The sequence below is a fragment of the Streptomyces sp. NPDC050759 genome (assembly GCF_044456945.1).
Taxonomy (GTDB): Bacteria; Actinomycetota; Actinomycetes; order Streptomycetales; family Streptomycetaceae; genus Streptomyces.
On record NZ_JBITGI010000033.1, the window covers coordinates 1 to 45125 of the forward strand.

The following is a 45125-nucleotide window of genomic DNA, read 5'->3' on the forward strand; positions in this document are numbered from 1 at the left end:
CCCCCCCCCCCCCCCCCACCCCGGCCCCGACCCACCACACACCCGCACGCGCTACACAAGCCCCCACCGGAGCCGAAACAGGCCGCCGCAGGCACAAAGGGGCGCGGGGAACTGCGCAAAACGCCCGCCCCCACCGAACCCGCACCCGAATCCGCCCCACCCCCGGCGGCACTGGCCAGCCCCCCCTCCCCCTGGCAGGATCACCGGCATGCCCAAGCCGTTCCCCCGCCTCAGCCCCCGCCAGGCGCTCCAGACCGCGGCCGTCACGATCGTGGCCCTCGGCCTGCTCCTGTGGTGGCTGCTCCCGCTGGGGGAGGACCCCCCGGCCGGCACGATCACCTTCAGCACGGGCACAAAGGCAGGCGTCTACCAGAAGTACGGCGAGCTCCTCGACAACGCGATCCGCAAGGACATGCCGGACCTGAAGGTGAAACTGGAGACCAGCGCAGGATCCCAGGAGAACGTCAGACTCGTGGCGAACGGAAAGGCCGACTTCGCCATCGCCGCGGCCGACGCGGTGGAGACCTACCAGCAGAACGGCGACCCCGGCGCCGACCAGCTCCGCGGCGTGGCCCGCCTCTACGACGACTACGTACAGCTCGTCGTCCCCGCGGACTCGGACATCCGCACCATCGCCGACCTGAAGGGCAAGCGCGTCTCCATCGGCGTCCCCAACTCCGGCGTACGACTGATAGCGGACCGCGTGCTCAACGCCGCCGGCATCGACCCGGACAAGGACATCCAGCCGAGGGCCGCGGGCATCGACACCGGACCCGAGCTCCTCGGCCACGGCCTGGACGCGTTCTTCTGGTCCGGCGGCCTGCCCACGGACGGCCTGAAGCAGCTGGCCGAACGCTCGGCGTTCCGCTTCGTCCCGATCGAACCCTCCCTCGTGGCGAAGCTGCACGCCGAGGGCGAGCCCACCCGCTACTACCGCGCCACCAACATGCCGGCGTCGGCGTACCCGTCCGTCCAGAACAACAGGACCGTCCCGACGATGGCCGTCTCCAACCTGCTGATCACCCGCAAGGACATGGACCCCGAGCTCACGGAGTGGCTCACCCGGACCGTGATCAAGAGCAGGGACGGCATCGGCCACGACGTCCACTCCGCCCAGTTGGTCGACGTACGCACGGCGATCTACACCGACCCGGTCCCCCTCCACGAGGGCGCCCGTCGCTACTACCGCTCGGTCAAACCGTAGGGCGGCTACGGGGCACCGACACGGTCACGACCAGCCCGTGCGGCTCATGGTGGCCGTACGAGATCGCGCCACCCCCGGCAGCCAGCAGTGCCCGCGAGATGGACAGCCCGAGACCGGACCCCTTGATGTTCTGATGCCGGCCGCTGCGCCAGAACCGGTCGCCGACACGGGCGAGTTCCTCATCGGTGAGCCCGGGTCCGCGGTCGGCGACGACGACCGTCGAGGTGTTCCCGTCCGCGGCGACCGTGACCTCGACGGTCTCGTCCTCGGGCGTGAACTTGATCGCGTTGTCGATGACCGCGTCGAGGGCGCTGGAGAGGGTGACGGGGTCGGCCCAGGCGGTGGTGGGCGGACAACTCCCCACCAGCCGCACTCCCTTGGCCTCGGCGGTGGGTGTCCAGGCGGCGACCCGTTCGGCGGTGAGCTCCCCGATGTCGGTGATCCCGAGGTCCGCCTCGGTGTGCTCGGCGAGCGCGAGGTCAAGGAGGTCGTCGAGAACCTGGGCCAGCCTCTTGCCCTCGGTCTGCACGGAGGCGATCTCGGTGTTCCCCTCGGGAAGTTCGAAGGCGAGCAGCTCGATACGCAGCAGCAGGGCCGCGAGCGGATTCCTCAACTGGTGGGACGCGTCGGCGACAAAGGCCCGCTGCTGTTCCAGGACGTCCTCGACGTTGTCCGCCATCTCGTTGAACGAGCGGGCCAGCCGCCGGAGTTCGGGCGGCCCACCGGCGACCGCGACCCGGGACTTCAGGGCCCCGCTCGCGATCGAGTGCGTGGTGGCGTCGAGGACCCGCACGGGCCTGAGCACCCAGCCGGTCAGCCGCAGCGCGGCGCCGACGGCCAGCAGCATGGCGGCGAGTTCGCCCGCGAAGATGACGAGCCAGCCGTGCAGGATCCGCGAACGCATCGGTCCGGTGGGCGAGTCGGTGACGACGACCGCGATGACGTCACCGTCCCGGATCACCGGCGAGGCGACGACCAGCCGCCCCCGCTGCCAGGGCCAGACCTGCTTGGGGTCCTGGCTTCGGCGGCTGAGCAGCGCCTCGCCGAACGCGTCACGCACCTCACCCTCCCGGGGGAGGAACCATCCGCGGGGCGCGGTGGCCATGGGCACATCACCGTCGTAGAAGACACCGACCCGAATGCCGTAGACCTTGTAGTAGCTGGCGAGTTCACTCTCCAGCGTCTCCAGGCGCTCGTCGGAGGCGTCGGTGACGAACTGGGCGAGCGCCGCGAAGTGCGCGGTGTCGTCGATCCGGTCGACGACGACCCTCTGCTGCTGGGCGGAGGCGACACCGATGGCGAGCGGCACGCCCAGGGCCATCAGCACGGCGGCCATGAGGACGATGAGCAGCGGAAGAAGACGTGTACGCACGACCCCGCCTACGCCCCGCACCGAAGCCGCGAGCCCCCACACACGCGGGCCGCACTGCGCACGCTCTGACACCGCCGGACGCGATGCACGCCCGGACTCTGCCGCAGCAGGGCCACACGCCATGCGCACACGGGAACGGCCCACTGGTTCCGGATCCCACCCGCACCCAGCCCCTGCCGCACCGCGCCCCGGCACCACTTGACACCTTGGCCCGAACCGCCCCGGGCACCAGAGCCGAGCCGCCCAGGGCCGTCACCGATCACGCGGGCACCCTCGCCGCCGCACTCACCCGCGCCCACAGACACCGTCCCTCTCCTGCCCGGAATCCCTCACCCCGAGCCTCGCACAGCTCCGCGTCCCGCACCTTCACCGCCGTCCCTCACGCCAGGCCCTACCCCCCAACCCGACCCGCCCGTCACCCCAAACGGTGCCCGCCCTTGACCCAGCCCCCAGCCCAGGCCTTCACACCCCAGGCGCCACCAACCGGTACCCCACGCCCCGCACCGTCTCGATCAGTGCCGGCATCCGCAGCTTCGCCCGCAGGGACGCCACATGTACCTCCAGCGTGCGGCCGGTCCCCTCCCAGCTGGTGCGCCAGACCTCGCTGATGATCTGCTCGCGCCGGAAGACCACTCCGGGCCGCTGGGCGAGCAGCGCCAGGAGGTCGAACTCCTTGCGGGTGAGCTGGACGACCGTGCCGTCGACGGTGACCTGACGGGTCGGCAGTTCGATGCGCACGGCGCCGAGGACCAGCGCGGTGTCCCCGCCGCCCGACACGTCCTCGTGGACGGTGCGCCGGCTGACGGCGTGGATGCGGGCGAGCAACTCCCCGGTGTCGTACGGCTTGACCACGTAGTCGTCGGCGCCGAGGTTGAGCCCGTGGATGCGGGAGCGCACGTCGGAGCGAGCGGTGACCATGATCACCGGAGTGCTCGTGCGCTTGCGGATCTTGCCGCACACCTCGTAACCGTCCTGGTCGGGCAGTCCGAGGTCCAGGAGCACGACGCCGAAGCCGTCGACCTCCGGGACGAGCGCCTGGAGGGCCTCCTCGCCGCTGCGGGCGTGCGTGACGTCGAAGCCGTGCCGGGCGAGCACCGCGGACAGCGCGGCAGCCACGTGGTTGTCGTCCTCGACGAGGAGAAGTCTCACCCCGGCCCCCTTTGGTCCATCGGACGTACTATCTGAATGTGCAGTGAACAGGTACAAATGTGCGGACGCACACGCGCGTGCGCATCGTGCAGTCATGCTGATGGATGAGGACGGCGTCAAGGGCGTTCCGGTTGCGGCGCGGTTCCGTTACCCGGCCGATATGGGCACTGGTCGCAAGTGCTACGACACGTGTCCGATTGCTATCGGATCGTGATGCTCAGATTCCCCTCAAGACTAATGACGCTGGTCGCGTGGGGTTACTACTGTCCTCCGAAACCGAGGAGGACGGAGCCAGAGAGCGATGACCGAAGTATCGGTGGCCAAGGAAGATGTGGTCCCAACCGGCGAACTGGTCGTCCTGAAGAGCGTCAACAAGCACTTCGGCGCGTTGCACGTACTCCAGGACATCGACCTGACGATCGCCCGCGGCGAGGTCGTCGTGGTCATCGGACCCTCCGGGTCCGGGAAGTCCACCCTGTGCCGCACCATCAACCGCCTGGAGACGATCGACACGGGTTCGATCGCCATCGACGGCAAGCCGCTGCCCCAGGAGGGCAAGGAACTGGCCCGGCTGCGCGCCGACGTCGGAATGGTCTTCCAGTCCTTCAACCTCTTCGCGCACAAGACCGTGCTCGAGAACGTGATGCTGGGCCAGATCAAGGTCCGCAAGGCCGACAAGAAGCAGGCCGAGGAGAAGGCGCGCGCCCTCCTCGACCGGGTCGGCGTCACCACGCAGGCGGACAAGTACCCCGCCCAGCTGTCCGGTGGTCAGCAGCAGCGAGTCGCCATCGCCCGTGCCCTGGCGATGGACCCCAAGGTCATGCTCTTCGACGAGCCCACGTCGGCGCTCGACCCTGAGATGATCAACGAGGTGCTGGAGGTCATGCAGCAGCTCGCCCGCGACGGCATGACGATGATCGTCGTCACGCACGAAATGGGGTTCGCACGATCGGCTGCAAATCGCGTGGTGTTCATGGCGGACGGACGGATCGTCGAGGAGGCTGCGCCCGACCAGTTCTTCAGCAATCCGCGCAGCGACCGTGCCAAGGACTTCCTGTCGAAGATCCTGCACCACTGACGTGCCACCCGGATCGACCACCGACGGCCCTCATCTCTTCACCACCAAAGGATGTTCACCATGAAGCTCCGCAAGGTCACCGCCGCCTCGGCCGCCGTTCTCGCCCTCGCCCTGTCCGCGACCGCCTGCGGCGGTGACAGCAAGGACGACAGCTCCGGCTCGGGTTCCAGCGGCGGTGGCGGCAAGATCAAGATCGGTATCAAGTACGACCAGCCCGGTCTCGGCCTGAAGGAGCCCGACGGCTCCTTCTCCGGCTTCGACGTGGACGTGGCGACGTACGTGGCCAAGCAGCTGGGCTACAAGGCCGACCAGATCGAGTTCGTCGAGACCAAGAGCGCCGACCGTGAGAATGCGCTCTCCCGTGGCGACGTGAAGATCATCGCGGCCACCTACTCGATCACCGACGAGCGCAAGCAGAAGGTCGATTTTGCCGGCCCGTACCTGCTGGCCCACCAGGACCTGCTGGTCAAGAAGGACTCCAAGATCAGCGAGGCCACGGACCTCAACGGCGAGAAGCTGTGTTCCGTGACCGGCTCGACCTCGGCGCAGAACGTCAAGGACGACTTCGCCCCCAAGGCCCAGCTGAGGCAGTACAGCGGCTACTCCGAGTGCATCGCCGGCCTGCAGAGCGGCGCCGTGGACGCGGTGACCACGGACGACTCGATCCTCGCGGGCTTCGCGGCGCAGGACAAGTACAAGGGCCAGTTCAAGCTCGCCGGCCTCAAGCTGAGCAACGAGAACTACGGCATCGGCGTGAAGAAGGGCGACACCGCGACCCTGAACAAGGTCAACGCCGCCCTGGAGAAGATGGTCAGCGACGGCTCCTGGCAGAAGGCGGTCGACGACAACTTCGGCCCGGCCGGCTACAAGAACGAGCCCGCCCCGAAGATCGGCGCCATCGTCAAGTAACGCGGGACCACCGGCGCGCCGCCGCCCGCCGCGATCAGGGCGGCGGCGCGCCGCGCCCGTCCACGTACGCCTCACACACCCGGAAGCGCGGGAGATCGTGTTCGACTTTCTAGAAGGTTATGACGTCCTCGGGGCGTTCTGGATGACGGTGAAACTCACCGCCCTGTCCGCCGTCGGCTCCCTGATCTGGGGCACCCTGCTGGCCGCGATGCGGGTCAGCCCGGTCCCGTTGATGCGCGCATTCGGCACCGCGTACGTCAACATCGTCCGGAACATCCCCCTCACGGTCATCATCGTCTTCTCCTCGCTCGGCCTCGCCGACATCTTCGGCATGACGCTGGGCGCGGCGGACAACTTCGACGCCCTGAGCTTCCGGCTGGCGGTGCTCGGATTCATCGCGTACACCGCGGCCTTCGTCTGCGAGGCGATCCGCTCCGGCATCAACACGGTGCCGCTCGGCCAGGCCGAGGCGGCTCGCGCGATCGGGCTGAACTTCAGCCAGACCCTGCGCCTCGTGGTGCTGCCGCAGGCCTTCCGCTCGGTCATCGGCCCACTGGCCAACGTGCTCATCGCGCTGACCAAGAACACCACCGTGGCGGCCGCGATCGGCGTGGCCGAGGCCGCCCTCCTGATGAAGGAAATGATCGAGAACGAGGCCCAGACGCTCGCCATCGGCGCGGTCTTCGCGCTCGGCTTCGTGGTACTGACCCTGCCGACCGGCCTCCTCCTCGGCTGGCTCGCCAAGCGACTGGCGGTGAAGCGATGAGCTCGGTCCTCTACGACACCCCGGGACCCCGCGCCAAACGGCGCAACGTCCTCCTGTCGATCGTCTTCAGCGTGCTCCTCGCCCTCCTGCTGTGGTGGGTGTGGCAGAAGATGGACGACAAGAACCAGCTGGCGTGGAGCCTCTGGGAGCCCTTCACCACCGGTGAGGCCTGGACGACGTACCTCCTGCCGGGCCTGGGCGACACCCTCAAGGCCGCGGCGATCTCCATGGTGATCGCCCTGCCGCTGGGCGCGGTCTTCGGCATCGCCCGTCTGTCCGACCACGTCTGGGTGCGGGGCGTGGCCGGCACGGTGGTCGAGTTCTTCCGGTCGATTCCGGTCCTGCTGCTGATGCTGTTCGCCAACCAGTTCTACGTCGAGTACACGGACGTCAGCAGTGAGCAGCGGCCCCTGTACGCCGTTGTCGCCGGCCTCGTGCTCTACAACGCCTCGGTGCTCGCCGAGATCGTCCGGGCCGGCATCCTCTCGCTGCCCAAGGGGCAGACGGAGGCGGCTTACGCAGTCGGTCTGCGCAAGGGCCAGACGATGTCCAGCATCCTGCTCCCCCAGGCCGTCACCGCGATGCTCCCGGCCATCGTCAGCCAGCTGGTCGTCATCGTGAAGGACACCGCGCTGGGCGGCGTGATGCTGGGCTTCACCGAACTGCTCAACTCGCGCAGCACGCTGGCGGCCAACTACGCCAACGTCGTCCCCAGCTTCATCGTCGTGGGGCTGATCTTCATCGCGCTGAACTTCACCCTCACCAGCTTCGCGAGCTGGCTGGAGCGCAGGCTGCGGCGCAGCAAGAGGAGCACGGGGGCGGTGCTCGGCGCGGGGGACGTGGACGATCTCAACGCCGCCGAGGTGGGCGGCGGCTTCGGGACGGGCGCCTCGGCCTGATGGCCCGTCAATTGGTCTGAGAGGCACGGAGGGCAGTGGCATGATCGCCACTGCCCTCCGTCACTTGACGCAAGCACCGGCAATGGGTTGCATACGTTCTGTGATCGTGCACCCTGCCCCACCCTCCTGTTCACATACATCTCCCGGCATGCCGCTGCGGGCGGGGGGCGCCGCGCCGTGGACCCGGTGATCATCGTCGGAGCGGGGCCCGTCGGGCTCACGCTCGCCCTGGCGCTGGCGCGTCAGGAGGTGCCCTCCGTGGTGCTCGACGAGGGTCCGGGCAAGGACGAACCCCGTCTGGCCCGGACCGCCGTACTGCACGAGAACACCGCCGCTCTCATGTCGCGGCTGACCGGAGTGCCGGTCACCGAGCTCGGTGTGCACTGGGCCGGATGGCGGTCGATGCGCCGCAAGCAGGTGATGCGCGAGGTCGACTTCGAGGAGGCCGGAGACGCCCCCCTGCACCTCGCGCAGCACGTCCTGACCGGCGCCCTGCGCGCCGCCCTGGCCGAGCAGCGACTGGTCAAGCTCACCACCGACAGCCGTCTCGACACGATCGAGCAGGAGCCCTCGGGCGTCACCGTCCACACTCGCGGCCCCAAGGGCACCTGGTGGCGCGGCAGTTACCTGGTCGGCTGCGACGGCCCGCGTTCCACCGTGCGCAAGCTCGAGGACATCCGCTTCCCGGGCCGTACGGCGGTGGAGCGCCACGCGGTCGCCGCCCTGCGCGCGGAACTCCCCTGGGAGGACCGGGCGTTGCTGCACCGGATGCCGCCGTGGCGGACGTCAGGACCGTCGGCCGCGGAGATCACCGCCCGCCCGCTCCCCGAGGGCGTGTGGCGCCTGGACTGGCTGCTGCCGCCGGGCAAGGACCTGGTCACCCCCGAGCTCCTGGTGGCCCGCGTCCGGGAGACCCTGGCCGGCTGGACGGGCGGTTCGACACCGCCGTACGAACTCCTCGACACCGGGGTCCACACCGTGCACCACCGGCTGGCCCGCCGCTGGCGCGCCGGGCGGGTCTTTCTCGCCGGGGACGCGGCGCACTGCCTCGGAGCGCTCGGCACTCAGGGCCTCGACGAGGGCCTCCAGGACGCCGACAACCTCGCCTGGAAGCTCGCCCTGGCCTGGCACCACGGATCGCACGAGGCGCTTCTCGACAGCTACCAGACCGAGCGGCGCGCGGTCGTCGCCGGACGGCTGCGCGCCGCCGACCAGGCGCTGCCGCTGCTGCGTGGCGGCGGGGGGCTGCGCTCGGTCGTCCCCGGCTCGGCTCGCGGCCACGACGCCTTGCTCGCGGACGGTCACCTGGGGCGCGGCCCGCTCGGCGCGCCGGGGGCGTACGCCGACTCGCCCCTCGCACCCCGGCACCTCGAAGGGGAGGTACCCGTCGACACCTTGCCGGGGGCCATGGTCACGGATGTGCGGGTCACCGCCGAGGACGGCTCGTTCGTACGGCTGCGCGAGCGCCTGGGCCGCGGCGCGCTGCTGGTCGTACTGGTCGCGCCGGGCACCGGAGTGTGGGAGCGCAAGCACTGGGTGACCGCCGGAATCATGCCCCGCCTGGCCGCGTCGGTGACCGCGCTGCCGCACCACGCCGAACTCCTGGTCGCCGAGGAGTACCCGGGTGCGGCCCCGCACACGGTCCTTCTCGTACGGCCGGACGGTCACCTCGTCACAGCGCTGAGCGGAGTCCGCCCCGCCGACCTCTACTCGGCGGCCGAGACGGCGCTCGGCGGGCCGCCGGCGAAAGCCGAGGCGAACGCGGGGGCCGGCTCGCGTTGACGTGCTCACCGTCACTGTGCGTCCACATAGTGACGGTGAGTTGAAACGCTCCGGGCCCTCATGGTGTACTCCGGATCGTGACCGACACCTGTGTGCGCCTGTGGCGGAGGGTCCATATGGACCTCGTCCGCTATGCGGGCTGCGTGTGTCGCCCGTCCTGCTGAATTCGCCCCTTCACTTCCTTGCGTGCCGTGTCCGTGCGACGGCACGCTCTCGCGAACTCTTCTCAGGACGGTGTCCGTGTCTGCCTCACCCGCTTTTCCCTCGGTGTCCTCCGTCGCGCCGCCCACCCAGGCCGACCTCCTCGACTTCGTACGGCGCACCGCCGCCGACGCCGAGCTGATCGACTCGCTCCCCCTCGACCCGGAGGGCCGCACCTGGGTGCGCCTGGAGGGGCCCGGCGGCAGCGAGGCCTGGCTGATCGGCTGGCCGCCCGGCACCGGCACCGGCTGGCACGACCACGCCGAGTCGGTCGGCGCCTTCACCATCGCCGCCGGAGAGCTCAAGGAGAACTCGCTCGCCGCCCGGCTGCCCGCCGACGGCTGGAAAACCCTCGAACTCTCCGAGGACGTGGACCGCGAGCGACGACTGCCGGCCGGCAGGGGCCGCTCGTTCGGACAGCACCATGTCCACGAGGTCCTCAACGAGTCCACCGAGACCCACGCGATCTCCGTGCACGCCTACTACCCGCCCCTCCCTCAGATCCGCCGCTACAGCCGCACGGGCCAGATCCTCCGCCTTGAGCACGTGGAGCGGCCTGAGGACTGGCAGTGAGCGCCCCGCCTGCTGGTCGTACGGTCGAACAGGCGCCCGGCATCGACGAGTTGCTGGAGCGGGTGCGCACGGGCTACGAGCGGGTCGGCGCCCGGGAGGCGTACGAAGCCGTCCAGGCCGGTGAGGCCCTGCTGGTGGATATCCGTTACGCGGCCCTGCGCGAGCACGACGGGCTGATCCCGGGTGCCCTGGTCGTCGAGCGCAACGAGCTGGAGTGGCGTCTCGACCCGCGGGGCAGCCACCGCCTTTCCGAGGCCACGGGCCATGATCTGCGGGTCGTGGTGGTGTGCGACGAGGGGTACGCCTCGAGCCTGGCGGCGGAGTCCCTGCACCGGCTGGGGCTGCGCCGGGCCACGGATCTGGTCGGCGGTTTCCAGGCCTGGCGGGCGGCGGGGCTGCCGGTCACGACCCGGGCCGTCGGGACGGCGGCTCCCGGACTGCCGGAACGTCAGCCGATGCCGGGCGGGCAGTAGAGCGGGGCCGGGTCCGCGGTCGCTCGGTGGCCGGGCGCACCCGGCTGTCCGCGATCGTGTCGATGTCCTCGTCGCGCAGCAGGGCCACGGCGGTGCCGGTGACGGCCCGCGCTCTTCCTGCTGCTTGCCAGCCGGGGAGGCGCTTGATCCTGGCCGGTGATGCTTCCCCTGGCGCCGGGCATCGCCTGTGTCCGACGCGGCGCCTAGAACTCCCCCTTTCAGAACCCCTCGTCGCCGAGGAACTCCGTCTCCTCGCCCTCCTCCTCCAGCGCCTGCCGGACCACCCGCAGGGCCATGCCCTCGGAGTAGCCCTTGCGGGCGAGCATGCCGGCGAGGCGGCGCAGACGCTTGTCGCGGTCGAGGCCGCGCGTCGCGCGCAGCTTGCGGTCGACGAGCTCGCGGGCCGTCGCCTCCTCCTGCTCGGAGTCGAGTTGCGAGACGGCCGCGTCGATCAATGTGGAGTCGACGCCCTTGGTCCGCAGCTCCTGGGCGAGCGCACGCCGGGCGAGCCCCCGGCCGTGGTGCCGGGACTCCACCCAGGCATCCGCGAACGCGCTGTCGTTGATCAGTCCGACCTCCTCGAACCGCGACAGCACCTCCTCGGCGGCGTCGTCCGGGATCTCCCGCTTGCGCAGGGCGTCGGCGAGCTGCTTCCGCGTGCGCGGGGTCCCGGTGAGCAGGCGCAGACAGATCGCCCGCGCCCGCTCCACCGGGTCCGCCGGAGGCTCCCCCTTCTCGGCCCTCGACAAGGAGGGGCCGCCTCCGTCCTCGCCGGGCGACTCCCCGAAGCCGCGCCGACGCTGCCGACGCCCCCGGGAACCGCCCGGGGCTTGGCCGCCTCGACGCGAGCTCCGACCGAACGCCCCGGAACCGCGCGCCGCCCCGTCACCGGACTCGTCGCCGCTCGGCCCACCGTCGCCGTACGTCCTGCCGCGGTGGGACCGGCCGGCGCCGTACGCCAGGTCATCGCCGCCGGCCCCCTCGACGCCGTACGACGTCACGCGGCCGAATCCCCCGTCCGCGTCGCCCGTCGGCTCATCGCCGATCCGCCCCATGCCGTACGACACCGAGCGGCCGTGTCCCCCGTCCGTACCGTCCCCGTCGCCGCCCGGCCCGGCAGAACCCCCGTCGCCCTTTCCGCTCCACCCTCGCGGAGCGTCCTCGTACTCGGCCCAGTCGGTTCGCCGTGTCACAGGATCAGCTCTTGGCGGCCGGAGCCTTGGCCTTCGTCGCCTTCGCGGCCGCCGGAGCCGGCACCTTCGCGGCCTCGTCCGCGGCAGCGGACACCGCGGCGTCCGCACCCGGCTGGGCGGTCGGCTCCACCGGACGTACGCCGACGCCCAGCTTCTCCAGGATCTTCTTCTCGATCTCGTTGGCGAGGTCGGGGTTGTCCTTCAGGAAGTTGCGCGCGTTCTCCTTGCCCTGGCCGAGCTGGTCGCCCTCGTACGTGTACCAGGCGCCGGCCTTGCGGACGAAGCCGTGCTCCACGCCCATGTCGATCAGGCCGCCCTCGCGGCTGATGCCGTGGCCGTAGAGGATGTCGAACTCGGCCTGCTTGAAGGGCGGCGCGACCTTGTTCTTGACGACCTTGACGCGGGTGCGGTTGCCGACCGCGTCCGTACCGTCCTTCAGGGTCTCGATGCGACGGATGTCGAGCCGCACCGAGGCGTAGAACTTCAGCGCCCGGCCACCGGTCGTGGTCTCCGGGGAGCCGAACATCACGCCGATCTTCTCGCGGAGCTGGTTGATGAAGATCGCGGTGGTCTTGGACTGGTTGAGCGCGCTGGTGATCTTCCGCAGGGCCTGGCTCATCAGACGGGCCTGCAGACCGACGTGGCTGTCGCCCATCTCGCCTTCGATCTCCGCGCGAGGGACGAGCGCGGCGACGGAGTCGATGACGATGAGGTCGAGGGCGCCGGAGCGGACCAGCATGTCCACGATCTCCAGAGCCTGCTCACCGTTGTCCGGCTGGGAGAGGATCAGGTTGTCGATGTCGACGCCGAGCTTCTTCGCGTACTCGGGGTCGAGGGCGTGCTCCGCGTCCACGAAGGCGACCTGGCCACCGGCCTTCTGGGCGTTGGCCACCGCGTGCAGCGTCAGGGTCGTCTTACCGGAGGACTCCGGTCCGTACACCTCCACCACCCGGCCACGCGGCAGGCCGCCGACGCCGAGGGCGACGTCGAGTGCGGTCGACCCGGTGGGGATGACCTCGATGGGCTCGTTCGGCCGCTCGCCCAGGCGCATCACGGCACCCTTGCCGAACTGCCGTTCAATCTGTGCGAGCGCGGCGTCGAGCGCCTTCTCGCGGTCGGTTCCTGCCATGGGTTCCACCCGATTTGCTTGAGTCGATCGCTTCACGTCAAAGACGCTAACGCCTGCCACTGACAATGCGTCCCGACGCCCGTCCGGCCTGTGGATAACTAGGGCACTTCTCCATGCAAACCATGCCGAAACGCCCGCCGCTGACTTCGCCGGAAGTTCCATAAGAATGGATGTTCGATTTTCGTGTCAAGCGCACCACACGACACCCGGGTCACTTCCTGCGGCACGCTCCGACGGCTTCCTCCGCCACACTCCGGCTACTTCCCGCGGCGTACTTCAGGTGTCTTCGGCGGTACGACGACCGGGCGGGCCGTTCTCGCGAGTCTGGTGCCATGGAGACCCCGACGAACACCCCCGAGACCACCCGGAACGACAACGGCACGGCACGTTCCCCCGCCGTCCTCGCGACCCTGTCCGCACTGCTCCTGCTGGCCGCGTCCATCGTCGGCCAGATCGCCGCCGGAGCGGACTATCCCACCGTCCCGCCCGGACTCGTCATCCCGCTCGTGGCGGCGGCCCTGCTGGTCTGGCGCACGAACCGCGCGACGACCGGACTCGCCCTCGGCGTCGGCCTGTTCATCGGCACGGGCGCGATCCTGACCCCGAACACCGGCGACCACCTCTCCTCGGGAGACACCGCGCTCATCGCCTCGACCGCAGCCGAGCTCGTCGCCCTCACCACCCTGGTGATCGCCGGGGCCGCGGCCACCCTGGCCCGGAAGGGAGCACGGCGCTGATGGACCCGGTCCCGGCGGAAGCGCCCGTGGTGCCGACACGGACGTCGGCGCCACGGGCCCGTGGCGCACGCCGCGTGGAGCGTCTCTGCCACGCCACGGGTGTCCTCCTGGTTCTCTCCGGGCTCGGGCACCTGGTGGTGTTCGCCGTGGACGGCGGCCCCTGGGCCGGGCCGGTCTCGTGGCGCAAGCCGGTGACGTTCGGAGTGTCCTTCGGGGTGACCCTGATCGCGGTCACCTGGGTCACGTCGTATCTGCGCGTGGGCCCCCGGCTGCGCACCCTGCTGCTCGCGGTGTTCGCTGCCGACTGTGTGGTGGAGGTCGGGGGCATCACCCTCCAGGCGTGGCGCGGGGTGCCCTCGCACCTCGACATGGAGACGCCCTTCGACACGGCGGTGTCCATGACGCTCGCGGTGGGCGGTGGCGTCCTGGTGCTGCTGCTGACGGTCTTCGCGGTCGTCTCCTTCCGCCACCGGCCCTCGGGCCCGGCGGGGATGGACCTCGCGGTGCGGTCCGGGTTCGCGATCCTGCTCGTCGCGCTGGCCTCGGGTGCCGCGATGATCGCGCGCGGTGTCGTCCTCACCCGCACCGGTCACCAGGAGGCGGCCTACCACTCGACCGCCCCGCTCAAGCCACTGCACGGCGTGAGCCTGCACGCTGTCCTGGTCCTGCCCGCACTGGCCTGGCTGCTGTCCCGCACGCCCTGGAGCGAACCGCTACGGCGGCGGATCCTGTACGCGGCGATCGGCTCCTACGTCATGGCCGTCATCGGCGCCGGGGTGTGGGCCGCCCTCGCGTACTGAACCCGGCGCCCTCAGGACGAGCCGTCACCGTCGCCGGATGCCTGCGTTCCCGGCCGCCGGCGCTCCCACAGGGCACGCACGCGCGTGACCGGCGAGGGCCCCTCGCCCCGCTTCCGGTGCCCGTGGACGCGGCGCCGGGGTGTGGGCCCCCCTCGCGTACTGAACCCGGCGCCCTCAGGACGAGCCGTCACCGTCGCCGGATGCCTGCGTTCTCGGCCGCCGGCGCTCCCACAGGGCACGCACGCGCGTGACCGGCGAGGGCCCCTCGCCCCGCTTCCGGTGCCCGTGGACGCGGGGGTCGTCGGTGACGTCGTACCGCTTCACGTACGCCCCCAGGAACGCCTGCAGCGTGGCGACCGCCGGGATGGCGATCAGCGCGCCGACCGCACCGAGGAGGGCGGTGCCCGCGATGACCGAGCCGAAGGCGACCGCGGGGTGGATGTCGACGGTCTTCGAGGTCAGCTTGGGCTGCAGCACGTAGTTCTCGAACTGCTGGTAGATCACTACGAAGACCAGCACCCACAGCGCGTACCAGGGATCGACCGTGAAGGCGATCAGCATGGGCAGGGCGCCCGCGAGATAGGTGCCGATGGTCGGGATGAACTGCGAGACCAGGCCGACCCAGACGGCGAGCACGGGCGCGTACGGCACGTCCAGGGCCTGGAGCAGGACGAAGTGCGCGACCCCGGAGACAAGGGCCATCAGACCGCGCGAGTAGATGTAACCGCCGGTCTTGTCCACGGCGATCTCCCAGGCGCGCAGCACCTCGGCCTGGCGGGCGGGCGGCAGGACGGAGCAGATCGCGCGGCGCAGCCGCGGGCCATCCGCGGCGAAGTAGAACGAGAACAGCGCGATCGTCAGCAACTGGAAGAGCCCGCCGAGAACCTGGGCGGAGACGTCCAGGACGCCGGTGGCGCTGTTCTGCACGTAGTTGCGCAGCCAGTCGGAGCGCAGCAGCCCCTCCTGGACGTCCACCCGCTTCAGATCGGTGTGGAAGTGCCCGTTGATCCAGGCGATGACGGAGTCGAGGTAGTTCGGGAAGTCCTCGACGATCTTGATGATCTGTCCCGCCAGCATGGAGCCGAGCAGCGTGACGAAGCCGGCGGTCACGATCAGCACCGCGAAGAAGACGAGGAAGGTCGCGAGCCCCCTGCGCATGCCGCGCGCCGCCATCTTGCTCACCGCGGGTTCGATGGCCAGGGCCAGGAAGAAGGCGATGAGGATATTGGTCAGCAGGCCTATCAGCTGGTGGAAGGCCCAACTGCCGAGCTGGAACACGGCGATGAGGGCGAGCGCGAGCACCATGGCGCGCGGCAGCCAGCGCGGCATGCGGGCGTTCGGCCCGGCGCCGTCGGCCGGGGGCCGGGTGGGCGGCGTCGTGCCGAGCGGAGATGCGTGCTGGGCTGCCTGCCCGGACTCGTCAGTGGGTGCCACGGAGCAAGTCTCGCCCACGCGACTGACAATCGGCGCCGTGCTGCGATCTTCGTGACCGGTCAGTGCCTCTTTCGTGAGATGTTCACGCCCGGTCGGCACTTCTCCTCGGAACGTCCACGCCGTCTCAGTGCCTCTCGGCCGGAACGTTCATGACGGTGCAGACCACGCGCCACACGTCCTTGGCGTCCCAGCCGGCGTTCAGCGCCTCGTGCACCGTGCGCCCGCCGAGCTCCGTCATCACGTGATCGCGCGCGAAGGTGTCGGCGTACCCCGGACCGAAGTGTTCCGCCATCCGCTGCCAGAAGACCGTCAACCGCATGACTCCAGTATCCCGCCCCTGAGGGTGGGCCTCGGCCGGGACCGCCTGCCGAGACCGCTTTCCGCCCTACGGTCTGACGCATGCCCGAAACAGGAGCTTCCCCACTCCCCCAGACGCCACCGGCGCACTCCCCGCTCTTCCGCGCCGAGCACCTCGTCTGGCTCACCGCGCGCGTGCTGGAACAGCGTCTGTTCGCCTACCACTTCCTGAACGCCGGCCCCGACCCGGTGGAGACGGCCCTGGAGGCCTACCGCAACGCGGACGGCGGGTACGGTCACGCGCTGGAGCCCGATCTGCGCGGCCCGGTCAGCCAGCCCCTGCACACCGGTCACGCCCTGCGGGTCCTGGACGCCGTCGGACGCTGCGGCGGACAGCGCGTGGAGCGCGTGTGCCGTTATCTCACCTCCGTGTCCACCCCGGACGGCGCCCTCCCGGCGGTCACTCCCGCCCAGCGCGGCTATCCGACGGCTCCCTTCATGCCGGTCGTGGACGGCCCGCCGAGCGATCTGCTCACCACCGGTCCCGTGGTCGGTCTGCTGCACCGCAACGACGTGTGGCACGCCTGGCTGTTCCGGGCCACGGACTTCTGCTGGCAGGCGGTGGAGTCCCTCCAGGTGTCCCACCCGTACGAGATCCAGGCCGCCGTGACCTTCCTGGACTCCGTCCCCGACCGCCGGCGCGCGGAGGCGACCGCCGACCGCCTCGGCCGACTGGTGCGCGAGCACCGTCTGGCCGCGCTGGACCCCTCGAACCTCGCCGCGTTCCCCGTCTCCCCCGGCTACGCCCCGGGCGAGCACCACTTCCCGCACGACTACGCGAAGACGCCGGGCTCCCTCGCGCGCGCGTGGTTCACGGACGCCGAGATGTCCCGTTCGCTGGACCACCTCGCGGCCGAGCAGCAGGAGGACGGCGGCTGGCCGACCCGCCGGCCCCAGTGGGCACCGTCCACGGCCCTCGAAACGCGCCCCATGGTGACGATCGAGGCCCTGCGCACACTGCGGGCGTACGGCCGCGAGGTGGGCTGAGCCGCTCCAGGGGGCAGATTCCGGCCTGGGCGACGACCGCGTCGAGGCGTCCCAGCTCCGCCATGCCGTACGACGGCCACACCAGCACGCGCGTGACGGCGGCCTCGCACGTCCCTACGCTCCGAACCTCCGCCGTCACACCCGCACGCCCGAACCTCCGCCAGCCACGGCCCCGATGGCCCGGCTCCTGCCGCCACGCCCCCATGACCGGACCCCGCCGCTACGCCCACACGGCCGGCCCCCGCCGCAGCGCCCGCATGGCTGAGCCCCGCCCGTCAGGCCGCACGGACCGCGCTCCGCCACCATGACCCTCCACGTCCGGACGTCCACCACAGCGCCCGCATGGCCGATCCCCCGCGGCAGCGCCCCCATGGCCGACCCCCGCCCGTCAGGCCCATGGACCGCGCCCCGCCACCACGACCCTCCACGTTCCACGTCCGGACCCCCACCGCAGCGCCGGCATGGCCGACCCCCGCCCGTCAGGCCCCATGGACCGAGCTCCGTCGCCAGGACCCTCCATGACCCAACCTCCGCCGCCGTCACCCCCCGACGGCCCGCACCCCCGCCGTCACGACCACCGCGGCCGCGACCACGAGGAGGAACGGCGCTCGCAGGAGCAGCGCCACGGCGGCTGCGGCGAGCCCCGCGGCCCGCGCGTCGATCACCGGCACCCGCCCGTCGGCGAAGGTCTGCTGCGCGGTGAGCGCGGCCAGAAGTGCCACCGGCAGCAATGCGGCAAGGCGCTTCACCAGGGGCCGATCCAGAACGCCGGCAGGCACGAGCAGCCCGAGGAGCTTGACGGCGTAACAACCGAGAACGGTGGCACCGATGGCGATCCAGACGTTCACCGCCCCTCCCTCCGCACCCGCTCACGACGTCCTCGCACCCACAGAACAAGTGGCGCGGCAAGCGCGGCCGCCAGCACCGGCACCCCGGCGGGCAGCACAGGAAGCAGCCCGAGCCCCAGCAGCACGGCGAGCCCGGCCACAACCCGCTCGGTGGCGCTCCCCACCATGGGCGCCAGAAGCGCCAGAAAGACGGCGGGCCCGGCCGCGTCCAGCCCCCACGCGCGCGTGTCCCCGATCGCGTCGGCTCCCAGGGCTCCCAGCAAGGTCGTCAGATTCCACAACACATACAGACTCAGCCCCGTGACGGCGAACGCGATGCGCGCACTGCGCCGCGTGGGCTGAGCCAGCGAGACGGCCGCCGTCTCGTCGATGACCCACTGGGCGGCAAGGGGACGCAGCACGCGCGGGAGGGCGAGCAACTGCGACAGCCGCAGCCCGTAGAAGGCGTTGCGCGCCCCCAGGAAGAAGGCCCCGGCAGCCGCTGCAAGAGCGCTTCCGCCGGCCGCGAGGGCTCCTACGAGCGCGAACTGGGACGCACCGGTGAACACCAGGAGGCTGAGCGCACAGGTCTGCGTCAGGGTGAGCCCGCTGCCGGCCGAGGTCACCCCGAAGGCGAACCCGGACAGTCCGACGGCCACCCCGACCCCGAGGGCGTCTCGTACGACGGCGGCGTCCGGCCTGCCTCCACCGTCGGCTTGCATATCCGCTAGAGCTGTCTGTTCGTCTGCCACGCCTCGGACGCTAGGAGCAGCCGCCCGGGCGAGTCTTGTACGTTCTTGCGCTCCCGCTGATAGGCCCCCGGAGGCACGCCGACGATCCGCGTGAAATGCCGGTTCAGATGAGGCTGGTCCGTAAACCCCACTTCGACGGCGGCCGCGGCAGGGCCGGCCCCCGCATCCAGCAACCGCCGAGCCCGCCGCACCCGCGCATCGGTCAGCCATGTGTGGGGCGGCATCCCGTAGACATCCCGAAAAGCACGCAGCAACGCGAAGGGACCGACCCCGAGATCAGCGGCCAACTGCTCCAGAGTCGGCGGCGCGGCCATCCTCTCCTCCAGCACGGCACGCGCACGTACGGCGATCCTGGCGCCCGCGCTCCGCACATCCCGTTGCGGCAACGTTCCGCCGTTCACCCGCAGCAACCGCGTCACGGCGACCCGCAACAACGTGTCGGCGGCCAGCGCGTTCCCTTCATCCGCGGCCCGCAGAACCTGATGCACCAATCCCACCGCGTACGGATCGTCGAGCACCGGCCGCACGAAGCCGGGCGTACCTCGCAGCGCAGTGGTCTCAGCCGCGATCCCGGCCACCACCTCGGGTGACGGATACACGGCCCCGTACCGCCATCCCTCAGGCACCCCGGCCCGCCCCGTATGAGCCGTATCGGGATTGACCAGCGCAAGCGCACCGGCCCCCGCGTACTGATCGGCCCCCCGATGGTGGAAGACCTCCACCCCGTCCGCGATGGCGGCGATCACAAAGTGCTCATGCGTATGCCGCACAAACGTCTTCCGTACATACCGGGCCCGCAGCAGATCAACTCCGGGCAACTCGGCATACCGCCAGTGCCGCGCCCGCTCCCCGAAACCCGCCATGCACCCATTGTCACGCGGTTCCCCGCACCCCTGAGTGGGCCAGGTCAGCGAGGAGGGACACCCTCACCGGCGCCGCAGGGGAATCCCCGCTCAACCGCCGCAGGCATCCCCCGCTCAACCGCCGGAGGCAACCCGCAGGTCAGGGGCATTGTCAGTCCCCGGGTGCAGGATGGACGCATGGTCAGCCCAGCACACCGAGCCCTGAACGGCTTCTCGCCCGCCACCCGCGACTGGTTCACGGGTGCGTTCGACGCGCCCACCACCGCACAGGCCGGAGCGTGGCAGGCCATCGCAGAGGGCTCGGACGTACTCGTGGTCGCCCCCACCGGCTCCGGCAAGACCCTGGCCGCCTTCCTCGCCGCGCTGGACCAGCTGGCCTCCACACCCCCACCCGCGGACCCCAGGAAGCGCTGCCGAGTCCTGTACGTCTCCCCCCTCAAGGCGCTCGCCGTCGACGTGGAGCGCAACCTCCGCAGCCCTCTCACCGGCATCCGCCAGGAATCCGTCCGCCTCGGCCTCCCCGAACCCGAGATCAAGGTGGGCATCCGCTCCGGCGACACGCCCGCAGCGGAGCGCCGAGCCCTCTCCACCCGCCCCCCGGACATCCTGATCACCACCCCGGAATCCCTGTTCCTGATGCTGACGTCGGCGACCCGTGACGCGCTCACCGGCATCGAGACAGTGATCCTCGACGAGGTCCACGCCGTGGCCGGCACCAAGCGTGGGGCACACCTGGCCCTCTCCCTGGAGCGCCTGGACGAACTCCTCCCGAAGCCGGCCCGCCGCATCGGCCTCTCCGCCACGGTCCGCCCGGTGGACGAGATCGCCCGCTACCTCTCCCCCCAGCGCAAGGTGGAGATCGTTCAGCCGAAGTCCGGCAAGGAGTTCGACCTCTCGGTCGTGGTCCCGGTGGAAGACCTCGGTGAACTCGGCGGATCCCCGGTCGCCGAGGGCAACGAAGGCGCCGAACGCCCGTCCATCTGGCCCCACGTGGAGGAGCGCATCGCCGACCTCGTCCAGTCCCACCGCTCCACGATCGTCTTCGCGAACTCCCGCCGCCTCGCGGAACGCCTCTGCAACCGCCTCAACGAGATCGCCTACGAGCGCGCCACCGGCGAGCCCCTGGACGAACACCACGCCCCGGCCGAACTCATGGGCGGTTCAGGCGCGGCCCAGGGCGCACCCCAGGTCATCGCCCGCGCCCACCACGGCTCGGTCTCCAAGGAACAGCGTGCCCTGGTCGAGGAGGACCTCAAAGCGGGCCGCCTCCCCGCCGTGGTGGCCACCTCCAGCCTCGAACTCGGCATCGACATGGGCGCGGTGGACCTCGTCATCCAAGTCGAGTCGCCCCCGTCCGTGGCCTCCGGCCTGCAACGCGTCGGCCGCGCCGGCCACCAGGTCGGCGCGGTCTCCACCGGCGTGGTCTTCCCGAAGTACCGAGGCGACCTGGTCCAGGCCGCGGTCGTCACGGAACGCATGCGCACCGGCTCCATCGAGTCCCTCAAGGTCCCCGCCAACCCCTTGGACGTCCTCGCCCAGCAACTCGTCGCGATGACCGCGATGGACACCTGGCAGCTCGACGACCTCCTCGCTACCGTCCGGAGGGCGGCCCCGTTCGCCTCCCTCCCCGAGTCCGCCTTCACCGCGGTCCTCGACATGCTCGCCGGCCGCTACCCCTCCGACGCCTTCGCCGAACTGCGCCCGCGCGTGGTCTGGGACCGCATCGCCGGCACCATCACCGGCCGTCCCGGTGCCCAGCGCCTCGCCGTCACCTCCGGCGGCACCATTCCCGACCGCGGCCTCTTCGGCGTCTTCCTGGCCGGCTCCGACCCCAAGAAGGGCGGCGGAAGGGTCGGCGAACTCGACGAGGAGATGGTCTACGAGTCGCGCGTCGGTGACGTCTTCACGCTCGGCACCAGCTCCTGGCGCATCGAGGACATCACGCGCGACCGCGTCCTGGTCTCCCCCGCCCCCGGCGTCCCCGGCAGGCTCCCCTTCTGGAAGGGCGACCAGCTGGGCCGCCCCCTCGAACTGGGCCGCGCGGTGGGCGCGTTCCTCCGCGAGGTCGGCTCCCTGTCCAAGGAGGACGCCCGCCTGCGCCTCCTCGCCGCGGGCCTGGACGCATGGGCGGCGGACAACGTCCTGTCGTACCTGGACGAGCAGCGCGAGGCCTGCGGCCACGTCCCGGACGACCGCACCATCGTCGTGGAGCGCTTCCGCGACGAACTCGGTGACTGGCGGGTCGTCGTCCACTCCCCCTTCGGGGCCCAGGTCCACGCCCCCTGGGCCCTCGCCCTCGGCGCCAAGCTCTCCGAGCGCTACGGCATGGACGCCCAGGTCATGCACGCCGACGACGGCATCGTCCTCCGGCTGCCCGACGCCGACCTGATGAGCCTGGACCTCCTCGACCGGGACCCGAACACGAGCGGCACGGAGTACGACGCCGAACAGGCTCCGGTGGGCGCCGCGGACGTCGTCTTCGACAAGGGCGAGGTCGACCAGGTCGTCACCGACCAGGTCGGCGGATCGGCCCTGTTCGCCTCCCGCTTCCGCGAGTGCGCCGCCCGGGCGCTTCTGCTGCCGCGCCGCAACCCCGGAAAGCGCACCCCCTTGTGGCAGCAGCGCCAGCGGGCCTCCCAACTGCTCCAGGTGGCGAGCGAGTTCGGTTCGTTCCCCATCGTCCTGGAGGCGGTCCGCGAATGCCTCCAGGACGTCTTCGACGTCCCGGGGCTCGTCGAGCTGATGGGCGACCTGGAGTCCCGCAAGGTCCGCCTGGTCGAGGTCACCACCCCCGAGCCCTCCCCCTTCGCCCGCTCCCTCCTCTTCGGCTACGTCGCCCAGTTCCTCTACGAAGGCGACTCGCCCCTCGCTGAGCGCCGGGCGGCGGCCCTGTCGCTGGACTCCCGGCTGCTGGCGGAGCTGCTCGGCCAGGCGGAGCTGCGCGAGCTGCTCGACGCGGAGGTGCTGGCCGAACTGGAGCGGGAGCTCCAGTGGCTCGCCGAGGACCGCCGGGTGAAGGACACCGAGGGCGTCGCGGACATCCTGCGCGTCCTCGGCCCGCTCACGGACGCCGAGCTGGCCGAGCGGGGTGCCGAGCCGCAGTGGGCGCACGACCTCGCCGGAGCCCGCCGCGCGATCAAGGTCCGTGTCGCAGGCGCCGACCACTGGGCGGCGATCGAGGACGCGGGCCGCCTGCGCGACGCCCTCGGCACCGCGCTGCCGGTCGGCGTCCCGGAGGCCTTCACCGAGCCGGTCAAGGACCCCCTCGGTGACCTCCTCGCGCGCTACGCCCGCACCCACGGCCCCTTCACCTCGGCGACGGTCGCCACCCGCTTCGGGCTGGGCACGGCGGGCACCGAGGGCGCGTTGCAGCGCCTGGCCGCGAGCGGACGGGTCGTACAGGGCGAGTTCCACCCGGCGGGCATCGGCCAGGAGTGGTGCGACGCCACGGTGCTCCGCCGCCTTCGCCGCCGCTCCCTGGCGGCCCTGCGCCACGAACTCGAACCGGTGCCCCCGCCGGCCCTCGCCCAGTTCCTGCCGCAGTGGCAGCACATCGGCCGGGGTCATTCCCTGCGCGGCATCGACGGACTGGTGCGCGCCGTCGAGCAGTTGCAGGGCGCGTCCGTGCCCGCGTCCGCCCTGGAGAAGCTCGTCCTGCCGTCACGCGTCACGAACTACACCCCGGCCATGCTCGACGAGCTCACCGCCGCCGGAGAGATCGTGTGGGCCGGAGCGGGCGCCCTGCCCGGAAAGGACGGCTGGGTCTCCCTTTACCTGGCGGACGCCGCCCCCCTCCTGTTGCCACCGCCCCACCCCCTGGAGCTGACAGCCCTGCACCAGTCCGTCCTGGACGCCCTCACCGGCGGCTACGGCCTGTTCTTCCGCCAGATCGCCGACCAGGTGCGCGCCACCACCCACCCCGACGCCGCCGATCCCCAGCTGGCCGACGCCGTATGGGATCTGGCCTGGTCCGGGCGGCTCACCAACGACACCCTCACCCCCCTGCGCTCCCTCCTGGGCTCCGGCCGCACCGCCGGCTCCACCGCGCACCGCGCCAAACGCACGATCCCCCGCGGCCGCTACGGCTCCCTCACGGCCGCGGCCCGCCCCGCCTCCCGCACCGGCCCGCCGACCGTCGCCGGCCGCTGGTCCCTGCTCCCGCCACGGGAGGCCGATCCGACCGTGCGCGCCCACGCCCTGGCCCGCACACTCCTCGACCGGCATGGAGTGGTCACCCGGGGAGCCGTCTCGGCGGAAGGTGTGGAGGGCGGCTTCTCGGCGACATACCGCATCCTCTCCGCCTTCGAGGACAGCGGCCAGGCCCGCCGCGGCTACGTCGTGGAGGGCCTCGGTGCCGCCCAGTTCGCCATGGACGGCGCGGTGGACCGTCTCCGGGCCGTGTCCAACGCCCGCGACCGCGGGGAGCCGGTGCCGGACAGCGGCACTCCCGACATCTGGGGTTCCGGCTCGGTACCCGAGGCATCCGACGGCCCCGCACAAGGCGACACGGCGACCGAGGACTGGGACTGGACCCGCGCCTTCGACAATCCCGACGTCCCCGGACCCGAAGCAGGCCCCGACTTCACCTCCGGTTCGCCGTCCCCCGCTTCCCGCGACGAGTACGTCTCCCCGCGCGACTACCCACCCCAGCCCGCCCCCCAGCACTGGCAAGCCGCCCCCGGATACGGTTCCGGCTTCGGCAGTCGCAGGCACAACGCCTCCGACGCCTCCCGAGCCGTGGTCCTCGCCGCAGCCGACCCCGCCAACGCCTACGGCGCCGCCCTGCCCTGGCCCGACCCCCCGACCGAGGCCGGCCACAAGCCGGGCCGCAAGGCGGGCTCCCTCGTGGTCCTCGTGGACGGCGAGCTCACGCTCTATATGGAGCGCGGCGGCAAAACCCTCCTCGCCTGGCCCTCCGCCCCCGACACCACCCCCACCGACGACCCCCGCCTGCACACAGCGGCGGAGTCCCTCGCCGCTGCCGCCAAGGCCGGTTCCCTCGGCACGGTCACGGTGGAACGCATCAACGGCACCTCGGCCCTGACCTCCCCCCTGGGCGCCCTCCTGGAAACAGCGGGCTTCATCGCCACCCCGCGCGGCCTACGCCTGCGCGCCTGACGGCCCTCTCCGCCCCCGGCGGCCGCCAAGCCAAGGCCACCCACCCCGCACCCACCCCGCCCGCGCAACAGCCGACAGCAAGCACGCCCCCACCAAACCGCCCGCACGCGGGGAAGCCACCACCCACACCCTCCGCATACCCGCTCGCCCCTCCCCCTGCCACGCCTTACGCCTACGCGCATGACGGCCCTCGCCGCCCCGGCGGCCGCCAGCCAAGGCCACCCGCCACAACCCCGCGGCAACCGACAGCGAGCACGCCCCACAGGAACCACCCGCACCCGACGACGAAACCCGCACGCGTAGTACGAGTGGAACCCAACCCGCAGAAGCCCAAGCCACCACCCGCACCCTCCCCATGCCCGCTCCCCCCTCCACACCCCGCCCCCATGCCACCCTTGACCCATGCCCGAAGGAGACACGGTCTGGCAGTCCGCGAGACGCCTGCACAGCGCCCTCGCGGACAAGGTGCTGACCCGCAGCGACCTGAGGGTGCCGAAGTACGCCACAGCCGACCTCACAGGCCGCCGAGTCCTCGACGTCACTCCACGCGGCAAGCACCTCCTCACCCGCATCGAGGGCGGCCTGACCCTCCACTCCCACCTCCGCATGGACGGCTCCTGGAAGGTGTACGCAGAAAACCAGCGCTGGACCGGCGGCCCCACCCACCAGATCCGCGCGATCCTGGCCAACACCGACCGCACAGCCGTCGGCTACCGTCTCCCCGTCCTGGAGCTCCTGCGCACCACAGACGAGCACAAAGCCGTCGGCCACCTCGGCCCCGACCTCCTGGGCCCGGACTGGAACCCCGAGACGGCCCTGGCGAACCTTCTCCAGGACCCCGCCCGCCCTCTCGGCGAGGCCCTCCTCGACCAGCGCAATCTCGCCGGCATCGGCAACGTCTACAAGAGTGAACTCTGCTTCCTGCTCGGCGCCACCCCCTGGCTCCCCATCGGCGCCCTCCCCGCAGACCGCGCCGCTCAGCTCCCCGCGCTCGCCAAGAAGCTCCTGGAGGTCAACCGCGACCGCCCGGTCCGCAGCACGACCGGCCGCCGCGGCCAGGACCTGTTCGTCTACGGCCGCGCACCCCGCCCCTGCCTCCGCTGCCACACCTCCCTCCGCGTCGCCGACCAGGGCGACGGCTCCCGCGAACGTCCCACGTACTGGTGCCCGAACTGCCAAACCGGCCCCGCCCCGAGCCCCCACCGCAGGGCACCGAGCGGAACACACCCCAGAACCTCACGCCGTACGACCAATTGACGCTCCGTCAGAAACGCTCGTACCGTCGCTCCATGGCCGTCAGCGCGTACGACCTCACCGGACGCACCGCATTCGTCACCGGCGCCGCGAGTGGCATCGGCCGTGCGACCGCCGTCCTGCTCGCCGAGGCGGGCGCCACCGTGCACTGCGCCGACCTCGACGCGTCGGGGCTGCACGAGACGGCGACCCTGATCAAGGACGCGGGCGGTACCGCCCGCACCCATCCCCTCGACGTCACCGACCGCGAACAGCTCCACCAGGCCGTCGCCTCCTGCGAGCGCCTGGACGTGCTGGCCGCGGTCGCCGGAATCATGCACAGCAGCCCGGTCCTGGAGACGAGGGACGAAGACCTCGACCGCGTCCTGAACGTCAACTTCAAGGGCGTGCTCCACGCCTGCCAGGAGGCGGCCCGCCTGATGCTGGACCGGGAGACGGGAGGCAGCATCGTCACGATGGCCTCCGGCGCCGTGGACACGGGCGGACCCGGGCTGCTCTGCTACGGCGCGGCCAAAGCAGCCGTGGTACAGCTCACGAAGACCCTGGCCACCGAGGTCGGCCGGTACGGCATCCGGGTCAACGCGATCGCGCCCGGCTGGATCCGCACTCCCATGACCGACCGCCACGACGAGGAGGCACAGGCGCACACCGAGGCACTGATGTCCCGCATGTCACCGCTCAGGCGCGTCGGCGAACCGGAGGACATCGCTCACGCCGTGCTCTACCTGGCCTCCGACGCCTCGTCCTTCATGACGGGCCAGATCATCCGCCCGAACGGCGGGGTGGCGATGCCGTGGTAGCCGCACCCGCCCCACCGGAGCGCCCGGCCCCCGCGGGCCTCCCCGCCCGCCACGCCTGACGCCATCGCCCGGCGCCCACGGCTCCCGCGGCCCGCCCCTTCGGCACACAGTGCACCGGCAGCAGGCTCAGCCCCCACCCGCCCGCCGCGATCGCTCCTTCGAGCCCCCCGGCGTCCGGCGTCAGCACCAGCCGCGCCACGGCCCACCACCACAGCGCCCCGAGCCCGAGCGTCACCCCCCGGCGTACTGTCGGCCCCGCCATGCAGCCACCTCCAGCCCGGACGCTAGACCGCCGCCGCACCCACGGGGAGGGCGCACCAAGGGCACACGGACGCACCGAAGCGGCCGTCGCTCCAAGATGCACGAAAACCCCGACCGGCGCCTCTCCAGTCCAGCTGGAGAAGCCCGTCCGGGGCCTCGCAGACTTGCTCTCGGCGTGCCGTCAGCTCATGGCACACCGAGCGTGAGCGTCACGCCGCTACGACGTCCACCGCTTCGCTGGGCGCCTTGATGGTCACCCGTTCCGGTGGCACACCCTTGACCGAGACGGAACCCAGCATCGGGCGCACGCCTGCCGGTACCGGCGCGCTGGGCGTGGCCGCAGCGGACTGGGCCAGCTCGGCGAGGGCGAGCTCGTCGCTCACTTCCCGCATGAGTTCGGACATCCGTACGTCCAGCGCGTCGCAGATCGCGGACAGCAGCTCGGAGGAAGCCTCCTTCTGCCCCCGCTCCACCTCGGAGAGATAGCCGAGTGAGACTCGGGCGGACGAGGAGACTTCGCGCAGAGTACGGCCCTGGCGTTGGCGCTGCCGACGCAGCACGTCACCCAGTAGGCGACGGAGCAGAATCATCGGTGGCTCCCTCCTCGGACCGCGTAGCCGCATCCTTCACGCCCCACCGTACCGCCTTGCGCCGCGGCCGTGCGGGGAGCGATGTCGTGTTCACTCAGGGCTGCAAACATCAAAACCCCCCGTTCCGTTCCGTATCCTGTGCCCGCTCATTCCCGGTCTGTTCGCTCGCAAGCTCCTCCAGGAGCAGTGCGAGTACGCTCCGTACACTCTCCATACGAATTTCCGCGCGGTCGCCGTTCAACCGCAGCGCGGTCACTTTCCCGCCACCCACTGCGTCGGAAGCGCCCACGGTGGGCCCGTCGACAGCCACGAAAACCGTTCCGACGGGCTTGCCGTCCTGCGGTTCCGGGCCCGCGACTCCGGTGGTCGCGATGCCCCAGTCGGCGCCGAGTGCCTTGCGCACTCCGACCGCCATCTGGGCCGCGACCTGCGGATCCACCGCGCCTCGCTGAGACAGCAGGGCGGCGTCGACACCCAACAGCTCATGCTTCAGTTCGGTGGCATAGGCGGTCACCGACCCCCTGAACGCCTGGGACGCCCCGGGAGCCGCTGTGATTTCCGCCGCAACCAGTCCGCCGGTGAGCGACTCGGCGACCGCGAGCGTCTGACCCTTCACGGTGAGTAGTCGCACCACTTGGGCGGCCGGGGAATTCACGCTTCCGTCTCCTCCAACGCCGCCTTGCGCTCGGCGATTCCCTGCCGGCGCAGCACAATGGCCTGTCTCACATAGTCGAGCCCGGTCACGACGGTCAGCACGACCGCCACAGCCATCACCCAGAACCTGGCGGTGGCCAGCCACCCCGTCAGCGCCAGGATGTACATCCCTACGGCGATGCCCTGGCTGAGGGTCTTGAGCTTGCCGCCACGGCTCGCCGGGATCACGCCGTACCTGATGACGAGGAAACGCAGCAGGGTGATCCCGAGTTCCCTGCCGAGGATGACGATCGTGACCCACCACGGCAGGTCTCCGAGCCCGGAGAGACAGATCAGCGCCGCCCCCATGATCGCCTTGTCGGCGATGGGGTCGGCGATCTTCCCGAAGTCCGTGACGAGGTTGTAGGCGCGCGCCAGGTGTCCGTCGAACAGGTCGGTGATCATGGCGACCGCGAAGGCCGCCCAGGCGAACGAGCGCCACGCCGGGTCGTACCCGCCGTCGGCCAGCATCAGGGCGACGAAGCCGGGGACCAGGACCAGCCGGAGCATGGTCAGCAGATTGGCGACGTTCCAGACGCTGGCCTGGTTGACCGCCGCGGCCGCGATCTTCCCACCGCGCGCGGTCTTCGAACCGGAGTCGTTGCCGTCCCCGGAAGCCGCGCCGGCAACGACACCGGCCGGGGGGACGGCACTCGCGCGTACCTCGGCAGCCGTACCGGGGACCGGATCCGACGGAGCGCTGGGGGCCACACCGGAGGCGGCACCCGAGACGCCGCCCGCCGGTCCGCCCTTCGCGGCGGAGGGGCCACCCGCAGCGGACGCCGGAACTCCGGTCATCTGCCCGCCTCCTCACTACACCCGAGCGAGCCGTCGAGCGGCTCGGCCACCAGGTCGACACCTTCCGTACCGACCACCTTCGCCTCGACCATACGACCGACGCTCAGACCTTCGCCGCTCGTGAGCAGCACCTGGCCGTCGGTCTCCGGCGCCTGGTGCGCGCCTCGGCCGTACACGCCCTCGTCGTCGATGGACTCGACCAGGACCTGCACGGTCTCGCCGACGCGCTCCTCGGCGCGCTGCGAGACGAGTTCTTCGGCGAGCCGGGAGACACGTGCCAGCCGCTCGGCGACGACGTCCTCGTCCAGCTTGTTCTCGTACGTCGCCGCTTCGGTGCCCTCCTCGTCGGAGTACCCGAAGACGCCGATGGCGTCCAGTCGCGCGCCGTTCAGGAACCGCTCCAGCTCGGCGAGGTCGGCCTCCGTCTCGCCGGGGAAGCCCACGATGAAGTTGGAGCGCACACCGGCCTCGGGGGCCTTGCCCCGGATGGTGTCGAGCAGCTCGAGGAAGCGGTCGGTGTCGCCGAAGCGGCGCATCGCGCGCAGCACGTCGGGGGCCGAGTGCTGGAAGGACAGGTCGAAGTAGGGCACCACCTTGGGCGTGGACGTCAGCACGTCGATCAGGCCCGGCCGCATCTCGGCGGGCTGGAGGTAGCTGACACGCACGCGTTCCAGGCCGTCGACCTCGGCGAGCTCGGGCAGGAGGGACTCGAGGAGTCGGATGTCGCCGAGGTCCTTGCCGTACGACGTGTTGTTCTCGGAGACCAGCATGATCTCCTTGACGCCCTGCTCGGCCAGCCAGCGCGTCTCGTTGAGGACGTCCGAGGGGCGACGCGAGATGAAGGAGCCGCGGAAGGACGGGATGGCGCAGAAGGAGCAGCGCCGGTCGCAGCCGGAGGCGAGCTTCACGGAGGCGACCGGGGAGCCGTCCAGACGGCGGCGCAGGGGCGCACGGGGACCGGAGGCCGGGGCGAGACCCTCCGGAAGGTCGGCGGGAGCCGCCTCGGGGGCTTCGGCGGCCGGCCCGTGTCCGGGCAGTGCGACGGAGGCCGCCGACTCCTGCCGCTGGGCCGGGCTGATCGGCAGCAGCTTGCGCCGGTCGCGGGGGGTGTGCGCGGCGTGGATGCCGCCGCTGAGGATCGTCTGCAGCCGGTCGGAGATGTCGGCGTAGTCGTCGAAGCCGAGCACCCCGTCCGCCTCCGGCAGCGCCTCGGCGAGGTCCTTGCCGTACCGCTCGGCCATGCAGCCCACGGCCACGACGGCCTGGGTTCTGCCGTGCCCCTTGAGATCGTTGGCCTCGAGGAGGGCGTCGACGGAGTCCTTCTTGGCGGCTTCCACGAAGCCACAGGTGTTGACGACGGCGACGTCCGCGTCGGCGGCGTCCTTCACGAGATCCCAGCCGTCCGCCTCCAAACGGCCTGCGAGCTCCTCCGAGTCCACCTCGTTGCGGGCGCAGCCAAGAGTGACGAGTGCGACGGTACGGCGTTCAGGCATGGGCTCAAGACTACTTCGTCCCACTGACACCCCACGTCGACGGGGTTGGCCGATCCTGGCCAACCCCGTGACGGCACAGCGAACGGATCCCTATCCGACCTGCGGGTCGCCCTTCGTGTACGTCAGGCGCTCCACGGCCCCGGGCTGCCAGTCGTCGTCGATCTTCTTGCCGTTCACGTACAGCTGGATCGCCCCCGCGTCACCGAGGACCAGGTTGATCTTGTCGCTGTCCTGGAAGGTCTTGGTGTCGCCCTGTGTGAGCAGTCCGTCGAAGAGGGTCCGGCCGTTGTGGTCCTTGGCGAGGATCCAGCTCTTTCCGTCGGCGGCGCTGACCTGGACGGTCACCTTGTCCTGGGGTGCCGCCGCGATGGCGCTGTCGGTCGGCGTGGGCGTCGGCTTGGGGTCCTTGGTGGTCTTGTCGGACTTGGGCGTCGGAGACTTGCTGGTGGCGGGCGTGGTGCCGTCGGCGACCTGTGTCGTGCCGCCGTCGTCTCCGCCCTTGAAGGCGGTGAACCCGACGAAGCCGACCACGGCGACGATCGCGGCGACCATGGCCGCGGTCCAGTTGGGCCCGCGGCGCTCGGGACGGATGCGTTCCGCCTCGAACAGCGGAGCGGCCGGGGTCGGGGCCGGACGCCCGCCGCCGTGATCGGCGGCGAACTGGTCCAGCAGGGGGGCCGGATCCAGGTGGACGGCCTTGGCCAGGGTCCGGATGTGGCCCCGGGCGTACACATCACCCCCACAGGGGGCGAAGTCGTCCGCCTCGATGGCATGCACGATGGCGATGCGGACCCTGGTGGCGTTGCTGACGTCGTCGACGGTCAACCCAGCCGCGATCCGCGCCTGTTTCAGGGCGTGGCCGACGGAGAGGCGGTCTTCCTGTCGGTCGTCTTCGAACGGACGCTCGTCTTCAGGGGAGTTGCCGATGGACACGGGGGCGCCTTTCGAGCGTTTAAGCCACCTGTGCTGGAGGTTCAGTCTAGGGGGGGTGCGAAAGGGTGGGGCAACCGGGCGGTGGGACTTTGTACGCCATCGGAATGGCCGGGCACGCCGATGGTGGAGCAGCAGCTTTTCGCTTCCCTCAACTTGACGTACGCCGAAGGGAAACGGTTGCTCAATGATCCCTTACGGGTGAGTCACGATCGAACATCGGTGGCCGCACCCGTGTCGGGCTCTTCTCAAGCCTCCCCGCGGATCACCGCGAGCACTCCGTCCAGCTCGTCAGCCTTCACAAGAACGTCACGAGCCTTGGACCCCTCGCTCGGTCCGACGATGCCCCGGGACTCCATGAGGTCCATCAGACGCCCCGCTTTCGCGAACCCGACCCGCAGCTTGCGCTGGAGCATCGAGGTCGACCCGAACTGCGTGGAGACGACCAGCTCGGCAGCCTGGCACAGCAGGTCGAGGTCGTCGCCGATCTCCTCGTCGATCTCCTTCTTCTGCTTCGTGCCCACGACGACGTCGTCCCGGAAGACGGGCGCCATCTGGTCCTTGCAGTGCTGGACGATCGCCGCGACCTCGTCCTCGGTCACGAACGCGCCCTGCATACGGGTGGGCTTGTTGGCCCCCATCGGCAGGAAGAGCCCGTCGCCCTTGCCGATCAGCTTCTCGGCGCCGGGCTGGTCGAGGATGACCCGCGAGTCGGCGAGCGAGGAGGTGGCGAAGGCGAGCCGTGAGGGCACGTTCGCCTTGATCAGGCCGGTGACGACGTCCACCGACGGCCGCTGCGTGGCGAGCACCAGATGGATGCCGGCCGCGCGCGCGAGCTGCGTGATCCGCACGATCGCATCCTCGACGTCCCGCGGGGCGACCATCATCAGGTCGGCGAGCTCGTCGACGATCACCAGCAGATACGGGTAGGGCTGGAGCTCGCGCTCACTGCCCTCGGGCAGCTTGACCTTGCCGTTCCTGATGGCTTCGTTGAAGTCGTCGATGTGCCGGAAGCCGTACGCGGCCAGGTCGTCGTAGCGAAGGTCCATCTCCCGTACGACCCACTGGAGCGCCTCGGCGGCCCGCTTCGGGTTGGTGATGATCGGCGTGATCAGGTGCGGGATGCCCTCGTAGGCCGTCAACTCCACGCGCTTGGGGTCGACGAGGACCATACGCACGTCCTCCGGGGTCGCGCGGACCATGACGGAAGTGATCAAGCAGTTAATGCACGACGACTTACCGGAACCGGTGGCTCCGGCGACCAGGACGTGCGGCATCTTGGCCAGGTTGGCCATGACATAGCCGCCCTCGACGTCCTTGCCGAGCGCGACCAGCATGGGGTGCTCGTCCTCTGCGGCCGCCGCGAGGCGCAGCACGTCACCGAGGTTGACCATCTCCCGGTCGGTGTTCGGGATCTCGATGCCGACCGCCGACTTGCCGGGGATCGGGCTGATGATCCGCACATCGGGGCTGGCGACGGCGTACGCGATGTTCTTGGCCAGCGCGGTGATCCGCTCGACCTTCACGGCGGGGCCGAGCTCGACCTCGTAGCGGGTGACCGTCGGCCCGCGCGTGAAGCCGGTGACGGCGGCGTCGACCTTGAACTCCGTGAAGACGTTCGTCAGTGAGGCGACTATGGCGTCGTTGGCCGCGCTGCGCGCCTTGCCGGGGCCGCCGCGCTCCAGGAGGTCGAGCGAGGGCAGCGCGTAGGTGATGTCGCCGGACAACTGGAGCTGCTCCGCGCGCGGGGGCAGTTCGCCGGGGGCCTCGGGAGCGGGCTTGGTGAGGTCGGCGACCTCGACCTTGAGCTTCTCCTGCTTCGGCCGCGCGTCCTGCTTGGGCCGGGCGGCCGGGACGGGGGTGGGTACCGGGGTCGTCTCCACGCGGTCGCCCACGCTGACGCCCTGGGTGAGATCGGCGACCAGCGCCGAGGGCGGCAGGCCGTGCATGACGACGCCGTCCAGATCCGCGGCGGCGGCCGCGGCGATGTCCACGGCGTCCATCCGCCGGTCCATCGCGGGCTGCGGCACCGCGGAGCGCCTGGGGCGCCCACGGCGCTGCGAGAGGGCCTCCTGCTCCGCTCCGTCGGGATCGTACGACTCGGGCGCGGGACCACGCCTGCGACCGCGCGCGGGCAGCGCCTCGCGCCACTGCTCGTCGTAGCGCTCGTCGTCCTCGCCGAGTTCGTCCTCCTCCGGGTCGGGGAGGATCCCGAGCCGCACGCCGAGCTCCCGCAGCCGCCGCGGGATGGCGTTGACCGGGGTGGCCGTGACGACGAGCAGCCCGAAGACCGTCAGCAGGACGAGCAGCGGTACGGCGAGGACCTCGCCCATGGTGTACGTCAGCGGGGTCGCCGCTCCCCAGCCGATGAGGCCGCCGGCGTCCCTTATCGCCTGCATGCCGTCGCTGCGGGCGGGCGCGCCGCAGGCGATGTGGACCTGTCCGAGCACGCCGATGACGAGCGCCGACAGGCCGATCACGATGCGGCCGTTGGCCTCGGGCTTCTCGGGGTGCCGGATGAAGCGCACGGCGATGACCGCGAGCAGTATCGGCACGAGCAGGTCGAGTCGGCCGAAGGCGCCGGTCACGATGATCTCGACGAGGTCGCCCACCGGGCCGCGCAGGTTCGACCAGGTTCCGGCGGCCACGATCAGGCCGAGGCCGAGCAGCAGGAGCGCCACGCCGTCCTTCCGGTGCGCGGGGTCGAGGTTCTTCGCGCCCTGCCCTATGCCGCGGAACACCGCGCCCACGGCATGGGCCAGGCCGAGCCAGACGGCCCGGACGAGACGGTAGACGCCCCCGGTCGGGCTGGGCGCCGGCTTCGGCGGCGGGGCCTTCTTCGCCGCGGGCTTCTTGGCGGGCGCCTTTTTTGCCGGTGCTTTCTTCGCCGCAGCCTTCCTCGCCGGACCCTTCGCGGGAGCGGCAGCCTTCTTGGCGGGCTGCTTCTTGGCTGCGGAGGGACGTGAGGCCATAGGTGCGAGGTTACCGGTGGAGACGACCGCGGACACGTGTGCCCACTGCTTCACCCGTTCGTGTCGCTTCTGGAGAGGTGCCGAACTGACGCGGGCTCAAGGGGTCCGGCGGCGAGCGTCAGTTCTGCGAAGGCACCGACGGCGAACTCCCGGTGCCCGGCTCCAGCGCGTCCAGCGCCCGCCGCAACCCCGTGAGTTTGCGTTCGAGATGGGCCGCGGTGGCCACCGCGGCCGCGTCCGCGGACTCGTCGTCCAGTTGCTTGGAGAGCGCCTCGGCCTGCTCCTCGACCGCGGCCAGACGCGCGGACAACTCGGCGAGCAGACCCGCCGGCTCCTTCGCGTCCCCTGCCGCCGCCTTGCCTCCGCCGCCCTCCAACTGGAGCCGCAGCAGCGCCGCCTGCTCCCGCAGCTGGCAGTTCTTCATATAGAGCTCGACGAACACCGAGACCTTCGCCCGCAGCACCCACGGGTCGAACGGCTTGGAGATGTAGTCCACCGCCCCGGCCGCGTACCCCCGGAAGGTGTGGTGCGGCCCGTGGTTGATCGCGGTGAGGAAGATGATCGGGATGTCCCGGGTCCGCTCCCGCCGTTTGATGTGCGCCGCGGTCTCGAAACCGTCCATGCCCGGCATCTGGACGTCCAGCAGAATCACCGCGAAGTCGTCCGTGAGCAGTGCCTTGAGTGCTTCCTCCCCGGACGATGCCCGCACCAGTGTCTGATCGAGCGCGGAGAGGATGGCCTCCAGCGCGAGCAGATTCTCCGGCCGGTCATCGACCAGGAGGATCTTGGCCTTCTGCACCATGGCCCGCCCTCCTCGCCCCGGATGTGCACCGGGCGCCGCCGCTGGGGACGACTCCCTTTCGCCGCCCGTCCTTGTGCCGGTCATCGTAGCCGCACCCTGTCTGTCGCCACACCCTGTCACCGTGATGTCACTGTGCACGTAGCAGAAACGTAGCGGGAGACCAGAAGGTTCCCCGAATCCCGTACTTCTACACGGCGTCGGGCACACTCCGTCAGCAACTCCGCGTCAACTTCGCTGATTCTCATCACTCCCCCCGCATCCACTGTTCCATCACCGACAGCAGATGATCGGGATCGACCGGCTTGGTCACGTAGTCGGAGGCTCCCGACTCGATCGCCTTCTCGCGGTCACCCTTCATCGCCTTGGCGGTCAGCGCGATGATCGGAAGCCCGGCGAACTGCGGCATCCTGCGGATCGCATTGGTCGTCGCGTACCCGTCCATCTCGGGCATCATGATGTCCATCAGGACGACCGCCACGTCCTCGTGCTGCTCCAGCACCTCGATACCCTCACGGCCGTTCTCCGCGTAGAGCACGGACAGTCCGTGCTGCTCGAGGACGCTGGTGAGCGCGAAGACGTTGCGGATGTCGTCGTCGACGATCAGCACCTTCTCCCCGCCGAACCGGATGCCCCGGCGTGGCTGCGGCGCGGCCTGGTGCTCCACCGCCGACCACTGGTCCGGCTGTCCGATCCGCTGTTCGAGGGCGGGTGCGGTCCTGCGACGGCGCCGGAAGAGCGCCGCGGCACCGTTCTGTGTCTCCTGGTACGACCTCACCTCGGCCGGCGTCTCGACCTCGGCCCCGGTCCGCCCGTGCTCCGACGTGGACGCCACCAGATCGCCGGCCTCCAGGGCGGGCATGGACTGCTGGTAGCCCTGCGGCGGCAGTTCGCTGGGGTGCAGCGGCAAATACAGCGTGAATGTCGAACCGCGACCGGGCTCGCTCTGCGCATAGATCTCGCCGCCGAGCAGCTGCGCGATCTCCCGCGAGATCGACAGCCCGAGGCCGGTGCCGCCGTACTTGCGGCTGGTCGTGCCGTCTGCCTGCTTGAAGGCCTCGAAGATCACCCGCATCTTGCTGGCCGCGATGCCGATCCCGGTGTCGGTCACCGAGAACGCGATCAGGTCGGCGCCCGGGTCGCGCAGCGAACCGGCCTCGAGCAGTTGCTCCCGGATCGCCACCGGTACGTCCCGCCCGGCGGGCCGGATGACCAGCTCGACGGCTCCGGAGTCGGTGAACTTCACCGCGTTGGACAGCAGGTTGCGCAACACCTGGAGCAGCCGCTGTTCATCGGTGTGCAGCGTGGCGGGCAGCTCGGGCGAGACCCGTACGGACAGGTCCAGGCCCTTCTCCGCGGTCAGCGGCCGGAAGGTGGCCTCCACGTAGTCCACGAGCTGCACGAGCGCGATGCGCGTCGGGGAGACGTCCATCTTGCCCGCCTCGACCTTCGACAGGTCGAGGATGTCGTTGATCAGCTGCAGCAGGTCGGAGCCGGCCCCATGGATGGTCTCGGCGAACTCGACCTGCTTCGGGGTGAGGTTGGAGTCCGCGTTGTCGGCGAGCAGTTTGGCGAGGATCAGCAGCGAGTTGAGCGGTGTACGCAGCTCGTGCGACATGTTGGCCAGGAACTCGCTCTTGTACCGCATGGATACGGCGAGCTGCTCGGCACGCTCCTCCAGGACCTGCCGCGCCTCCTCGATCTCGGTGTTCTTCACCTCGATGTCGCGGTTCTGCTGGGCCAGCAGCTCGGCCTTCTCCTCCAGTTCGGCGTTGGACGCCTGGAGGGCCTTCTGCCGGTTCTCCAACTCGGCCGACCGCTCCCTGAGTTGCTCGGTCAGCTCCTGCGACTGCTTCAGCAGTACCTCCGTCTTGGTGTTGACGGAGATGGTGTTGACGCTGGTCGCGATCATCTCGGCGATCTGGTTGAGGAAGTCCTTCTGGATCTGCGTAAAGGGTGTGAAGGAGGCCAGCTCGATGACACCGAGCACTTTGCCCTCGAACAGCACCGGGAGGACGATCACTTGCGCGGGCGGCGCCTCTCCGAGTCCGGAGGAGATCTTCAGGTAGCCGCTGGGCGCGTTCTCCACCAGGATCGTGCGCTTCTCCTCGGCGGCCGTCCCGATGAGCGCCTCACCCGGCCGGAACGACGTCGGCATCGAGCCCATCGAGTAGCCGTACGACCCGAGCATCCGCAGCTCGTACTGCTCCTCGGCCTCGGCACTCATGTCCTTGCCGTCCAGGAGCGGCATCGCGACGAAGAACGCGCCGTGCTGCGCGGTCACCACCGGCGTCAGCTCGCTCATGATCAGCGAGGCCACGTCCTCGAGGTCCCGGCGGCCCTGCATGAGCGCCGAGATACGGGCCAGGTTGCCCTTGAGCCAGTCCTGTTCCTTGTTGGCGATCGTGGTGTCGCGCAGGTTGGCGATCATCTTGTTGATGTAGTCCTGCAGTTCCTGGATCTCGCCGGACGCGTCCACGTCGATCTTCAGGTTCAGGTCGCCTCGGGTCACCGCGGTCGCCACGCGCGCGATGGCTCGCACCTGCCGGGTAAGGTTTCCTGCCATTTCGTTCACGGACTCGGTCAGGTCGCGCCAGGTGCCGTCGACGTCACGCACGCGTGCCTGGCCGCCGAGCTGTCCCTCGGTCCCCACCTCGCGGGCGACTCGGGTGACCTCCTCGGCGAAGGAGGACAGCTGGTCGACCATGGTGTTGATGGTGGTCTTGAGTTCGAGGATCTCACCGCGGGCGTCGATGTCGATCTTCTTCGTCAGGTCGCCCTTGGCGATGGCCGTGGTCACCATGGCGATGTTCCGCACCTGACCGGTCAGGTTGGACGCCATCTGGTTCACGGACTCGGTGAGGTCCTTCCAGGTGCCGGCCACACCGGGCACCCGCGCCTGGCCGCCGAGGATGCCGTCCGTGCCCACCTCTCGGGCCACCTTGGTGACCTGGTCGGCAAACGAACTCAGCGTCTTCACCATGGTGTTGAAGGTGTCGGCGAGCTGCGCGACCTCGCCGCGCGCCTCGATCGTCACCGTCCGCGTCAGGTCGCCGTTGGCGACCGCGTTCGCGACCTGGGAGATGTTGCGCACCTGCATGGTCAGGTTGTTGGCCATCAGGTTCACGTTGTCGCTGAGGTCCTTCCAGATGCCCGTGACACCCGGAACCCGCGCCTGACCGCCCAGCTGGCCCTCGGTGCCCACCTCACGGGCCACCCGGGTCACCTGCTCGGCGAAGGACGACAGCTGGTCGACCATCGTGTTGACGGTGGTGACGAGCTCGAGGATCTCGCCCTTGGCGTCGACGGTGATCTTCTTCGAGAGGTCACCCTTGGCGACCGCGGTGGTGACCTCGGCGATGTTGCGCACCTGGATCGTCAGGTTGTTCGCCATGAAGTTCACGGACTGGGTGAGGTCCTTCCAGGTGCCGGAGACACCCTGTACCTCGGCCTGGCCGCCGAGGATGCCCTCGGTGCCCACCTCACGGGCCACCCGCGTCACCTGGTCGGCGAAGCTGGACAGCTGGTCCACCATCGTGTTGAGGGTGTTCTTCAGCTCCAGGATCTCGCCGCGCGCGTCCACGTCGATCTTCTGCGACAGGTCACCCCGGGCCACCGCGGTGGCCACCTGGGCGATGTTGCGCACCTGGGCAGTAAGGTTTCCTGCCATTCCGTTCACGGAGTCGGTGAGGTCACGCCACACACCGGCTACGCCGGGCACCTGCGCCTGGCCGCCGAGGCGTCCTTCGGTGCCCACCTCACGGGCCACCCGCGTCACCTGGTCGGCGAAGGCGGAGAGCTGGTCGACCATCGTGTTGATGGTGTTCTTCAGCTCCAGGATCTCGCCGCGCGCGTCCACGTCGATCTTCTGCGACAGGTCACCCCGGGCCACCGCGGTCGTCACCTGGGCGATCTGCCGCACCTGAGAGGTGAGGTTGCCGCCCATGAAGTTGACGGAGTCGGTGAGCTCCTTCCACGTACCGGACACGCCCGGCACGACGGCCTGACCGCCCAGCCGGCCCTCGGTGCCCACGTCCCGGGCCATCCGCGTCACCTGGTCGGCGAAGGCGGAGAGCTGGTCCACCATCGTGTTCACGGTGTTCTTCAGCTGGAGCATCTCGCCGGAGACGTCCACGGTGACCTTCTGCGAGAGGTCACCGTTGGCCACCGCCGTCGTCACCTGGGCGATGTTCCTCACCTGTCCGGTGAGATTCCTGAACGCCGTGTTGACGGAGTCGGTGAGGTCCTTCCAGGTACCGGCGGCCCCGGGCACCTGCGCCTGGCCGCCCAGTTCACCCTCGACACCGATCTCGCGCGCCACGCGCGTGACCTCGGCACCGAACGCCGACAGCTGGTCCACCATCCCGTTGACGGTGTTCTTGAGCTCCAGCATCTCGCCGGCCACGTCGACGGTGACCTTCTGCGACAGGTCACCGTTGGCCACCGCCGTCGTCACCGCGGCGATGTCCCGCACCTGCGTGGTGAGGTTCCGGAAGACCGTGTTCACCGAATCGGTGAGGTCCTTCCACGTTCCTGCCGCACCCGGCACGTTCGCCTGCCCGCCGAGCTGTCCCTCGGCACCGACCTCGTTGGCCACGCGGGTGACCTCGTCCGCGAAGATCCGCAGCGTCTCGGTCATCTGGTTGATCGTGTCGGCCAGCTGCGCGACCTCGCCGCGTGCGGAGACCGTCACCTTCTGCGACAGGTCACCGCTGGCGACCGCCGTGGTCACCTGGGCGATCCCGCGCACCTGGGCCGTCAGATTGCCGGCCATGAGGTTCACCGAATCGGTGAGGTCCTTCCACACCCCGGCCACACCCGGCACCTGCGCCTGGCCGCCGAGCTCGCCCTCGACGCCCACCTCGCGCGCGACGCGGGTCACCTCGGAGGAGAAGGAGGAGAGCTGGTCCACCATCGTGTTGACGGTGTTCTTCAGCTCCAGCATCTCGCCGGCCACGTGAACCGTGACCTTGCGGGACAGATCACCCTTGGCGACCGCAGTGGTCACCAGCGCGATGTCCCGCACCTGGGCCGTCAGCCGGTAGGCCATCGTGTTGACGGACTCGGTCAGGTCCTTCCAGGAACCCGACATGCCACGCACGCGTGCCTGTCCGCCGAGCTTGCCCTCGGTGCCGACCTCGCTGGCCACGCGCGTGACCTCGTCGGTGAACGTCGACAACTGATCGACAAGGTTGTTCACAGTCCGCCCGACCTTCAGGAACTCTCCGCGCAGCGGATGCCCCGTCCCGTCCGGCGCCTGCGTCCTGAGTTCCATACGGGGTGACAGATCACCCTCCGCCACCGCGGACAGCACCCGGCCGACCTCGGAGACGGGCCGTACGAGATCGTCCACGAGCGCGTTGGAGGCATCGATGGCGGACGCCCAGGAGCCCTCACAGGCGCCTGTTTCCAGCCTTTCCGTGAGCTTGCCCTCACGGCCCACCATGCGCCGCACCCGTGACAGCTCACCCGTCAGATGGAGATTGCGGTCGGCCACCTCGTTGAAGACCGCCGCGATCTCCGACATCACGCCATCGCCGGACACCGTGAGCCGCTTGCGGAAGTTCCCGTCCCGCATCGACACCAGTGCCGCCAGCAGCCGGTTCAGGGCAGCCGTGTCCACCGCGGTGGTCCCATTGCGCGGTTTGCGCTGGTTGCTCGGGGACTGTCCGCCTTTCGCGCGCGTTTTAGTGCCCCGCGTCGCTGCGCCAGACTCCACTGTGTCCCTCCCGCAGGGGTCGACCGTTACTGCTGTGCTCAGGTGCTGCTGCGCGGCGCACCGGTGGCTGCCGCGTCCTTCTGCTTACTACAGCGTTATTTCCATCGGGCATACAAAGCCGCACCACGGGCTGCTGCCCGCCGTACACGCACGCCACTCGGCCTGCCCGAACCTTCTTCAGGAGCCTGCCCAGTGTTTCACCCCGGTTGAACCCGGCCATAACAGTTCGGCAGCTTCGCACATCGTCCGCACACCCTCCGGACGGAAACACTGCAGACCGGCATCCGCATGGCCGTCGAAGGTAAGTAACCTTGCATGCGGCTGTCCAGCCGAGCCGGTCCGTCCGGCCTGGACGGTGGCACGAGCACGAGCGGGCATCGGAGGGCGGCCGCACACATGACCACCGGACTGGTCCCCGGGGGACAGACCCCGGACCCCCGGCCGACGGGCGGCCTGCCGCAGCAGCGGCACGAGCCGGTCGGCCAGGCAGCCCTGCACGTCGACAACCGGCCGAGGAGTTCTGTGATCACCGCGCGCGCGGCCGCCAGCTTCGAGCCTGTCGGTCGATCGGTAGCGACCGCCCGCTCCTTCGTCCGCGACACCCTCCAAGGATGGGGCTTCGCCGACATCGTCGACGACGCGGTGGTCCTCACCAGCGAACTCGTCACCAACGCCGTGGTGCACGCGGGCACCTCCGCGGACGTTCTGTGCCTGCGCAGCGACGACGGTGTACGGATCGAGGTGGGCGACCGCTACCCCGAGCGCGAGATCCCCCTCCAGGGGCAGGCCGTCACCATGGGCAACCTCGACCGCGAGGGCGGCCGCGGCCTCCAGCTCTGCGCCGCGCTCGCCGGCCGGTGGGGCGTCGAGTACACACCCACCCACAAGCAGGTCTGGTTCCAGCTCGATCTGCCCGAACGCACGGTGGGCACCCGCACGGCAGGCCCGTCCCTGCCCGCGGACCTCCTCCCGCTGGCGGACGGCCGCGTCCGCGTCGCCGTCATCCAGATCGACCGTGCGTGCGCCATCAGCTCGTGGAACGAGGACGCCGAGGAACTCTTCGGTTACGCCGCCGAACAGGTCATCGGCAAGCCCCTGACCGACCTCGCGGCCTGGCCGCACACCCCCGGCACCAGCACCGGAATCGCCGAGGCCCTCCAGCTCTCGCGATGGGAGGGCAGTTACGGCATCAGGGCGGCCAACGGTCGCGTCACCTCCGTCTACGCCTCCCACCTGCGCGTCCGCGACACCGGCGGAGAACCCTCCACGGTCTGCCTCCTGGTGCGCGACCACGAGCGCGCCGTCCTGCAGACCCCGTTGCGCATGCCCGCCTCCGACACGAGCACCTCCTCCGACGGCCAGAGCACCGACCCCTTCGAGGTGTTCATCGGCTCCCCGGCCCCGGACGACCTCGACGGCCTCCTCCAGCGCACTGTCGAACGCGCGCGCGACATGCTCGACGGCGACTCCGCCTTCCTGCTGCTCGCAACCGACGACGAGACCGAACTGGAGGTCCGCGCCTCCACCGGCCTGCCCTCCGCCCGCCAGCGCTTCGCGCGCGTGCCCGTCGAGGGAGGCCCCGGCCGCTACGGCTCCGCCCGCATGCCGGCCGTCCACGACGACCTCGCGGCCGTACCCGGTGCGGTTCCGCTCCTGAGCGGCACCGGCATGCGCTCGGTGGTCACGGTCCCGCTGAAGGTCGAGGGCCGCCTCACCGGCTCCCTCGGCGTGGCCGCCGAAGGCCCCGGCAGATACTCGAACGAAGAGGCCCTTCGCCTCCAATTCGCCGCCGACCGCATCGCGTTGGCGGTCGAGTCGGCCCGCCTGGGCGAACTCGAACGCCTGCGCCGCGGCTCCCTGAGTTTCCTCGTCGAGGCCTCCGACCTCCTCGCCGGCACCCTGGACCGCGACCAGACCCTGGCCCTCATGGCCCAGATGACCGTCCCCACCCTGGCCACCTGGTGCGCCGTCTACACGATCGCCGACCAGGCCTCGGATCCCTATCTGTCGTACGTCCTCCACGAGGACGAGGAACTCATCGACGGCATCAAGTCGTTGCTGTCGAAGATCCAGCCCCCGGACCCGGTCCCCACCCCTGGTGCCCGCGTCTGGTCGGCGCCCGGCGAGGCTGCGCACCAAGCGGCTCTGCGCAGCTCCATGCGCAGCCTCGGACTCAGCGGCGGCCCCACCCACCAGATCGCCTCCGGGATCGGTCCCACGCTCGCCACAGCCTCTGCGGTGGGCGGCGAGACCGTCGTCCTCCCGCTGGTCGCCCGCAACCGCGTCATCGGCATGCTGACCCTCGGCAAGCCCGCGGACGAACACTTCCGCCAGGAAATCCTGGAACTGGCCGAGGACTTGTCCCGCCGGGCCGCCCTCGCCCTGGACAACGCCCGCCTCTACTCCGAGCGCACCGCCATCAGTCAGTCCCTCCAGCGCAGCCTCCTGCCGCCCGAGCTCCCCGACATCGAGGGCGTGGAGGTCGAGGTCATCTACCGCGCGGCCGGCGAGGGCAACGAGGTCGGTGGCGACTTCTACGACGTCTTCCCCATCAGTGACGGCGCCTACGGATTCGCCATCGGCGATGTCTGCGGTACGGGTCCGAACGCGGCGGCGGTCACGGGCCTCGCCCGGCATGCCCTCAGGCTGCTCGCTCGCGAGGGCCTCAGCGGCCCGGCGGTCCTGGAGCGCCTGAACTCCGCGATCCTCGACGAGGGCGCCCGCAGTCGCTTCCTGACCCTCCTCTACGGCGAGCTGTGGCCGCAGGAGGACGGCAGCGCCCGCCTGAAGGTCGTCTGCGCCGGTCACCCCCTGCCGCTCCGCCTGCGCCAGAACGGCACCGTCGAACCGGCCGCCGAACCCCAGCCGCTTCTCGGCGTCATGGAGGACCTGGAGCTCTACGAGCAGACGGTCACCCTCGACCCGGGCGATGTCCTCCTGTGCGTCACGGACGGCGTCACCGAGCGCCGCGAAGGCACCCGCATGCTGGGCGACGACGGTCTCGCCGACGTCCTCACCACCTGCACGGGCCTGACGGCCGGCGCGGTCGCGGCCCGCATCATGCGCGCGGTCGAACGCTTCGCCTCCGATGCCCCGTCCGACGACATGGCGATCCTGGCGATGCGCGTCCCGGGCCTGCACACGGACTGATAAAGGCACGAAAAAGGCCCCGCCCGAATGGGCGGGGCCTTTTGGCTGGAGCCCCCTAACGGAATCGAACCGTTGACCTTCTCCTTACCATGGAGACGCTCTGCCGACTGAGCTAAGGGGGCTTGTCGCTTTCGAGGTTTCCCTCGCGGCAACGGAAGAGATCATACCCCGAACAGACCCGTGCTCCCAACTCGCTCAGAAAGCAGGCTGAAGCAGTCCTCCGAGCGCATTGCACGCGGCCACGACCCGCTGCATGTCCCGCTTGGTCAGCGAAGCGTCCACCGGCAGCGCGAGCGTCTCGTCGGCGGCCCGCTCGGTCTCCGGCAGCGACACACAACGCCGGAATTCGGGCAACCGGTGCACGGGCGTCTTCACCGGCACCCGGCAGTCAACCCCCTTGCTCCGCAGGGCCCGAGCGAAAGCGTCCCGGTCCGGCCGTCCGTTGCCGGGCACCCGCACCACATACTGCTGATAGGTGTGCCCGTCCCCACCATCGGGCGTGCGCACCCCGCGCAACTTCCCATCGAGGTAGCAGGCTCGCTCCCGACGCTGAGCGATCTCGTCGTACGGCGCCTCGGACTCGCCCTCCTGCAGCACCAGCAGCCCGTGCCGCTGCCCCAGCGCGAGCAGCCGCGCCATGTCGGCCGGTCGCCCGAATCGGTGTACGACAACGACGGCCGCCGTCCGCGGAGTTACCGCCGCTTCGACAGCGGAGGCGTCAAGGCAGTAGCTGACCGGATGTATGTCCGCGAACACCGGAAGCGCACCCGCGAGTGTCACCGCCTCGGCGACCTCGACGTTCCCGAAGGCCGGCACGACGACCTCGTCACCGACTCCGACGCCGGCGGCCCTGAGCATTGCAGCAGTACCCATGCCTCGGATGGTGGTTGCGCAACGTGAACTTCAAGTGACGCACAACAAAAAAGGGTTGGACCCCGAACCGAAGTTCAGGATCCAACCCTTTGAAGAATTGTTCGGCGGTGTCCTACTCTCCCACAGGGTCCCCCCTGCAGTACCATCGGCGCTGTAAGGCTTAGCTTCCGGGTTCGGAATGTAACCGGGC

The 45125-nt window shown here is 70.4% G+C and carries 34 protein-coding genes, 1 tRNA gene and 1 rRNA gene; 16 read left to right on the forward strand and 20 right to left on the reverse strand.

All coding sequences use genetic code 11. The annotated features are described in order from the left end of the window. Nucleotides 1–208 precede the first annotated feature (208 nt). Nucleotides 209–1204 (forward strand): TAXI family TRAP transporter solute-binding subunit, encoded by a 996-nt coding sequence (locus ACIBJB_RS46795; protein ID WP_398940270.1) that lies wholly within the window; start codon nucleotides 209–211, stop codon nucleotides 1202–1204. On the opposite strand, the gene ACIBJB_RS46800 is transcribed toward ACIBJB_RS46795, so the two are convergent. Both ACIBJB_RS46800 and ACIBJB_RS46805 read right to left on the reverse strand, forming a co-directional pair. Then, nucleotides 1194–2576 carry an ATP-binding protein gene (locus ACIBJB_RS46800; RefSeq protein WP_398940271.1) on the reverse strand — a complete coding sequence of 461 codons (1383 nt, stop codon included), beginning with the start codon at nucleotides 2574–2576 and terminating at the stop codon, nucleotides 1194–1196. The genes ACIBJB_RS46795 and ACIBJB_RS46800 overlap by 11 nt on opposite strands. Nucleotides 2577–3038: 462 nt before the next feature. Further along, nucleotides 3039–3725, reverse strand: a complete 687-nt coding sequence (locus ACIBJB_RS46805; RefSeq protein ID WP_398940272.1) for a response regulator transcription factor — start codon at nucleotides 3723–3725, stop codon at nucleotides 3039–3041. Between the two features lie 301 nt (nucleotides 3726–4026). On the opposite strand from ACIBJB_RS46805, the gene ACIBJB_RS46810 reads away from it, so the two are divergent. The 8 genes from ACIBJB_RS46810 (at nucleotide 4027) to ACIBJB_RS46845 (ending at nucleotide 10406) form a co-directional block, all read left to right on the forward strand. Next, nucleotides 4027–4803: an amino acid ABC transporter ATP-binding protein gene (locus ACIBJB_RS46810; protein ID WP_398940273.1), complete on the forward strand. Its 777-nt coding sequence runs from the start codon at nucleotides 4027–4029 to the stop codon at nucleotides 4801–4803. 60 nt (nucleotides 4804–4863) lie between these two features. Further along, nucleotides 4864–5712 carry a glutamate ABC transporter substrate-binding protein gene (locus ACIBJB_RS46815; RefSeq protein WP_398940275.1) on the forward strand — a complete coding sequence of 283 codons (849 nt, stop codon included), beginning with the start codon at nucleotides 4864–4866 and terminating at the stop codon, nucleotides 5710–5712. A 97-nt stretch (nucleotides 5713–5809) separates the two neighbouring features. Next, nucleotides 5810–6478 (forward strand): amino acid ABC transporter permease, encoded by a 669-nt coding sequence (locus ACIBJB_RS46820; protein ID WP_392659430.1) that lies wholly within the window; start codon nucleotides 5810–5812, stop codon nucleotides 6476–6478. Beyond that, a complete protein-coding gene (locus ACIBJB_RS46825; RefSeq protein WP_398940276.1) occupies nucleotides 6475–7377 on the forward strand; it encodes an amino acid ABC transporter permease in 903 nt (300 codons plus the stop codon). Before ACIBJB_RS46820 ends, ACIBJB_RS46825 begins: the two co-directional genes overlap by 4 nt. 177 nt (nucleotides 7378–7554) lie before the next feature. After that, complete coding sequence (locus ACIBJB_RS46830) at nucleotides 7555–9159, forward strand: FAD-dependent monooxygenase (protein ID WP_398940277.1); 1605 nt, start codon at nucleotides 7555–7557, stop codon at nucleotides 9157–9159. 116 nt (nucleotides 9160–9275) lie between these two features. Further along, nucleotides 9276–9323 carry a hypothetical protein gene (locus tag ACIBJB_RS46835; RefSeq protein WP_309506048.1) on the forward strand — a complete coding sequence of 16 codons (48 nt, stop codon included), beginning with the start codon at nucleotides 9276–9278 and terminating at the stop codon, nucleotides 9321–9323. A 76-nt stretch (nucleotides 9324–9399) separates the two neighbouring features. Then, nucleotides 9400–9933 carry a cysteine dioxygenase gene (locus ACIBJB_RS46840; RefSeq protein WP_398940278.1) on the forward strand — a complete coding sequence of 178 codons (534 nt, stop codon included), beginning with the start codon at nucleotides 9400–9402 and terminating at the stop codon, nucleotides 9931–9933. Next, on the forward strand, nucleotides 9930–10406 hold the full coding sequence (locus ACIBJB_RS46845) for a rhodanese-like domain-containing protein (RefSeq protein WP_398940279.1): 477 nt from the start codon (nucleotides 9930–9932) through the stop codon (nucleotides 10404–10406). The genes ACIBJB_RS46840 and ACIBJB_RS46845 overlap by 4 nt, the downstream gene beginning before the upstream one ends. 218 nt (nucleotides 10407–10624) lie before the next feature. Here ACIBJB_RS46845 and recX read toward each other — a convergent pair whose 3' ends face one another. Then, the gene (gene recX / locus ACIBJB_RS46850; RefSeq protein ID WP_398940280.1) at nucleotides 10625–11599 is read right to left on the reverse strand and encodes a recombination regulator RecX; all 975 of its coding nucleotides are present in this window, start codon (nucleotides 11597–11599) and stop codon (nucleotides 10625–10627) included. Between the two features lie 4 nt (nucleotides 11600–11603). Further along, nucleotides 11604–12728 carry a recombinase RecA gene (recA, locus tag ACIBJB_RS46855; protein ID WP_398940281.1) on the reverse strand — a complete coding sequence of 375 codons (1125 nt, stop codon included), beginning with the start codon at nucleotides 12726–12728 and terminating at the stop codon, nucleotides 11604–11606. 332 nt (nucleotides 12729–13060) lie between these two features. Here recA and ACIBJB_RS46860 point away from each other — a divergent pair, with 332 nt between their 5' ends. Both ACIBJB_RS46860 and ACIBJB_RS46865 read left to right on the forward strand, forming a co-directional pair. Beyond that, a complete protein-coding gene (locus ACIBJB_RS46860; RefSeq protein WP_398940282.1) occupies nucleotides 13061–13465 on the forward strand; it encodes a hypothetical protein in 405 nt (134 codons plus the stop codon). Next, on the forward strand, nucleotides 13465–14265 hold the full coding sequence (locus ACIBJB_RS46865) for a hypothetical protein (protein WP_398940283.1): 801 nt from the start codon (nucleotides 13465–13467) through the stop codon (nucleotides 14263–14265). Before ACIBJB_RS46860 ends, ACIBJB_RS46865 begins: the two co-directional genes overlap by 1 nt. Nucleotides 14266–14439: 174 nt before the next feature. Here the strand turns inward: ACIBJB_RS46865 and ACIBJB_RS46870 are convergent, their stop codons facing one another. Continuing rightward, the gene (locus tag ACIBJB_RS46870; protein ID WP_398940284.1) at nucleotides 14440–15699 is read right to left on the reverse strand and encodes an AI-2E family transporter; all 1260 of its coding nucleotides are present in this window, start codon (nucleotides 15697–15699) and stop codon (nucleotides 14440–14442) included. A 124-nt stretch (nucleotides 15700–15823) separates the two neighbouring features. After that, nucleotides 15824–16018, reverse strand: coding sequence for a DUF3046 domain-containing protein (locus ACIBJB_RS46875; protein ID WP_398940285.1), 195 nt, complete (start codon nucleotides 16016–16018; stop codon nucleotides 15824–15826). An 80-nt stretch (nucleotides 16019–16098) separates the two neighbouring features. Here ACIBJB_RS46875 and ACIBJB_RS46880 point away from each other — a divergent pair, with 80 nt between their 5' ends. Next, nucleotides 16099–17043 carry a hypothetical protein gene (locus ACIBJB_RS46880; protein ID WP_398940286.1) on the forward strand — a complete coding sequence of 315 codons (945 nt, stop codon included), beginning with the start codon at nucleotides 16099–16101 and terminating at the stop codon, nucleotides 17041–17043. A 539-nt stretch (nucleotides 17044–17582) separates the two neighbouring features. Here ACIBJB_RS46880 and ACIBJB_RS46885 read toward each other — a convergent pair. From ACIBJB_RS46885 to ACIBJB_RS46895, 3 genes are read right to left on the reverse strand one after another with little or no spacing between them, the layout of a single operon-like run. Further along, a complete protein-coding gene (locus tag ACIBJB_RS46885; RefSeq protein ID WP_398940287.1) occupies nucleotides 17583–17891 on the reverse strand; it encodes an AzlD domain-containing protein in 309 nt (102 codons plus the stop codon). Beyond that, nucleotides 17888–18592, reverse strand: a complete 705-nt coding sequence (locus ACIBJB_RS46890; RefSeq protein WP_398940298.1) for an AzlC family ABC transporter permease — start codon at nucleotides 18590–18592, stop codon at nucleotides 17888–17890. Before ACIBJB_RS46890 ends, ACIBJB_RS46885 begins: the two co-directional genes overlap by 4 nt. A gap of 5 nt (nucleotides 18593–18597) precedes the next feature. Beyond that, nucleotides 18598–19485 (reverse strand): AraC family transcriptional regulator, encoded by an 888-nt coding sequence (locus tag ACIBJB_RS46895; RefSeq protein ID WP_398940288.1) that lies wholly within the window; start codon nucleotides 19483–19485, stop codon nucleotides 18598–18600. A 177-nt stretch (nucleotides 19486–19662) separates the two neighbouring features. Between ACIBJB_RS46895 and ACIBJB_RS46900 the strand changes: the two genes are divergently transcribed. The 3 genes from ACIBJB_RS46900 to ACIBJB_RS46910 all read left to right on the forward strand — a co-directional run bounded on the left by ACIBJB_RS46900 (nucleotide 19663) and on the right by ACIBJB_RS46910 (nucleotide 26657). Beyond that, nucleotides 19663–24603 carry an ATP-dependent helicase gene (locus ACIBJB_RS46900; RefSeq protein WP_398940289.1) on the forward strand — a complete coding sequence of 1647 codons (4941 nt, stop codon included), beginning with the start codon at nucleotides 19663–19665 and terminating at the stop codon, nucleotides 24601–24603. 402 nt (nucleotides 24604–25005) lie between these two features. Then, nucleotides 25006–25860 (forward strand): Fpg/Nei family DNA glycosylase, encoded by an 855-nt coding sequence (locus ACIBJB_RS46905; RefSeq protein WP_398940290.1) that lies wholly within the window; start codon nucleotides 25006–25008, stop codon nucleotides 25858–25860. A 32-nt stretch (nucleotides 25861–25892) separates the two neighbouring features. Next, nucleotides 25893–26657 carry an SDR family NAD(P)-dependent oxidoreductase gene (locus tag ACIBJB_RS46910; protein ID WP_398940291.1) on the forward strand — a complete coding sequence of 255 codons (765 nt, stop codon included), beginning with the start codon at nucleotides 25893–25895 and terminating at the stop codon, nucleotides 26655–26657. Between the two features lie 470 nt (nucleotides 26658–27127). On the opposite strand, the gene ACIBJB_RS46915 is transcribed toward ACIBJB_RS46910, so the two are convergent. The 8 genes from ACIBJB_RS46915 to ACIBJB_RS46950 form a co-directional block, all read right to left on the reverse strand. Further along, nucleotides 27128–27508, reverse strand: a complete 381-nt coding sequence (locus tag ACIBJB_RS46915; RefSeq protein ID WP_057613316.1) for a helix-turn-helix domain-containing protein — start codon at nucleotides 27506–27508, stop codon at nucleotides 27128–27130. Nucleotides 27509–27617: 109 nt separating this feature from the next. Then, entirely contained in the window at nucleotides 27618–28163 is a 546-nt protein-coding gene (locus ACIBJB_RS46920; protein ID WP_398940292.1) for a CinA family protein, read from the reverse strand. Next, entirely contained in the window at nucleotides 28160–28999 is an 840-nt protein-coding gene (gene pgsA / locus ACIBJB_RS46925; RefSeq protein ID WP_398940293.1) for a CDP-diacylglycerol--glycerol-3-phosphate 3-phosphatidyltransferase, read from the reverse strand. Before pgsA ends, ACIBJB_RS46920 begins: the two co-directional genes overlap by 4 nt. Then, complete coding sequence (gene rimO / locus ACIBJB_RS46930) at nucleotides 28996–30492, reverse strand: 30S ribosomal protein S12 methylthiotransferase RimO (RefSeq protein ID WP_398940294.1); 1497 nt, start codon at nucleotides 30490–30492, stop codon at nucleotides 28996–28998. Before rimO ends, pgsA begins: the two co-directional genes overlap by 4 nt. 90 nt (nucleotides 30493–30582) lie before the next feature. Then, nucleotides 30583–31425: a helix-turn-helix domain-containing protein gene (locus ACIBJB_RS46935; RefSeq protein ID WP_057613320.1), complete on the reverse strand. Its 843-nt coding sequence runs from the start codon at nucleotides 31423–31425 to the stop codon at nucleotides 30583–30585. A 245-nt stretch (nucleotides 31426–31670) separates the two neighbouring features. After that, entirely contained in the window at nucleotides 31671–34394 is a 2724-nt protein-coding gene (locus tag ACIBJB_RS46940; protein WP_398940295.1) for a DNA translocase FtsK, read from the reverse strand. Nucleotides 34395–34512: 118 nt separating this feature from the next. After that, a complete protein-coding gene (locus tag ACIBJB_RS46945; protein WP_057613322.1) occupies nucleotides 34513–35196 on the reverse strand; it encodes a two-component system response regulator in 684 nt (227 codons plus the stop codon). A gap of 244 nt (nucleotides 35197–35440) precedes the next feature. Then, nucleotides 35441–40912: a HAMP domain-containing protein gene (locus ACIBJB_RS46950; RefSeq protein WP_398940296.1), complete on the reverse strand. Its 5472-nt coding sequence runs from the start codon at nucleotides 40910–40912 to the stop codon at nucleotides 35441–35443. A gap of 396 nt (nucleotides 40913–41308) precedes the next feature. On the opposite strand from ACIBJB_RS46950, the gene ACIBJB_RS46955 reads away from it, so the two are divergent. Continuing rightward, nucleotides 41309–44062 carry a SpoIIE family protein phosphatase gene (locus tag ACIBJB_RS46955; protein ID WP_398940297.1) on the forward strand — a complete coding sequence of 918 codons (2754 nt, stop codon included), beginning with the start codon at nucleotides 41309–41311 and terminating at the stop codon, nucleotides 44060–44062. 46 nt (nucleotides 44063–44108) lie between these two features. On the opposite strand, the gene ACIBJB_RS46960 is transcribed toward ACIBJB_RS46955, so the two are convergent. The 3 genes from ACIBJB_RS46960 to rrf form a co-directional block, all read right to left on the reverse strand. Then, a tRNA-Thr gene (locus ACIBJB_RS46960) sits at nucleotides 44109–44184 on the reverse strand. Nucleotides 44185–44257: 73 nt separating this feature from the next. Beyond that, nucleotides 44258–44920, reverse strand: a complete 663-nt coding sequence (locus tag ACIBJB_RS46965) for a DegT/DnrJ/EryC1/StrS family aminotransferase (protein ID WP_398940299.1) — start codon at nucleotides 44918–44920, stop codon at nucleotides 44258–44260. Between the two features lie 114 nt (nucleotides 44921–45034). Next, nucleotides 45035–45125 (reverse strand): 5S ribosomal RNA (gene rrf, locus ACIBJB_RS46970); the annotation flags it as partial.

What these genes read in the sequence shown, in the direction of transcription:
- ACIBJB_RS46860 (WP_398940282.1), top strand. Translation starts at nt 13,061, where the DNA reads ATGGAGACCCCGACGAACACCCCCGAGACCACCCGGAACGACAACGGC.
- ACIBJB_RS46865 (WP_398940283.1), top strand. Translation starts at nt 13,465, where the DNA reads ATGGACCCGGTCCCGGCGGAAGCGCCCGTGGTGCCGACACGGACGTCG.
- ACIBJB_RS46810 (WP_398940273.1), top strand. Translation starts at nt 4,027, where the DNA reads ATGACCGAAGTATCGGTGGCCAAGGAAGATGTGGTCCCAACCGGCGAA.
- ACIBJB_RS46900 (WP_398940289.1), top strand. Translation starts at nt 19,663, where the DNA reads ATGGTCAGCCCAGCACACCGAGCCCTGAACGGCTTCTCGCCCGCCACC.
- ACIBJB_RS46890 (WP_398940298.1), bottom strand. Translation starts at nt 18,592, where the DNA reads ATGCAAGCCGACGGTGGAGGCAGGCCGGACGCCGCCGTCGTACGAGAC.
- rimO (WP_398940294.1), bottom strand. Translation starts at nt 30,492, where the DNA reads ATGCCTGAACGCCGTACCGTCGCACTCGTCACTCTTGGCTGCGCCCGC.
- ACIBJB_RS46815 (WP_398940275.1), top strand. Translation starts at nt 4,864, where the DNA reads ATGAAGCTCCGCAAGGTCACCGCCGCCTCGGCCGCCGTTCTCGCCCTC.
- ACIBJB_RS46915 (WP_057613316.1), bottom strand. Translation starts at nt 27,508, where the DNA reads ATGATTCTGCTCCGTCGCCTACTGGGTGACGTGCTGCGTCGGCAGCGC.
- ACIBJB_RS46795 (WP_398940270.1), top strand. Translation starts at nt 209, where the DNA reads ATGCCCAAGCCGTTCCCCCGCCTCAGCCCCCGCCAGGCGCTCCAGACC.
- pgsA (WP_398940293.1), bottom strand. Translation starts at nt 28,999, where the DNA reads ATGACCGGAGTTCCGGCGTCCGCTGCGGGTGGCCCCTCCGCCGCGAAG.
- ACIBJB_RS46895 (WP_398940288.1), bottom strand. Translation starts at nt 19,485, where the DNA reads ATGGCGGGTTTCGGGGAGCGGGCGCGGCACTGGCGGTATGCCGAGTTG.
- ACIBJB_RS46940 (WP_398940295.1), bottom strand. Translation starts at nt 34,394, where the DNA reads ATGGCCTCACGTCCCTCCGCAGCCAAGAAGCAGCCCGCCAAGAAGGCT.
- ACIBJB_RS46905 (WP_398940290.1), top strand. Translation starts at nt 25,006, where the DNA reads ATGCCCGAAGGAGACACGGTCTGGCAGTCCGCGAGACGCCTGCACAGC.
- ACIBJB_RS46875 (WP_398940285.1), bottom strand. Translation starts at nt 16,018, where the DNA reads ATGCGGTTGACGGTCTTCTGGCAGCGGATGGCGGAACACTTCGGTCCG.
- ACIBJB_RS46965 (WP_398940299.1), bottom strand. Translation starts at nt 44,920, where the DNA reads ATGCTCAGGGCCGCCGGCGTCGGAGTCGGTGACGAGGTCGTCGTGCCG.
- ACIBJB_RS46945 (WP_057613322.1), bottom strand. Translation starts at nt 35,196, where the DNA reads ATGGTGCAGAAGGCCAAGATCCTCCTGGTCGATGACCGGCCGGAGAAT.
- ACIBJB_RS46910 (WP_398940291.1), top strand. Translation starts at nt 25,893, where the DNA reads ATGGCCGTCAGCGCGTACGACCTCACCGGACGCACCGCATTCGTCACC.
- ACIBJB_RS46955 (WP_398940297.1), top strand. Translation starts at nt 41,309, where the DNA reads ATGACCACCGGACTGGTCCCCGGGGGACAGACCCCGGACCCCCGGCCG.
- ACIBJB_RS46825 (WP_398940276.1), top strand. Translation starts at nt 6,475, where the DNA reads ATGAGCTCGGTCCTCTACGACACCCCGGGACCCCGCGCCAAACGGCGC.
- recA (WP_398940281.1), bottom strand. Translation starts at nt 12,728, where the DNA reads ATGGCAGGAACCGACCGCGAGAAGGCGCTCGACGCCGCGCTCGCACAG.
- ACIBJB_RS46880 (WP_398940286.1), top strand. Translation starts at nt 16,099, where the DNA reads ATGCCCGAAACAGGAGCTTCCCCACTCCCCCAGACGCCACCGGCGCAC.